This window comes from Thermoleptolyngbya sp. C42_A2020_037, assembly GCF_015272455.1.
In the GTDB taxonomy this organism is placed as follows: domain Bacteria; phylum Cyanobacteriota; class Cyanobacteriia; order Elainellales; family Elainellaceae; genus Thermoleptolyngbya.
Map to the genome: position 1 here is coordinate 115,343 of NZ_JACYLP010000035.1, position 54,579 is coordinate 169,921.

General features: G+C 57.3%; 47 protein-coding genes and 2 pseudogenes (1 of these 49 running past the window's edge). 26 read left to right on the top strand and 23 right to left on the bottom strand.

All coding sequences use genetic code 11. The annotated features are described in order from the left end of the window. Both bchI and ruvC read left to right on the top strand, forming a co-directional pair. Positions 1-577: the 3' portion of a magnesium chelatase ATPase subunit I gene (gene bchI / locus IGS16_RS11785; protein ID WP_297085646.1), read on the top strand. Its footprint begins 518 nt before the window's first position; the window shows 577 of its 1,095 coding nt (coding positions 519-1,095); its start codon lies beyond the left edge, outside the window; it ends in the stop codon at positions 575-577. A gap of 88 nt (positions 578-665) precedes the next feature. Beyond that, complete coding sequence (gene ruvC, locus IGS16_RS11790) at positions 666-1,154, top strand: crossover junction endodeoxyribonuclease RuvC (protein WP_297085647.1); 489 nt, start codon at positions 666-668, stop codon at positions 1,152-1,154. A gap of 39 nt (positions 1,155-1,193) precedes the next feature. Here the strand turns inward: ruvC and IGS16_RS11795 are convergent, their stop codons facing one another. Beyond that, positions 1,194-1,505, bottom strand: coding sequence for a hypothetical protein (locus IGS16_RS11795; protein ID WP_297085649.1), 312 nt, complete (start codon positions 1,503-1,505; stop codon positions 1,194-1,196). A gap of 230 nt (positions 1,506-1,735) precedes the next feature. Between IGS16_RS11795 and IGS16_RS11800 the strand changes: the two genes are divergently transcribed. Further along, positions 1,736-2,137, top strand: coding sequence for a VOC family protein (locus IGS16_RS11800; RefSeq protein ID WP_297085651.1), 402 nt, complete (start codon positions 1,736-1,738; stop codon positions 2,135-2,137). Positions 2,138-2,346: 209 nt separating this feature from the next. On the opposite strand, the gene IGS16_RS11805 is transcribed toward IGS16_RS11800, so the two are convergent. The 3 genes from IGS16_RS11805 to IGS16_RS22340 all read right to left on the bottom strand — a co-directional run bounded on the left by IGS16_RS11805 (position 2,347) and on the right by IGS16_RS22340 (position 5,066). After that, the gene (locus IGS16_RS11805) at positions 2,347-2,700 is read right to left on the bottom strand and encodes a DUF1257 domain-containing protein (RefSeq protein WP_172353897.1); all 354 of its coding nucleotides are present in this window, start codon (positions 2,698-2,700) and stop codon (positions 2,347-2,349) included. A gap of 163 nt (positions 2,701-2,863) precedes the next feature. Continuing rightward, positions 2,864-4,465 (bottom strand): AAA family ATPase, encoded by a 1,602-nt coding sequence (locus IGS16_RS11810; RefSeq protein ID WP_297085653.1) that lies wholly within the window; start codon positions 4,463-4,465, stop codon positions 2,864-2,866. A 217-nt stretch (positions 4,466-4,682) separates the two neighbouring features. After that, complete coding sequence (locus IGS16_RS22340) at positions 4,683-5,066, bottom strand: hypothetical protein (RefSeq protein WP_367185780.1); 384 nt, start codon at positions 5,064-5,066, stop codon at positions 4,683-4,685. Positions 5,067-5,146: 80 nt separating this feature from the next. On the opposite strand from IGS16_RS22340, the gene IGS16_RS11815 reads away from it, so the two are divergent. Further along, on the top strand, positions 5,147-5,779 hold the full coding sequence (locus IGS16_RS11815; protein WP_297085655.1) for a hypothetical protein: 633 nt from the start codon (positions 5,147-5,149) through the stop codon (positions 5,777-5,779). Positions 5,780-5,856: 77 nt separating this feature from the next. Here the strand turns inward: IGS16_RS11815 and IGS16_RS11820 are convergent, their stop codons facing one another. Next, complete coding sequence (locus IGS16_RS11820) at positions 5,857-6,540, bottom strand: Crp/Fnr family transcriptional regulator (protein WP_297085656.1); 684 nt, start codon at positions 6,538-6,540, stop codon at positions 5,857-5,859. A gap of 267 nt (positions 6,541-6,807) precedes the next feature. Next, complete coding sequence (locus IGS16_RS11825; RefSeq protein WP_297085658.1) at positions 6,808-7,659, bottom strand: inositol monophosphatase family protein; 852 nt, start codon at positions 7,657-7,659, stop codon at positions 6,808-6,810. A 459-nt stretch (positions 7,660-8,118) separates the two neighbouring features. On the opposite strand from IGS16_RS11825, the gene mrdA reads away from it, so the two are divergent. Continuing rightward, entirely contained in the window at positions 8,119-9,909 is a 1,791-nt protein-coding gene (gene mrdA / locus IGS16_RS11830) for a penicillin-binding protein 2 (protein WP_297085660.1), read from the top strand. A 6-nt stretch (positions 9,910-9,915) separates the two neighbouring features. Here mrdA and IGS16_RS11835 read toward each other — a convergent pair whose 3' ends face one another. Then, on the bottom strand, positions 9,916-11,520 hold the full coding sequence (locus tag IGS16_RS11835; protein WP_367185786.1) for a transglutaminase domain-containing protein: 1,605 nt from the start codon (positions 11,518-11,520) through the stop codon (positions 9,916-9,918). 213 nt (positions 11,521-11,733) lie between these two features. After that, positions 11,734-12,681, bottom strand: coding sequence for a histone deacetylase (locus tag IGS16_RS11840; RefSeq protein ID WP_297085664.1), 948 nt, complete (start codon positions 12,679-12,681; stop codon positions 11,734-11,736). Between the two features lie 197 nt (positions 12,682-12,878). On the opposite strand from IGS16_RS11840, the gene IGS16_RS11845 reads away from it, so the two are divergent. Both IGS16_RS11845 and IGS16_RS22345 read left to right on the top strand, forming a co-directional pair. Further along, on the top strand, positions 12,879-13,121 hold the full coding sequence (locus IGS16_RS11845) for a hypothetical protein (protein ID WP_297085665.1): 243 nt from the start codon (positions 12,879-12,881) through the stop codon (positions 13,119-13,121). Continuing rightward, positions 13,121-13,473, top strand: a pseudogene (locus IGS16_RS22345) (PIN domain-containing protein). Before IGS16_RS11845 ends, IGS16_RS22345 begins: the two are co-directional and overlap by 1 nt. 70 nt (positions 13,474-13,543) lie before the next feature. Here the strand turns inward: IGS16_RS22345 and IGS16_RS11860 are convergent. Next, positions 13,544-14,209, bottom strand: a complete 666-nt coding sequence (locus tag IGS16_RS11860) for a hypothetical protein (protein ID WP_297085670.1) — start codon at positions 14,207-14,209, stop codon at positions 13,544-13,546. A gap of 215 nt (positions 14,210-14,424) precedes the next feature. Between IGS16_RS11860 and IGS16_RS11865 the strand changes: the two genes are divergently transcribed. From IGS16_RS11865 to IGS16_RS11875, 3 genes are all read left to right on the top strand, one after another. Beyond that, a complete protein-coding gene (locus IGS16_RS11865) occupies positions 14,425-15,369 on the top strand; it encodes an ABC transporter ATP-binding protein (RefSeq protein ID WP_297085672.1) in 945 nt (314 codons plus the stop codon). 153 nt (positions 15,370-15,522) lie between these two features. After that, positions 15,523-16,050 (top strand): hypothetical protein, encoded by a 528-nt coding sequence (locus IGS16_RS11870; protein ID WP_297085673.1) that lies wholly within the window; start codon positions 15,523-15,525, stop codon positions 16,048-16,050. A gap of 37 nt (positions 16,051-16,087) precedes the next feature. Then, complete coding sequence (locus tag IGS16_RS11875; protein WP_297085674.1) at positions 16,088-19,825, top strand: hypothetical protein; 3,738 nt, start codon at positions 16,088-16,090, stop codon at positions 19,823-19,825. Between the two features lie 29 nt (positions 19,826-19,854). Here the strand turns inward: IGS16_RS11875 and IGS16_RS11880 are convergent, their stop codons facing one another. From IGS16_RS11880 to IGS16_RS11895, 4 genes are all read right to left on the bottom strand, one after another. After that, entirely contained in the window at positions 19,855-21,609 is a 1,755-nt protein-coding gene (locus IGS16_RS11880; RefSeq protein ID WP_297085676.1) for an NAD+ synthase, read from the bottom strand. 12 nt (positions 21,610-21,621) lie between these two features. Then, positions 21,622-24,309 (bottom strand): ATP-dependent chaperone ClpB, encoded by a 2,688-nt coding sequence (clpB, locus tag IGS16_RS11885; protein WP_297085678.1) that lies wholly within the window; start codon positions 24,307-24,309, stop codon positions 21,622-21,624. A 219-nt stretch (positions 24,310-24,528) separates the two neighbouring features. Further along, positions 24,529-25,440 carry a hypothetical protein gene (locus tag IGS16_RS11890; RefSeq protein ID WP_297085680.1) on the bottom strand — a complete coding sequence of 304 codons (912 nt, stop codon included), beginning with the start codon at positions 25,438-25,440 and terminating at the stop codon, positions 24,529-24,531. Positions 25,441-25,790: 350 nt separating this feature from the next. Next, positions 25,791-27,131, bottom strand: a complete 1,341-nt coding sequence (locus tag IGS16_RS11895; protein ID WP_297085682.1) for a TldD/PmbA family protein — start codon at positions 27,129-27,131, stop codon at positions 25,791-25,793. 377 nt (positions 27,132-27,508) lie between these two features. On the opposite strand from IGS16_RS11895, the gene ruvA reads away from it, so the two are divergent. The 5 genes from ruvA to IGS16_RS11920 all read left to right on the top strand — a co-directional run bounded on the left by ruvA (position 27,509) and on the right by IGS16_RS11920 (position 32,961). Continuing rightward, positions 27,509-28,135: a Holliday junction branch migration protein RuvA gene (gene ruvA, locus IGS16_RS11900; protein ID WP_297085684.1), complete on the top strand. Its 627-nt coding sequence runs from the start codon at positions 27,509-27,511 to the stop codon at positions 28,133-28,135. A gap of 55 nt (positions 28,136-28,190) precedes the next feature. Then, on the top strand, positions 28,191-28,460 hold the full coding sequence (rpsO, locus tag IGS16_RS11905; protein ID WP_068511088.1) for a 30S ribosomal protein S15: 270 nt from the start codon (positions 28,191-28,193) through the stop codon (positions 28,458-28,460). A 73-nt stretch (positions 28,461-28,533) separates the two neighbouring features. Then, positions 28,534-29,124, top strand: a complete 591-nt coding sequence (locus tag IGS16_RS11910; RefSeq protein WP_297085686.1) for a PAM68 family protein — start codon at positions 28,534-28,536, stop codon at positions 29,122-29,124. A 318-nt stretch (positions 29,125-29,442) separates the two neighbouring features. Continuing rightward, positions 29,443-30,504, top strand: coding sequence for a 3-deoxy-7-phosphoheptulonate synthase (gene aroF / locus IGS16_RS11915; RefSeq protein ID WP_068511085.1), 1,062 nt, complete (start codon positions 29,443-29,445; stop codon positions 30,502-30,504). Positions 30,505-30,690: 186 nt separating this feature from the next. Then, complete coding sequence (locus IGS16_RS11920; protein ID WP_297085688.1) at positions 30,691-32,961, top strand: amylo-alpha-1,6-glucosidase; 2,271 nt, start codon at positions 30,691-30,693, stop codon at positions 32,959-32,961. A 153-nt stretch (positions 32,962-33,114) separates the two neighbouring features. On the opposite strand, the gene IGS16_RS11925 is transcribed toward IGS16_RS11920, so the two are convergent. From IGS16_RS11925 to IGS16_RS11935, 3 genes are all read right to left on the bottom strand, one after another. Then, entirely contained in the window at positions 33,115-33,570 is a 456-nt protein-coding gene (locus IGS16_RS11925; protein ID WP_297085690.1) for a hypothetical protein, read from the bottom strand. Between the two features lie 115 nt (positions 33,571-33,685). Then, entirely contained in the window at positions 33,686-34,477 is a 792-nt protein-coding gene (panB, locus tag IGS16_RS11930; protein WP_297085692.1) for a 3-methyl-2-oxobutanoate hydroxymethyltransferase, read from the bottom strand. A 70-nt stretch (positions 34,478-34,547) separates the two neighbouring features. Further along, on the bottom strand, positions 34,548-35,075 hold the full coding sequence (locus IGS16_RS11935; RefSeq protein ID WP_297085694.1) for a hypothetical protein: 528 nt from the start codon (positions 35,073-35,075) through the stop codon (positions 34,548-34,550). 170 nt (positions 35,076-35,245) lie between these two features. Between IGS16_RS11935 and IGS16_RS11940 the strand changes: the two genes are divergently transcribed. The 3 genes from IGS16_RS11940 (at position 35,246) to IGS16_RS11950 (ending at position 37,609) form a co-directional block, all read left to right on the top strand. Further along, a complete protein-coding gene (locus tag IGS16_RS11940; RefSeq protein ID WP_297085695.1) occupies positions 35,246-36,499 on the top strand; it encodes a hypothetical protein in 1,254 nt (417 codons plus the stop codon). Between the two features lie 150 nt (positions 36,500-36,649). After that, positions 36,650-36,991 (top strand): hypothetical protein, encoded by a 342-nt coding sequence (locus IGS16_RS11945; RefSeq protein WP_297085697.1) that lies wholly within the window; start codon positions 36,650-36,652, stop codon positions 36,989-36,991. A gap of 312 nt (positions 36,992-37,303) precedes the next feature. Further along, positions 37,304-37,609 carry a hypothetical protein gene (locus IGS16_RS11950; RefSeq protein WP_297085699.1) on the top strand — a complete coding sequence of 102 codons (306 nt, stop codon included), beginning with the start codon at positions 37,304-37,306 and terminating at the stop codon, positions 37,607-37,609. Positions 37,610-37,749: 140 nt separating this feature from the next. On the opposite strand, the gene IGS16_RS11955 is transcribed toward IGS16_RS11950, so the two are convergent. Next, positions 37,750-39,339, bottom strand: coding sequence for a glycoside hydrolase family 57 protein (locus IGS16_RS11955; RefSeq protein WP_297085701.1), 1,590 nt, complete (start codon positions 39,337-39,339; stop codon positions 37,750-37,752). A gap of 266 nt (positions 39,340-39,605) precedes the next feature. On the opposite strand from IGS16_RS11955, the gene IGS16_RS11960 reads away from it, so the two are divergent. The 3 genes from IGS16_RS11960 (at position 39,606) to smpB (ending at position 43,965) form a co-directional block, all read left to right on the top strand. Then, complete coding sequence (locus IGS16_RS11960; protein WP_297085704.1) at positions 39,606-43,007, top strand: hypothetical protein; 3,402 nt, start codon at positions 39,606-39,608, stop codon at positions 43,005-43,007. Between the two features lie 193 nt (positions 43,008-43,200). Then, complete coding sequence (locus tag IGS16_RS11965) at positions 43,201-43,467, top strand: YciI family protein (RefSeq protein WP_068511065.1); 267 nt, start codon at positions 43,201-43,203, stop codon at positions 43,465-43,467. 33 nt (positions 43,468-43,500) lie between these two features. Next, entirely contained in the window at positions 43,501-43,965 is a 465-nt protein-coding gene (smpB, locus tag IGS16_RS11970) for an SsrA-binding protein SmpB (RefSeq protein ID WP_068511064.1), read from the top strand. 55 nt (positions 43,966-44,020) lie between these two features. On the opposite strand, the pseudogene IGS16_RS11975 reads toward smpB, so the two are convergent. After that, positions 44,021-44,208, bottom strand: a pseudogene (locus tag IGS16_RS11975) (IS1 family transposase); the annotation flags it as partial. 9 nt (positions 44,209-44,217) lie between these two features. Next, the gene (gene fraC, locus IGS16_RS11980) at positions 44,218-44,805 is read right to left on the bottom strand and encodes a filament integrity protein FraC (RefSeq protein WP_297080633.1); all 588 of its coding nucleotides are present in this window, start codon (positions 44,803-44,805) and stop codon (positions 44,218-44,220) included. 203 nt (positions 44,806-45,008) lie between these two features. On the opposite strand from fraC, the gene IGS16_RS11985 reads away from it, so the two are divergent. From IGS16_RS11985 to IGS16_RS12000, 4 genes are all read left to right on the top strand, one after another. Continuing rightward, entirely contained in the window at positions 45,009-46,142 is a 1,134-nt protein-coding gene (locus tag IGS16_RS11985) for a cob(I)yrinic acid a,c-diamide adenosyltransferase (protein ID WP_297085706.1), read from the top strand. A 223-nt stretch (positions 46,143-46,365) separates the two neighbouring features. Continuing rightward, positions 46,366-47,925 (top strand): AMP-binding protein, encoded by a 1,560-nt coding sequence (locus IGS16_RS11990; RefSeq protein WP_297085707.1) that lies wholly within the window; start codon positions 46,366-46,368, stop codon positions 47,923-47,925. A gap of 5 nt (positions 47,926-47,930) precedes the next feature. Next, positions 47,931-48,701, top strand: a complete 771-nt coding sequence (locus tag IGS16_RS11995) for a hypothetical protein (RefSeq protein WP_297085709.1) — start codon at positions 47,931-47,933, stop codon at positions 48,699-48,701. 179 nt (positions 48,702-48,880) lie between these two features. Beyond that, complete coding sequence (locus IGS16_RS12000) at positions 48,881-49,414, top strand: serine O-acetyltransferase (RefSeq protein ID WP_367185787.1); 534 nt, start codon at positions 48,881-48,883, stop codon at positions 49,412-49,414. 133 nt (positions 49,415-49,547) lie between these two features. Here IGS16_RS12000 and IGS16_RS12005 read toward each other — a convergent pair whose 3' ends face one another. The 4 genes from IGS16_RS12005 to IGS16_RS12020 all read right to left on the bottom strand — a co-directional run bounded on the left by IGS16_RS12005 (position 49,548) and on the right by IGS16_RS12020 (position 54,105). Further along, the gene (locus IGS16_RS12005) at positions 49,548-51,260 is read right to left on the bottom strand and encodes a tetratricopeptide repeat protein (RefSeq protein WP_297085713.1); all 1,713 of its coding nucleotides are present in this window, start codon (positions 51,258-51,260) and stop codon (positions 49,548-49,550) included. Positions 51,261-52,061: 801 nt separating this feature from the next. Beyond that, entirely contained in the window at positions 52,062-53,150 is a 1,089-nt protein-coding gene (locus IGS16_RS12010; RefSeq protein WP_297085715.1) for a class I SAM-dependent methyltransferase, read from the bottom strand. Positions 53,151-53,286: 136 nt separating this feature from the next. Then, positions 53,287-53,607, bottom strand: a complete 321-nt coding sequence (locus tag IGS16_RS12015; RefSeq protein ID WP_297085717.1) for a hypothetical protein — start codon at positions 53,605-53,607, stop codon at positions 53,287-53,289. A gap of 141 nt (positions 53,608-53,748) precedes the next feature. Next, on the bottom strand, positions 53,749-54,105 hold the full coding sequence (locus tag IGS16_RS12020; RefSeq protein ID WP_297085718.1) for a peptidylprolyl isomerase: 357 nt from the start codon (positions 54,103-54,105) through the stop codon (positions 53,749-53,751). Here IGS16_RS12020 and IGS16_RS12025 point away from each other — a divergent pair, their 5' ends adjacent. Further along, a complete protein-coding gene (locus tag IGS16_RS12025; protein ID WP_297085720.1) occupies positions 54,106-54,522 on the top strand; it encodes a hypothetical protein in 417 nt (138 codons plus the stop codon). The last annotated feature ends 57 nt before the right edge of the window (positions 54,523-54,579 follow it).

Below are 54,579 nucleotides of genomic sequence, written 5' to 3' on the forward strand. Positions count from 1 at the left end.
CACGGTAGAGCGCGAGGGCATTTCGATTCGTCATCCGGCGCGGTTTGTGCTGGTGGGGTCGGGCAACCCAGAAGAGGGCGAGTTGCGGCCCCAACTGCTCGACCGCTTTGGAATGCACGCAGAAATCCGCACGGTTAAAGATCCCTCGCTGCGGGTGGATATTGTTGAGCAGCGCTCCGAGTTTGACCAAAATCCGAAGGCGTTTTTGGCAAAGCATCAAGCCCAGCAAGACGCGCTGCAAAAGCAAATCGTCGATGCCCAGGCGCGGCTGTCGTCGGTGACCATTGACCGAGAGCTGAAGGTAAAAATCTCTCAGGTGTGCGCTGAGCTAGATGTAGACGGGTTGCGGGGCGACATCGTGACCAACCGCGCCTCGAAGGCGATCGCCGCTTTGGAAGGTCGCACCGAAGTCACCGAACAAGACATTCGCCGCGTCATCGGCCTCTGTCTGCGCCACCGCCTGCGAAAAGATCCACTGGAGTCGATTGATTCAGGTTACAAAGTTGATAAAGTCTTTAGCCAGGTCTTTGGGCTATCGGAAGAAGCCCTCCAGAACGGCGCGGCCGTTGCCCGCTAGCGCAACTTACAGAGAATCGAGAACGTTGGACTGACAATCCAAAATCGCAAATCTAAAATCAAAAATCGACACGCTCCCCACATCCCGCATGACCCACATCCTTGGGCTAGACCCTGGCCTGGCGACTCTCGGCTTTGGGGCGCTGCGCTGCGAGTCGGGTTTCGGCCTCCGATCTGCCGATCGAGTGGAGGTGCTGGATTTTGGTGTGATTCGTACCCCAGCGGGAACCGATATGGGCGATCGCCTCTGCACCATCTTCGACGACCTGCACGACCTACTGAATACGGTCAAACCCGACCTGATCGCCCTGGAAAAGTTGTTTTTCTATCGCATGGGCAATACGATCGCCGTTGCCCAGGCGCGGGGCGTAATTGCGCTGGTGTTGGCACAGCACAAGCTGCCTGTGGTGGAATTCACGCCCGCCCAAGTCAAACAAGCGCTCACGGGCTATGGCAATGCTGACAAGCTCGCGGTTCAGGAAGCGGTGGCTCGTGAGCTATCGCTGGCAGCCATCCCCAAGCCAGACGACGCGGCCGACGCGCTGGCGATCGCCCTTGCTGCCTGGTTCCAGCGGTGAGTTCATCCTCTAAGCGATCGCTCTAAACCTAAGCAGGTGCTACGCTTCATCCGACATATTCGGATCTTCATCCTGAAGATGGTTCAAATCCTCCGGCTTAATCCCCCAGGTCTCCAGCAGGTCGCCTGTGCTATCTAGCCTGCTGACCCCATGCTCAGTAATCAGGTATGTCGAACTTTCGTCCTGCACCTGGATCAGGATTTCCCCTTCACTGTCGTCATCTACAATTTCAATGTCGGCTTCGTCGGAACGCTGGAGAGCGGCGATCGCATCCGGATCACCCTTTGCCGCCAAAACCTTCAACAGATTCAGCGTGGTGTAATGTACGGAGCGGGGAATACGTTCTGTCATAGCTATCCTGAAATCAGCTTGAGCTAAACAACGTGAGCTAAACAACGTGAGCTAAACACTTGAGCTAAACAACTTGAGCAAAAAAAACGTCAGCAAGACTCAAAAACACTCAAAATTCGGTTCAAAACTTTGCTCTCAAGATTCATGCTTCAAAATACACTACAGCATCCCTGAAAATTTGGATATAGCTCCTTAACACAGCCAACTCCCTGTATAACGTATAACTCCCGATGCAACTTTCCGGCTTTCACCACATCGCCCTGATCTGCTCCGATTACGAGCGCTCGAAACGCTTCTACACCGAGATTCTGGGCTTCCAGATTTTGCAAGAAACCTACCGTGCGGCAAGGCAGTCCTACAAGCTGGATTTGGCGCTCCCCGCTAAGTCTGGAATTTCTGCCTATCGCATTGAGCTATTTTCCTTTCCGGCACCGCCGCCTCGCCCCTCGCGCCCGGAGGCCTGCGGACTGCGCCATCTGGCCTTTGCGACCCCCGATCTCGACCGTTCCGTTGTCTACCTGGGGTCTCAAGGCATTTCCGTCGAGCCAATCCGAGTGGATGAGCTAACCCAAAAGCGGTTCACCTTCTTTCAGGACCCAGACGGACTGCCGCTAGAGCTATACGAAGCATAGACCGTTCACCTCTTTTCAAGACCCAGACGGACTGATGCTAGAGCTATACGAAGCATAGACCACTGTGCATAGACCACTGTGCATAGACCACTGTGCATAGACCCCCGTGGGCAATCCCTATACGCCCAGCGTGAACAAAAAAGCGCAAAGACAAAAAAACGGGCTAACCCGTTCCAGGTTAACCCGTCAATTGGGAACGCTCGAAGAAACTACTTTTGCACCACCAGCTTCACGTTGGCGTTTTGCAGACCGGGGCGCTTCACTTCTGCCAGCGTCTTGTTGACGGCATACTTCTGGTTGATGGAGTTGATCAGCTCGGTCTGGTTGTGCTTCTTGGCAACGCCCCAGAGGTCAGCGATCAGGTCGAAGGAACCATCGGCATTGCGAGACCAGCCCAGATCATACTCGCCTTCCAGAACGGCAACGATGTCAGAGCGGACGCGCTGACCGTTGTAGCCGCGCACATCAGCTTCGGTCTTGACCGTGATGCCCAGATCCCGCAGAGAAGCCTTCAGGATTTCGGCATCGGTGATTTTGGTACGCAGAGTGCTAAAGTGAGACATTTCGGATTTCCTCCTGTAGGGAAAACTGAGAGAGACAACGTTTTTTGGTAGGTAGGTACCGCCCGGCTCAGCCTTTGGAGGGCAAACAGAAGCGGCTATAGCGATTAGACTGCTAGCGATGTGCTAGCCTTTCCTCCTGTTGGGAGCAGGAGAGAAAGCCCGTTTAGCTCCACTCCAGCCGCTTATACTCCTCTTCGCGGCTTCGCTCTTCAGCGATGGAAGTGGCGGCAGGTCGCGCGCGCTGCCTCGCCCATTCCCGTAGGGCGACCACCTGCTCAGCCATCGTCTTCGACAGCGGAAGCGTCGATTTGACGGCAGCAATAATGTCCAGTTGAGTGAACTCTCGATCTTGAGCAAAGGCTTCGTACATCGCAGCCACGACCGCCTGCTCAATCTCTGCACCAGAGAATCCACACACAACGTTGACCGAACGGCTCGCGCCCGTGTTGGGGTCGGTAATCGAGACGCTTGCTTCGGTTTCAGAAATCTTGGCCAACTGCTCCAGGTCAAACCGGGAGATGTCGTTTCGCCGCTTGGAGAGGTGGATGCGGAAGATATCTTTGCGCTCTTCAGCCGTGGGCAAATCGACGAAAAAGATTTCGTCAAAGCGACCCTTGCGAAGGAACTCACCCGGCAGCCGATCGACTCGGTTGGCCGTTGCCATCACAAACACTGGCGAGGTCTTTTCCTGCATCCAGGTCAAGAAGGTTCCAAAAATACGGCTAGAGGTGCCGCCGTCGGAGTCAGCAGAACCCGCGCTGCCCGCGAAGGACTTATCTAACTCATCGATAAACAAGATCGCAGGGGAGATGGATTCAGCAGTCTTAAGCGCACTCCGCAGGTTGGCCTCCGATCGCCCCACCATAGACCCGTCATAAACGCGGCCCATGTCCAGACGCAGCAGCGGCAGTCCCCACAAGCGAGAAGTGGTCTTGGCAATCAGCGACTTACCGCAACCAGGTACGCCCAAAATCAGCATCCCCTTGGGCTGGGGCAGTCCATACTCCCGCGCCCGCTCTGTAAAGGCGTTAGAGCGCTGGCGCAACCAAGACTTGAGTTCTTCTAGACCGCCCACCGAGTCGATGGTGCTGTCTTCTTCGAGATATTCCAGAATGCCGTTGCGACGGATGAGCTGCTTCTTCTCTGAGAGGACGACTTCCACCTCAGACTCGGTCAGCTTGCCAGCGGCGACTTGGGCCTTACGATAGACTTTCTCCGCTTCATCGCGTGTAAGTCCCAGAGCGGCCTTCAGCAGCTTCTCGCGGGTTTCAGTGGTGATGCGTCGAGCAGGGCGGGACTGATCCAACTGGTGCGTCAAGACTTGGTTTAGCTCTGCCATGTCGGGGAGCGGGAAGTCCAAAACAGCGACCTCCTTCTCCAGTTCAATCGGAATGTTTTGAACAGGGGACATCAGCAGAATGGTTTTCTGAGTATCCTTGAAGCTGGCGATCGCATCTCTCAGCCACCGGGTTACCGCAGGCGAGTCAATGAAGGGGTGCAGATCCTTGAACACAAAGATCCCTGGCTCTCGCTGACGAATGACCCACTCGATTGCGGCTTCGGGAGAAACGGTATTGTGCTGGGTGATGTTGCGCGGCTGGCCAAACTCCACAATGCCGTGGGTAACTGTCCAGATAAAGACTCGTCGCATGGGCTTCATCTGGGCGATCGCCGCGATGGTCTGCTCTGCCCGCTCTTCCTCAGAGGTCATGAGATAGATTAGAGGATACTGTGCTTGAACTAAAACGTTTAGCTCTTCTCTCATGTCGTCAACCTGCTATGGACAGTGGAGGACACCCGCAAACCGATCGTGATGCGATCGCCGAACCACAGTTCAACAACCCTTACGTAACCTGATAACCCGATAGATGCCCGACTCCAGTGGATGCGAACCCATAAGCTTCCAGAAACTGCTCTCGAAGCCCATTCTCAACTGACTACGAACCCGTCAGACAATACAACCCAACTAGCAAGCAAGCAAGCTAGCAAGGAACCAAACTCTCTTCACCCGGTCGATCAAACCCCTCTGCAACAGGCTCAGGAGACGGAGCCATAGAAACGCGATCGACCAACTCGCCATCATCCTGCACGACTCCAGCGTGACTCGCCAAAGAAACTAGCTCACCCTCGCGGATCACATAGGAACTCTCACACCCAGGACAGTTGTATACTCGATGAGTCTGCCCATGAGAGACAGATCCGAGAGACGCTTCTACTTCATCTACGACGTGCGGATGAGTCAAGTAGAAGACAATCGCACGTTCCACAATGCTTGACATCGCTTCGTCATCTACCGCCGCTTTGATTTTCAGCTTGCGGTGAAGCTCTCGTGGAACATACAGGGTGAGTTTACTCTTGTCTTGCATATTGATTTCGCGATTGATACCCGGGTATGTCGTTTAAGAATAGAGGCTTGGTTCAAGTGCTGTCAAGACGGAAGACCGCTATGACGGCAGTATTGTTACACAGGTTTACAAATGGCGTTACATCTCGATTCATCAACTGGGGATGGGGCGATCGCCCTCAGCCTTCTGCAACCAGGGTTGGGTCGTCTTCGCGTCGAATGGCAGCCAGCCTGTTGCTCAGTTTGAGCGTCGGACTGGTCAGCAGTTGTTCCCAACCAGCGGTTAGCGAACGGCGAACCTGGAAGGTCTATCAGAATCCCAACTACGGGTTTGAGTTTCCCTATCCCGACAACTGGATACCTGCGCCCCTGCCAGACAGCCAGGATGGGCGGCGATTTCGCAACCCCTACAGCCCGGATGTGGAAATTCTCGGCTGGGCGAGCCATATCTCGTCTACGCCGGGGGATTCGTCTGAGCAGGTGCGGCGGAGCGTGCTAGCTGCGCCCAACTTTACGACGCGCCAGGGATTGCGCGGACAGTTGCGCGTAGAAATCGGCAGCACCGTCAGCCTGATGACGCTGACGCTAACGGAAGAGGGCGTAGTGTATTTTTGGCAGGGGCGATCGCCCAGCGACCAGTTCTCGCAATACTATGAATTCTTTGACTATGTGGCCAAGCAGTACTACGTGACTCCGAAGAGCAGACCTAGCCCCCAATCCCCAGCCCAGAAATAGCCTGAAGTTGCAGTCTGAAATTGCTGCGGCGCAAGGCAGACGAGCTTGAGGCTTAACTCCGGAGCATCGCTACGCCACTAAATCTTGCCAGCCAAGTGAGCCAGTTGGCGCATATTCAGCAGGCGCATGGTCTGCCTAGCCGCGTCAATCTTGATCCAGCCTTTGCTGTCCAGTTTTTCCATGATCTTGGCTGCATCGTCTGGATTGATGTCTGTAACATCTGCTAAGTCTTTGATCGGCACGTTGAAAATCTCCGTGCCGTGGGGCGTTGATTTCCCGTAGTTTTCACCCAGCAGCACCAGCGTATTGGCTAGCTTGATCGCCGGAGCACGGTGCTGGATCTGGAAGCGAAAATTGGTCTGCCGCAACCGCCGCACCATCAGTTGCAGCATCTTGTGGTGCAGTTGCGAATCTTTGAACAGCGTCTGGATAAAACGCTGGGCGGAAATGCTGAGTAGCTTTACAGGCGACAGCGCCACCACATCCGTCGAGCGGGGAGACTCGTCCAAAATCGCCATCTCCCCAAAGAAATCGCCGCGCCCTAAAATCGCCAGCGTGACCACTTCTTCGCCAGAGTGACGGCGCACTTTTACCCAACCCGACTCGACAAAATAGACTGCATTTCCCCAGGCATCTTCCATCAGCACAGCACGGCCAGCAGGATACTCATGCTCAACCGCGATCGACAACAGCCACTCCAGGGTTTCTGGACTGGCGGAACTGAAGAGAGGGAACAATTCACTAAAGGCGGTGGTTTGCATGAAGAACGCCCTGGATAAGAAGTCGAAGGTCCCTCCAGGGGCTGTTTTGCGCGAAAGTCATTGGCGCGAAGAGAAACAGTCTGGCGAGACGCATAGTAGTCAAGCGCGGGGAGCCACTTGCCAAGGTTAGAATACCCAGGCGATCAGCAAATTTAGCAACCGCCTGCGGAGTCTGGAAGCCTTGCGAAAGTGCAGGTGAACGTCATTAGTAGAGCCAGATGGTTAAGTCTAGCGTATCATGGCGTTGTTATGGCGCTGTTATGGCACTCAGTCCACGTCGGCGATCGCCTGTCGCAGCAGTGGCAGCAGCAAATCGAGGAAAGGCGGCCAGCCCACTAGAATCGGCTGCTGGTGGGTCAGCGTGTCGGGGTCGAGGGCGGCTGCATCAAACCTGATGGGCTTGCCGTCCAGATCGCAACACACCAGCCCGGCTGCCCGGGCCAATGCCAGCGGCCCGACCGTATCCCAGAGTTTGACTCGGCGGTTGAGGTAAATATAAAGTGCGGCGCGACCCTGAATCACCTCCAACACCTTTAGCCCAAAGCTGCCGATAAAGCCAAACTGAGCCTGGGGGATATGGCGCAGAATGGACTCACCGTATCGACGGGCATCTTTAGTGCCGATTAGAACTGAGAAGCGATCGCCCGTCAGGTCTGGCTGGGTCGGCACGAGTGGAACCGCATCCCCTGCGCCCGCCTGCCCAAATAGCCCCAGTTCCTCGCCCCCAAAATACAGTTGATCAAACACAGGCGCATAGACCCAGCCCGCTGTCGGCCGCCCCTGCTCCAGCGCTCCCACCATGACGGAATAATGCGGCTTGCCGTGGATAAAGTCTTCTGTGCCATCCAGCGGATCGACCAGCCACAGGCGGCCAGCGTGCTGCGAGAATTGCCGACGCGAGGCGGCGTTTTCCTCAGAAATTACGCCATCGGCAGGAAACAACGCCGTCAGCCCCCCTGCAAGCTGAGCATCCAGCGCCCGATCCACGTCGGTCACGTAGTCGTCCAGCCCTTTTTCGTAGACCTTGAACGATCCTGCTGCCAGATCGAGCGATCGCCTGCCACAGTCCACCACCAGCCGATTAATTGCCGCAAGCTGATCGTCCGAAAGCTTCTGCATGGGTTTCCTGCTCGCTCCTGCGCTGCGTGCCGTCCTCATCATAGACTGCATCCTACGCGCTCAAGTGCCGCGCAACCCAGAGCAACACTATGACATGGATAGAAAAATTCTTAAGGACAGAGCGACGAATTGCCCCAGGAACGCTGGCCGTTGTTGCCGATGCAACTGTTCATCCAAACATTTCAAGAAATAATTCAGAAATGATTTAGAAATAGCCTGAATGGGTCAATCTGCCAGTAATGCGGCAATTTCTTTAAAATTGCACGGAGGGCCCTGTAAAAGTCCTGTAGAAACGAGAAAGATTCAAGATTGCTGATTTAGCGGTTATTTCAGAAATTGATTAAGCCCGCTATGACCTGATGAACAGTTCATCCTTACCCCCTTTCCTCAGGCGGAAAGAGTTCGGTAAGGTGGGAATGCGGCCCTGTTTCGTGAACCCCGCTGTAGACAAGCTGCTTTATGGCTGGCAAGACCTACACCTTCTATCGCCAATCTCCTGCCCGCACGTCCCTCGTTCACCCTACGAGTGGGCAAAATCCGCTGGTCTATCGCGCTGTCGTGCTGATGCTGCTGATTACGGGCGTGATGGGGGCGTTTGTCTATCGCCTGTCTGAACTGCAAATCTTTGAAGGGGCCCGCAATCGGGAACTAGCAGAGCAAAATCGGGTACGCCGCATTCCCCTAGTGGCCGACCGGGGAACCGTGAGCGATCGCCACGGCAAGCTCCTGGCCACCAGCCAGATTTCCCGCTACGTCTACCTCTGGCCCCGGCAGCACTCGCCCAGAGAATGGCAGGAAATTGCCGTTCACCTGTCGCCGACCATTGGGGTTAGCCCAAAGGAAATTCTGGGTCGCCTGGAAAAGGCGGGCTATACCTCTCTTCTGCCCGTGCGCGTTGGCAACCAGCTTTCACCAACTATGTTTGTGGCCGTGGCCGAACAGTTGCCCCGCTGGCCAGGGGTGGAAATTCTCACCGGGTCAAGCCGCCGGTATCCCAACGGGTCGCTGGCATCCCATGTGTTGGGCTACATCGGCGAAGCAACTGAAGAGGACATGGCCCGCAATCCCGATTATCCCAGCGGCATGATCGTCGGCAAGATGGGCATTGAGCGCCTAGCGAACAAACAACTGGAGGGCAAGTGGGGCGGGCGACTGGTAGAAGTGGACGCACGCGGTCAGGAATCTCGCTTGCTGGGCGAACAGCCGCCAATCGGCGGTGAACCCGTTCAACTGACGCTGGATCTGGCATTGCAACGAACGGCAGAAAAGGCGTTGGGCGGGCGACGCGGTGCAGCAGTCGTGCTGAATGTGAAAACGGGTGAGATATTGGCGCTGGCCAGTTCGCCCACGTTTGACCCCAATATGTTTACCCGCAGCGTTACCGAAGCGGAATGGCAGCAACTTCAAAAGGGCGACCAGCCGTTTCTCAACCGGGCGCTCCAGGGTTATCCACCGGGCAGCACGTTTAAGATTGTGACAGCGGCAGCCGGCATGGAGACGGGTAAGTTTTCACCCCAAGCGCGAGTGGGTACGTCGGCATTTCTCAGCGTGGGCGGGCATCAGTTTTGGGAAAGTAGCCGTCGCGGGTTTGGGGCGATCGGCTTCCGCGATGCCCTGGCCTATAGCAGCAATACCTTTTTCTTTCGGGTGGGCATGTCGGTGGGGCCAGAGGCGATCGCCCGCTGGGGCAAGGCGCTAGGCATTGGCATCGAAACGCCACACCTGGGGCTGGAGGGGGCCAGCATTGGCATGATGCCCACGCCCGATGAGAAAGAAGCGCTATACAACGAACCCTGGTATCTGGGCGACACGATTAGCATGTCAATCGGGCAAGGGCTGGTGCAGGCGACCCCGCTGGAACTGGCGGTGATGACGGCGGCGATCGCCAACGGCGGCAAGCGCGTCCAGCCCCATCTCCTCGCCTCGCAGACCAACCGACCCGACGTGCAGCCCGTGTCAGCGGGCCTCAAGCCTGAAACCATCAAAGCCATTCAGGAAGGACTGCTGGCCACAGTGCAAAAGGGTACAGCTCGCCGCCTGGCCGATGGCTCCATCCCCCTGACGGCAGGTAAAACGGGCACCTCGGAAGTGGGCCCCGGCCGCAAGCCCAACGCCATGTACGTGGGCTACGGCCCGGTGAGCGATCCGCAGATTGCGATCGCCGTCGTCATTGAAAACGGAGGCTATGGCGGCGTGGCGGCGCTGCCTGTGGCTCATGAGGTATTTAAGACGTATTTTGGGAAGCAGTGATGCCACCTAAAGCGGCGGTAGCTCCTCCAAAATGGTGAACCGGACGTGGTTAATGGCTAGATCCCCAATTGACACATCCACATCGCTGGTTGGCGTTTTGATGGTTTCAAACGAAATACCCTTAGCCATTTCGGCATGGAACCAGGGCAGGCCCATGAAAAAGCGGGTGGGGTAGGGGCCGCCATCCACCACATCGTCCACATTTGACTCCATTGGCAGCCAGCCAAAGCCCGGAATGTAGAACTCGATCCAGACGTGGTTAAACTCTGGCTCTAGCGGATACCGCTGGCGATCGGCATAGGGCGGACACTTGTAGCGGCCAACGGTGCGGCAGGCGATGCCATTCAACCGAGCCAGCGCCAGCAAAATGCCGACATATTCGCCGCAGGAGCCTGTGCCCCGCTCCAGCGCCACATCGGGCGTGTCGATATGGGGCTTGATGCTGTAGGACAGGCGATCATAGACGTAGTTGCGAATTTTCAGAATTTTGCGGAGCAGATTGGTTTCTGTGCCAATGGACTCGCGGGCGGCGGCGCGGATGACAGGCGTTTCCATCGCCAGATCGTCGTCATCGACCAGATAGCGCGACTGAAACTCCAACGACAGCGGCGGGATTTTCTCCACGTCGTCATAGGTGAACTGATACTTGATGCCGCGTACTTCCAGCAGCGCCTTCCAGCCAAAGATGTGGCTTTCGTGGGGCCGGAGTTGGTCAAACTTGAACACCGCAACCCGCTGTCCGTCTTGCAGTTCTTCGGTAAACGGGATGCCAATCGGCTCCACCTGTCGCAGCTTTTGGCGGGCCGTTTCCGCAGGCAGAGCAATCCGCCACTCTAGACCGTTTAGCTGCACCGCATCCAGCGGGGAAATCTCCTCGGCGTAGATCATTTCCACCAGAAACCCGTTGGAGAGCGTGTAGTGCTGCTGCGGGTCGTAGCGGAAATAGAGCGGGTGGAGAAAGGTGCGATCGCGGAAGGTTAGCTCGTAGGGCAGTTCCGGATTATTGGGGTCGTCTCGAATGTAGGCTTCCTCAAAGGAATAGACGACGTACAGCACCTCATCGCCCGTTGTGGGATCGGGATAAAACGCCAGCCCGCTGGGGCTATCGAAGGGGGTCAGCAGGCTGAATCGCAATTCGCCCGTTGCCCGATCCATAGAGTAGACCGTGCGCTCTAGGCGATCGCACAGCCACAGTTCTTCCCCCCGAAAGGTGAGATTTTCAATCCCCACACCGGGCGCGGCGAAGCGAGTAATCTCGCGCTGAGTTTCCGCGTCGTAGATCAAAATTGCACCCGCTTTTTGGCAGGTGATGTAAACTGCACTGCCGTAGACCGCCACGCCATCTGCCGGGTAGGGCAGCGTTGCAAACTCGTCTGGAGTGAGCGTATCGCCGGACAGATCAGTGAGGGGGCAGCGATAGACCCTATTTTCCCGCGTGAACCAGAGCGTGTCTCCGGCGATCGCCAGTCCGCTGCCATCCAGAAATTGCTCAGTATGTTTGGAGTTGAGAATCGTCGTGCTGTCGCTGTCGGGGGCGATCGCCACCAGATACCCCCGCACTGCGTCCAGCGTCAGCAGCCTGCCCTCATGCAGCGCCAGCCCCCGCATCATATACACCCCCACGGGACGCACCGTGCGGTGCAGCGTCGTTGCGTTGGACTGAATCACCAGGGAATCTCCCGGCTGTTCTGAGGCATTGGATAGGGCAGGTTCAAGCAGCATAAAGGGTTCGGGATGCAGGATCAGGGGTCAGGCTGATTAAGCCGTCTTACATCATAGGAAAAAGACCCCGGCGGCGTGTGTATCCAAATGATGGTTTTTCGGTTAACCCCTAACGCTTGCAGACTCCAGGCAGGGTTCAATCGTGGCGACGACGGACTCTGCCAGCGCGGTGTAGTCATAGCCGCCCTCTAGTCCAAAGGCAAGGTGCGGCGTGATTTGCAGACAATAGCGCGTGAAAATCCCGTAATCGGAAGGGTTCAGGCAGATTCGCGCCAGTGGGTCGGCACGGGTTGCATCGTAGCCCGCGCTGACCAGCAGCAGATCGGGGCGAAACGCCTGGAAAAAGGGCACAATTTCTCGTGCAAACAGCGGCTCATAGTCTGCCAAGGTGCTGCCGGCCTGCATGGGAAAATTTCGCACGGTGTTATGCGGGCCGCGATCGCCCGCTGCGCCGGTGCCCGGATACTGCGGATATTCGTGCAGCGAGCAAAACGCAATGCGCGGGTCAGATTCCACAATCGCCTCAGTGCCGTTGCCATGATGCACGTCCCAGTCCAAGATGCCGACGCGCTCTATGCCCGGCTGCTGGAGCGCATACTGAGCGGCGATCGCCACATTGGAAAACAGGCAAAACCCCATACCCCGCTTGGGCAGTGCATGATGCCCCGGCGGGCGCACCAGGGCAAACGCTGGCCGCCCCGTTTGCAGCACCGTGTCTACTGCATCCAGCCAGGCGCTCACCGCTAGCAGCGCCGCCTCGTAGCTATCCGGCGACACAACCGTATCCGGATCGACCTGCCCGCCGCCGTGGGTGGCGACATATTCCACCGCCGCTACATAATCCGGGGGATGCACGGCGTAGAGCGCCGCCATCAGGCGATCGCCCTGAGCATCCACAGGCGTGGGCGATCGCCAATCGAGCCGATCGGCCCACGGCACCTGCCGCAGCGCCGCCACCACTGCCCGCAACCGTCCGGCGTTTTCGGGATGGTAGGAACCCGTGTCATGCTGCAAAAACACGTCGGAATAGAAGATCGGAAACTGCGACATGGCAAGGCGCTCTGGGGAGGAATGCCTCGATTTTACAGCGCTATTCTAGGGTGGAGGGGCTTAACCGAGCGATCGCAGGCGCATTTAAAGAAGCTAAAGAAGCGTTTCAAGGAATGGCTCAACCGCATTTTCTCTTCCAAAGTTGAACAGCACTCCGTACCCAAAAGTGAATAAGTTAACTACTAGGAGAATGGACTATGCAAATCACGATCAATTTACCGCCAGATCTTGAGCAAGACCTGCTCCGTCAAGCAGAGCAATCTAATGTTCCATTGCAGACTTTGATTCTACAAGCCTTACGTCAGGTAATTCAGCCACCCTCTGTTTCCACGTCTCAGTGGTCGGAATTTATCTTGTCCTATGAAGGCATTCCTGACTTCCCTCCGTTTGAGTCCTATCGTGACGAACTCCTTCCACCCCCTGAGCCGGAGCTATTCTGATGCAATATCTGCTGGATACTTGCGTCATCCGCGACTTCATCAAGGGTGAACCTGGCACTAAAGTCAGCCTCAAGCAAACCCCGCCTGTTGATATTGCGGTCTCGGCGATTACGGTCATGGAGTTATGCTACGGATTGGCCCTCAATCCTCAACGCGCCCAAAAGGTTGAACGGCGATCGCCAGCTTTCTGTCTTCTGTAAGAATTCTCCCTTTTAGCACCCTAAAAGCAGAACAAGTGGCTGAAATTCGTGCGCTCCTTCAATCTCAAGGGCAGCCAATTGGGGCTTACGATGTCTTGATAGCGGCTACAGCGCTTCAGCATAGCCTGGTTATGATTACTGCAAACTTGTGAGAATTTGGGCGCGTTTCGGGACTGCAAGTTGAAAGTTGGCAACAATCGACCTGAATGCTACTAACCAATGTTATTGACCGTTGATGATTAGGCGATCGCCCTCCACGCGCACGTCTCTCAGTTCTACCCGCCGCGCTTCGAGTTCGGCATTGATGCGGGCTTCCAACTCTGCCAGTGATAGCCCAAGCTGGCTGGCCACGGCCGACGCGGGCAGGCTCAGATTGCCGACCTTCACGGTCATGTTTTCGTCAAATTGCAGCTTGCCGTTTCGCACCGTCGGGTTGCCCTCGATGCCGAGATACACGCCGCGCCGCCCCAGCGCCGGAACGAAAGCCAGCACGCGATCCAGCGCCGCCCGCTCTTGCTCGGTCAATCCGTCGGTGGGCAGTTCCGACAGGTTCACCACCACGCCGCCTTTGATCTGGCCATCCTCGATGGTGGTGCTAAAGCCGTTTTGCAATAGCGTCTGACCTTCGGGAGATTGGGCGATCGCCTCCGCCACCAGTTGGTTAACCTGCTGGCTGTTGAGTTCAACTGGTGTGCTGGAAGTGGCAATACTCTCAAGAAGTTGCGAGGAGGGCAGAGTTGGGCTAGAACTTGATATTTCGGTTGGCGCTTTGGTCGTGTACCAATCTGGCACGCGGGAAACTTGCCGCATCGATAGAGACAACGCGGCGATCGCTCCTATGGCAAGTCCTGCCCCAACTCCTAAAAAGGAAACCAATAACTTATTCATATTGCAATATCAATCTCAAACTCCCGATGCAAAGCAATAGGCACGTCTACCCACAATCCCGGTGATTAGGCTATAGGCAAAAGTATATAAAGTGCTTTGCGGAACCATCCTAAGTGTTTCGGCTTTAAGTTTTCCTGTAGTTACTTATTTTTGCTCTCACTTAAATTAAATTGAAATACAGCTTCTAGTAAATCGAGAGTTCAGCTTTTCAACAAATGTTTCCGAGCCTAGAACGTGAATCAATCCAAATTCGTAACCTTACAAAAACCTATCCTAACGGTTACAAAGCCCTGAAAGGAGTCAATCTCGATATTCCAATGGGCATGTTTGGCCTGCTAGGCCCCAATGGAGCCGGAAAATCCAGCCTGATGCGTACCATTGCCACCCTCCAAGAGGCCAGTGAGGGCACAATTCAGTGGGGCGATATCAACGTCCTAGAAGAAAAGGTGCGGGTGCGCCAGCTGTTGGGCTATCTGCCCCAAAGCTTTGGCGTGTATCCTGGCGTGTCTGCTGAGAAGCTGTTGGATCATTTTGCCGCATTGAAAGGCATCACCAACGGCAAGGAGCGGAAGGAATTGGTGAAGCACCTGCTGCACCAGGTGAATTTGTACGAAGCGCGCGATCGCGCTGTCAGTGGCTTCTCGGGCGGTATGCGGCAGCGGTTTGGCATTGCTCAGTCCCTCGTCGGCGACCCCCGCCTAGTAATTGTGGATGAACCCACTGCAGGCCTCGACCCGGCTGAGCGGGTGCGCTTTCTGAATTTGCTCAGCGAAATTTCGGAACGGGCAGCGATCATTCTCTCCACCCACATTGTGGAGGATGTGAGCGAACTCTGTCCCCAGATGGCGGTGCTGATTGCCGGACAAATCCGCCTCACCGGGCAACCCATAAACCTGATGCAACAACTAGCGGGTAAGGTCTGGCGAATTCGCCTGAAGCGGGATGACCTACCCACTTACGAGGAAAAGTTTCAGGTTCTCTCCACCCGCTTCTTCATGGGCGACATCATTGCCCGGATTTATAGCGAGTCGGACCCCGGTGCCGGGTTTGAGGTGGTCGAACCAGACCTAGAGGATGTCTACTTCTGTGTAATGAAGGAGATTCCGGCGTTGCAATTGCCTCAGATGGCAAGCACGTTAGATCCAGGCAGCCAGATCTAAATTATCGAACCGAAGACTGTCCTATTTCCAAATGTCGAACTACGAAAGGTCGTCAAAAAATCATCTTTTTACAGGACTTTTCAACTAGTCTCTTAATTCGAGGAGAGTCGTTATTTCCCAGAGTCGTTAGAACGTTTTCACGTCAGAAGAGATATGTCTGCAATCAAACAGTTCATATTAATCAGTTATTGTGCATTCTGCCTTGCGGCCTGTAATGCCAATACCACTGTTCCTGCTGGGCCTACCTCCAGCGCAACGGATTCCCCGGCAAAACCAGCGGAAAGCGCTCCTGAAATTGACACATTCACCTTTGATGAAATCGATATCAGAGGTTGTGGGATGTCTCTCTGGTCTCCGGGACGTGACCCTCGATCCGATGGTGTCTACCTATTTAACGGTATCGAACCTCCCAATGGTGCCTCCGAGGGCACGATGCGTATGAAGGTGGATAGCCGCATCGTGAAGTTTCAGCGCACGGTCGGGGAAGGGGAGGAATATTACGGACAGTTCAACCATCAAGTTTTCAAAAGTCTTGATGGCGACCTGACTGTCACAGTTGATACGGAGGTGACTGCCACAGCAGAGCCAGAAGAAGTCAGGAGTGTTGAAGGAACCCTAACCCTTGTCGGTTCCAATGGTCAGGAAACCTCAGTCAAGGTCACAGGTGACGCCGGTTGCTAAAATCCGCCCATTCGATCTCTAGCTCGACTATCTGACCATGACCACCCATCCCCCCACTACCCACCATCCCACCACCCCCTCCCCTTGGCAACCCGTCGGGGAAATCGTCCGCTTTGAGCTACAGGAAAGCCTCCGCACCCGCTTTTTACCCCTGGCCTTTGGCTTTTTCTTGGTCGTGGGACTGCTGGTGATGCATGTCAACGGCAGCGATGTTCTGTTCTTTCCATTTCTCAGGCAAGCCGCAGGTACGGCCACCAAACCAGGGGAGATGATTCCCTACGCCAATGCCCCCCTGGCCATTATGAATACGGTGAGCCTTCTAGCGGGGATTCCTCTAGCGATCGTAGTAGCTGGCATCTTTGCCGATCGTGCCACCAAGGACTTCACGGCCAACATGGATGGGCTGCTGTTTACCTCGCCCCTGAAGGAGTGGCAGTTTGCCGCAGGGCGACTGATCGCCAGTTTTTTGATCAGCCTAATGGTTTTCCTGGGATTGGGGTTCGGACTTTGGCTGGGGTCAATCTTGCCCTGGATGGCCCCTCAACGCATCGGCCCCTTCAACTTCCTCAGCTATGTCCAGCCGTACCTCTCTTTTGTCATTCCCAATATCCTAATTTTTGGTCTGTTTAGCTTTGCCCTAGGATTACTCAGCCGCCGCACCCTAACCAGCTACCTGAGCATTGTTGGGCTATATTTGGCCTCCAGCATAGTTATCTTCATCTTTTCTGCGCTTAACTTGGATCCGTTCTTCAATGTTCTGGCGAATCCCTTTGGGTCTGGTTCCGTAGACTACGCTGTCCGGTTTTGGACCAAGATTGAGCAAAATACTTTACCGGTGCCCTTTGCCCCGGCCATCTGGCTGTCGCGGTTGATCTATCTGGGGCTGAGCGCAGCCTTTTTTGCCTGGATTTGGCGACGCTTTAGCTTTGCAGGCATGGCCACGGCCCGACCCAACCCCCGCCTGGAGCAATTCCTAGACTGGGTAGAACGGCGGTTCCTGGGTTGGAAAACCACCCCACCGCGGGAACTCCCGGCAGAGGCGGCCCCTGCCCGGTCTGAACTGGCGGCACTCCCCACCGCCCACCGCCACTACGGCCCCGACGCCCAAGCGAGCCATGTCTGGCGCATCGCCCAAATGGAACTCAAGCGGTTGATCTGGAATCCGCTGGTGCTGGCGGTTCTAAGTATTAGCGTGCTGGTGTTGATGGTGTTGGTTGGCACGTCTATTCGGGACAATTCCGACTTGCCCGCCCTGCCCGCCACGGCCTTCATCGTGGAAATGGCATCCTTGCTGATGAAGTTCCTGGCCCCGCTGTTGATTATTTTCCTGGCCGGAGATCTGATCTGGCGGGAGCGGGAGGTGAAGGTAGACCCCTTCACCGATCCGCTGCCCGTACGCAGTTGGGCCTTGGTATTGGGTAAACTGCTGGCCCTAGCCCTGATTCTGGCGCTCGTCCTGGTTCTACTAACGGTGGGCGGGCTACTGGCCCAGACCCTACAGCAATACACCCACTACGAACTGGGGGTTTACGCCGTTGGGGTGTTTACCCTCGTGCTGGTGGATTTGCTGTTGATCAGCATTCTGGCAATGACCATTCAGGTGCTGGTCAACCAGAAGTTTCTGGGCTATCTGCTGTCTGCCGCCCTAGTGATTGTGTTCGCCCAGGGAGGTAACCTGTTTCGGTCGGCGCGGTTGCTCCAGTACGGCTATAAACCCGATGCCCATTACAGCTCGATTAGCGGCTATGGGGGGATGTTGGAGCCAGTCCGCTGGTACCAGGGTTATTGGTTGGCGATCGCCCTGCTGCTCCTCTGCATCTCAGCCCTGTTTTGGGTGCGGGGCGTAGATACCCAACCCAAACAACGCTGGCGCATTGCCCGCCAGCGCTTCACCCGCCCCATGCAGACTGTCATGGGCCTCAGCGCCCTGGCCGCGATTCTCCTGGGGGGCTGGATTTTCTACAATACCCACCTGCTCAACCCGGCTCTAAGTCGCGCCCAGGTGGAAGCTCAGGTGATTGCCTACGAACAAGCCTACGGTCGCCTGATCGAGGCCCAGCCCAAGATCACCGCCGTGGATTGGCAGGGGGATCTGTACCCCGAGGCCGATGGCCGCTTTGCCGTCAAGGGCACCTATACCCTAGAAAACAAGACCCAAAAGCCGATTGACACCATTCTGCTGAACCTGCCCAGGGGCATTCAGGTCAATCAACTGACGGTCAACGGGAACGCTGCCACCACCACAGCGGAGCATCCTGTGGTGCAAGCCTACGAATTTCCCCTAGGTGCTCCCCTGCCACCGGGGGCTACCGCCGAGGTGAGCTTTGACCTGCTCAAAAAGCCCGGCTCAGCAGTGGCAGGAGAAGGCATTAAGGATTTCAGCAGCCATTTCGAGAATGGCTTGAATTTCAGAAGCCTTGACTTTATGCCCATGGTCGGCTTTTTCCAGCGGCCCCGGCTTAAGGATGCGCAAAAGCGGCAACAGGCGGGCCTGCCCCCCCTCGATCCAATCGTCGAAGCCGCCAGACTGACCCAATACACCCCCCTCATACCCGCCGGGGATGCTGACTTAGCCCAGTTCTCGGCCACTCTCAGCACCAGCGCCGACCAGATCGCCATTACCTCCGGCGAACTTGTGCGAGATTGGGTAGAGGGAAACCGCCACTACTTCCAGTACCAGAGCCGAGAGCCCATTCTCCCGGTGGTGCCCATCCTGTCGGGGCGGTACGAGGTGCTCAAGGATCAGTGGCAGGACGTACAGATGGAGCTGTACTACCACCCAGGGCACGATCGCAACCTGGAACGCATGGTGCGGGGTATGAAAAACACCCTGGACTACGCCACTCAGAACTTCGGCCCCTTCCCCCACAAAACCCTGCGCCTGGTGGAAGTGCCCTACGTGGGCGAAGCCGTTAGCTATCCGGCCACCATTACCCGGGGCGAACGCTTTGGCTATCTGACTAAATTCGACGACAAGGACCCCACCAGCGTAGACGAAGCCTTCCGCATTGCCGCCCACGAAACCGCCCACCAGTGGTGGGGGCAGCAGCTCCTACCATCAGCCGCTCCAGGGAACAAATTTCTGCTGGAAGCCCTGCCGGAATACACCGCCAACCAAGTCTATGGCCGAGAATATGGCCCGGAAAAACTGGGGTTTGCCCTGCGCCGCAACCTGGATGGCTACTTGCGGAATCGGTCGCAATCCGATGTACCTCTGGTGGAGGCAGAGGCCCAGCACTTGGTTTACCTAAAAGGTGCCTTGGCTCTGTTTGCCCTGCAAGACTACCTGGGTGAAGATGTGGTGAACGGTGCCCTAGCCAACCTGCTGAAGCAGTATGCGGACGTGCCGCCCTACCCCTCTGCTACGGATCTGGTCGCCGCCCTCCGGGCCGTGACTCCCGCAAAATATCAGTACCTAATCACTGACCTGTTTGAGACCGTCACCCTCTACGACAACCGCATCACCGCCGCCACCGTCACCCCCCGGCCCGACGGCAAGTTTGACGTCACCCTCACCATCAACACCGCCAAGGTGCGCTCCGACGAAGCGGGCAACGAAACCCCCGCCCCCATGAACCAGGAGGAGATCGATGTCGGGGTTTACAACGCCGAGGGCAAGCTGATTTACCTGAAGAAGCACCCCTTCTCCGATGGTGAAAGTCAGATTACTGTCACCGTGGATCAACAGCCCCTGCGGGCAGGCATTGACCCCCTGCACAAGCTGATTGATAAGCTACCGGATGACAACTGGGTAGCAGTTCATGAAGCGAGCTGATCCAGCAAAAGCGGTTGACATCCCGACGCCTAGTGCCCAATTGCTGCGGGAACACTAGGCGATTGCACCGTTGGCAGCCATCGACTGGCGATCGGCATTCGCCAACCCGTGCCAAAGGCACGATCGGTAATCTTTAGCCCTGGCGCGGCCTGCTTGCGCTTGAACTCAGCGCGGGTGACCAGCCGAATCACCTGGTTCACGATGACCGCGTCGTGGCCCGCTGACACAATGTCTTCCGGGGCTTCGTGGCGCTCTACAAACCGCTCCAGAATATCGTCTAGCACCTCGTAGGGCGGCAGCGAGTCCTGATCTACTTGGCCAGGCTTTAGCTCAGCGCTGGGGGGCTTGCTGAGGATGTGGGGGGGAATCACCGGGCGTGCGGTCGGGCGCAGTAGTAGCGAGGAGTCGAGGGCAGTCGGGGTTTCTCGATTAAGCCACTGACAGATGGCGTACACGCGGGTTTTGGGCACGTCGGCGATCGCCCCCAGGCCGCCGTTCATGTCGCCGTAGAGGGTGCAGTAGCCCACCGCCATTTCCGACTTGTTGCCCGTCGAAATCAGCAGATGTCCGAACTTGTTAGAAATCGCCATCAGCAGCGTACCGCGAATGCGCGACTGGAGGTTTTCTTCAGCAATGCCAAACTCGGTGCCTGCGAATAGTTCCGATAGGGCCTGATCGTAGCCCTGCATCATCGGCGCGATGGGGAGGGTCTGGGTCTGGATACCCAGGTTTTTTGCCAGATCCAGCGCATCGGTGATGGAGTGGTCAGAACTGTAGGGCGAGGGCATCAGCACGCCGAGGACGTTTTCGGGGCCAAGGGCTGCGCTGGCGATCGCCGCCACTAGGGCCGAGTCGATGCCACCGCTCAGGCCCAGCACTGCTTTGCTAAAGCCACACTTCCGCACATAGTCGCGCACCCCCATCACCAGCGCCATCCAAATTTCCGCCTCGGCACAGTCGGGCAGGGGCGCAACGGCATCCGGCAAGGGCATCAGTTCGTCTACTGCTGGGTCAAATTCGGCAAACACCAAGTCATGTTCAAAGGCTTTGGCTCGAACAACCAGTTCCCCTGCCCGATTTAGCCCAAAGCTGCACCCGTCAAACAGCAGGTCATCGTTGCCGCCGACCTGATTGGCATAGAGAATTGGCTGGCCATAGCGAGTGGCACTGTGGCGCAGCATATTTTCCCGCAGGTGCTGCTTGCCGACGCTGTAGGGTGATGCCGACAGGTTCAGCACCAGATCCACGCCCTGGCGCGTAAGTTCGGCGATCGGGTTCACCTCGTAGTGACGCTTGCCCCAAAAGCTCTCGTCATTCCACAGGTCTTCGCAAATGGTGACCCCAATCCACACGCCATCCAGCTCAAAGGCGCTGCTCTCTTCGCCGGGTTCAAAGTAGCGGTCTTCGTCGAATACGTCGTAGGTGGGCAATAGCCGTTTGTGAAAGTAGCGCTGCACCTTGCTGTCCAGCAGCAGCGCGGTCGTATTAAACAGGGGCTTTTCGCCGTCATACACTGCATCGGGATTGGGCAACACCGTCCCCACCAGCACCGCCAGATCCGCAGGCAGGTCTCGCGCTAGCTGCGCCAGGGTTTCCGCCATTGTCGCTAAAAAGCTGGGCTGCATCAGCAGATCGCGGGGCGGATAGCCGCAGAGCGAAAGTTCCGTCGTCAGCAGCAGTCGTGCCCCTTGAGCGATCGCCGCTTGCGCCGCATCAAGAATTTGCCGCGCATTGCCCGTGAGGTCGCCGATGGTGGGATTCAGTTGGGCGATCGCAATTTTCATGGCTGGAACCCGCTAGCTATCGATTCCCACAGGCTGCGAAACCGTAACAGGCGATGGCGCAGGAGCCGCCGTCTTGGTGCCAAAATCCAGCCCATGTTCGCCCACCGTTACCAAGATCGTGTCGCCCTCTGAGAAAGCGTTTTCTAGCAGCTTGGTCGCCAGCGGATTCTCAATCTCGCGCTGGATCGCCCGCTTCAGTGGCCGTGCGCCATACACCGGGTCAAAGCCCGCATCGGCGATGTAGTTTTGCGCGTCTGGCGTGAGTTCCATCCGCAGCTTTTGCTCCGCCAGCAGGCGATGGATGCGCTGAAGCTGGATACCGACAATTTGCCGCAGTTCCTTGAGGCTGAGGGCGTGGAACAGGATGATGTCGTCTACCCGGTTGAGGAACTCCGGGCGGAAGTGGCTGCGTAGCGCATCCATCACCCGCTTCCGCATCTCCTCGTATTTGGAATCGTCACCGGACACGTCGAGGATATGCTCGCTACCGATGTTGCTCGTCATCACCACGATCGCATTGCGGAAATCGACCGTGCGCCCCTGGGAATCGGTGATGCGCCCGTCGTCTAGCACTTGCAGCAGAATGTTGAACACGTCGGGATGCGCCTTTTCCACCTCGTCCAGCAGCACAACGGAATAGGGGCGACGACGAATCGCCTCGGTCAGTTGCCCGCCTTCCTCATAGCCGACATAGCCCGGCGGCGCACCCACCAACCGCGACACAGAATGCTTCTCCATGTATTCCGACATGTCCAGCCGCACCAGCGCATCTTCCGAGTCGAACATGCACTCGGCCAGGGCGCGGGCCAGCTCTGTCTTGCCGACCCCCGTGGGGCCGAGGAACATGAAGGAGCCGATAGGACGACCGGGATCTTTCATCCCAGCGCGGGCGCGACGAATGGCGGCAGCCACAGCGGCCACAGCCTCATGCTGTCCAATCACCCGCTGATGCAGGAAAGATTCCAAATTCAGCAGCTTTTGACGCTCGGTTTCCAGCAGGCGGTTGACCGGGATACCCGTCCACTTGGCGACGATTTCGGCAATGTCGGAATCCGTCACTTCCTGCCGCAGCAGCACCTTGCCCGCGCCGCTGTGAACCTCATTCAGGCTGGCTTCCTTTTCCTCCAGTTCTCGGTGGACTGCCTCTAGACGACCATACTTCAACTGGGCGGCGGTGTTGAGGTCATAGTCGCGCTCGGCTTTTTCAATTTGCCGCTGGAGCTTTTCTTCCTCTTCTCGCAGGGCTTTGATGGTTTCCAGGATTTTCTTTTCCGACTCCCACTGAACGGTGAGGGTCTGCTGTTCTTGCTTGAGTTGAGTAATTTCCTCAGCAATCCGCTCTAGTTTGTCTTTGGAAGGGCGAAAGGCGGCGCTGTTGATCCCCAGCCGCACGCCTTCGCTTTCGAGGGAGAGCTTTTCCATCTCCAACTGGCGGACGCGGCGATCGATGGTTTCTAGCTCGACGGGTTTTGAGGTGATTTCCATCTTGAGCTTGGCGGCGGCTTCGTCTACCAGGTCGATGGCCTTGTCAGGCAGGAAGCGGTCAGAAATGTAGCGATCGCTCAAGACCGCCGCCGCCACCAGCGCCGAGTCGGTAATCGTGACGTTGTGATGCACTTGGTAGCGCTCCTTTAGCCCCCGCAGGATCGAGATCGTATCTTCCACGGTTGGCTGACCGATGTAGACCTGCTGAAAGCGGCGTTCTAGGGCGGCATCTTTTTCAATGTGTTTGCGATATTCATCCAGCGTCGTCGCGCCGATGCAGCGCAGTTCGCCCCGCGCCAGCATAGGCTTCAGCAGGTTACTGGCATCCGTCGTGCCAGAGGAGGAACCCGCGCCCACGACGGTATGCAGTTCATCGATAAACAGCACCACCTGGCCTTCAGAATTGGTGACTTCCCGCAGCACGGCCCGCAGCCGCTCCTCAAACTCGCCGCGATACTTGGCTCCGGCAATCAGGGAACCCATATCCAGGCTGATGAGCTGGCGGTTCTTCAGCGATTCGGGCACGTCGCCGTTGATAATGCGCTGGGCCAGGGCTTCGGCGATCGCCGTTTTGCCCACACCCGGCTCACCGATCAGCACGGGGTTATTTTTGCTACGTCGCGACAGCACTTGCACCACGCGGCGAATTTCCTCATCCCGCCCAATCACCGGGTCGAGCTTGCCTGACTTGGCCAGCTCCGTCAGGTCGCGCCCATACTTCTCCAGCGCCTTGTATTGCGACTCTGGCGACTGGCTGGTGACGCGCTGGCTGCCGCGCACGCTCTTGATGGTGGTTTCCAGCTGCTTGGCCTCAATGCCCGCGGCTTTGAACAGGCGGCGACCCACGCGGTCATCTTCGCAAAGCGCCAAAACCAAGTGTTCGACCGCGATGTAGTCATCCTGGAACACCTTGCGGGCATCTTCGGCCCTGTCCAAAAACGTATCTAGGCCACGCCCCAGGAAAAGCTGGCTGAGGTCGTTGGTGTTGACCTTGGGCTGGCGGGCGGCGAAGGAGTCTAGCTGCTGCCGCAGGCGGGCCGATTCCATACCGGCCTTGTCGAGAATGGTATTGGCCAAACCTTCCTGATCGAGCAGGGCGATCGCCACATGCTCGACTTCCAGATTTTGTTGACGGTAGCTGCGGGCCACGTCCTGCGATTTCACAATCGCTTCCCACGCTTTTTCCGTAAATTTACCGGGATCGGTTGGCTGCATGTTAAAAATAAATCCTTGAATAGCCGCTCAGGGTGTTCTCTATTGTAACGTGAGTGTTTAGCCAGACGCTTGCGGGAGGGGGCTGGATGCCATTTCCTGCAAACCTTTTGGGCTGACTTTCACCTACTTCTAGTGTACGGAAGCTGCCTCCAGTTTGCCTGAATTCAAAAACAGGACGCTGATGCAGCAGACGTGTATGGGGCGATCGCAAGCGTGATTTTACTGAGGCTGAATTCGGAGCGATCGCACCAGATTATCTAGCAGCGTCAGATTTGGGAAAAAGCCGCTGCTATCTTGCATGTTGAGCTGCTGAGCCACCCGCCGCAGGTAGGTTTCGTAATCTGCCACAAAGGCATCGTACTGATCCGCCGTAAGCGGTGCTGTGGCAGGCAATACGGACGTTAGCAGCGGCTGCGACAAAGAGACATAATAGCGCCCGTCGGTGGTCAATCCCTGAAAGATATAGACCAGCTCGTTGCTGAGAATCGGGCTAACGTCGTACTTGTAAACCCCCACGAAACGCAGCCCACTGCCCTCCCCAAAGCGGAGATACTCCATCTGCGATCGCAGCACTTCATCCCCCGAAACAGGCGGCAGCACACCGATTGGACGATTAATGTAAAACGGGCGCTGGGTCAGAATGGTTCGCAGCCCGTTAATCACCTGGTTCATCGCCTGTAGCTCTTGGCGATAGCCCACGTACATTGCCCGCAGCCCGCTGACGGAGTAAATCTTGAGCGTCCCCGGAGGGACTGCAATTCCCGCTGCCGGGCTGGGCACTTGAAATTGATAGACCAAGTGGGACGGCTCCCCGTTGAGGTAGGGCGGCTGATCTGGGCGATAGGGCCGCGCTGCCCGCCGCTGCCCCTGCACCGAGTCCGTCAGCGGCCCTGGTTCAAACCGCACTTGCTCTAGGGATAGCGGGAATTCCGTCGCCACGTCCGAAAGCTGAAGTACGTAGGGCCCGGGTGGTCGCCCTATCGAGGACGATTCTGGAAACTCTGGCGAATCGATGGCTGGTGCAGGCTGGGCGATCGCCCTTTGCTGCCCCAAAAGAAAATCATTACCAACGACCGCTATGCTCCCCAAGGGCAAGAGCAGGGAAAGCCCCCGCGCAACCCAACCATTCATGGTTTCGCTCCTCGTTTCGCTCCTCACTCACACTGCCTGCAACACCGCCTCAAACTCAGCCTGAGACGCAACCTGAAATCCAGCATCAACGCTCAGCCCAAGCGCTGGTGCAGACCTCATGCTTCTACACGCTCCGCCTAGACCAGGCTACGTTCCCAAAATCGGGGCGTAAAGACCAGAACACTGCGCGATAACTCCGCATTACGCGGTTTTCTCATCCCCCAACAGTTGCTCTCAATCTTATCCAGGTCTGGTGCAAATGAGCGAGATTCCCTGAAATCAAGGGTTAAATGTGAGGAGAGATTCGGCATCGGGGGTTATAGGGATAGCGAGTAGAGACTCCCGAAACCCTATTCACCGGTAATCGACAGTTCCTCAATCCACACGCGGGGGCTGAGGCCAGCGCCGACCCGTTCCAGTTCTGGCTCGATGTGGATGATGGACTTGAGGAGTTGGCGAAAATCGCCTGCGACCGTCGCGGATTCAATGCTGGTGCGCTGACCATCGCGAATCAGCCAGCCATCAAAGGGCAGCGAGAAGGAACCCTGGAGGGCTTGTACCCCAGCATGAAGTGCGTGCAGGTCATCGATGAAGACAACGTTGTTGGCAGTATTGAGGTCAAAGGCGGGATCGGCAGCACCCGGCAGGACGTGATAAAAATGACTGCCGACCGTCACCTTTGCCCCCATGTTGGCGTGGCCGGTGGGCTGTGCATTTAGCCGTTTAGCCGTGCCTGCACTGTGCAAAAAGCTGGTCAACACGCCCTGGTCAATTAGCGAGACGCGGCGCGTGGGCGTGCCTTCGCCATCAAACAGTTCGCCACCAACATTTTCTGGATGCAGCGCGTCGTCATATAGCGAGAGCAACGGAGAGGCGATCGCACTCCCCAGTGACTCTGGCGTAGACAAGCTTTGCCGATCGAGAATATTCTGCGCGTTAAACAGATTAGAAAACGCCCCAATCAGGCTCAAAAAGGCATCAGGCGACAACACAACCCGGTACTTTCCGGTAGGAATCTTTTCGTAATCCAGGTGGCTGATTGTCTTCTCCGCTGTTTCTCGGATGCACTTCTGTATATCCAACTGCTCCAGCCCCCGGCTTACCTCAAACGATCCAGCACTGCGGGGCTTCTTGCCTTCCTGCTCTGTCTTGCTGTAGAGGTAGATCGACGCAATAGATTGCCCCTGCCGCCGCACTGCGCCTTCGCTATTCAGATAAAACCGTTCCATATCCCGCTGCGACAGACCGTTATAAGGCACAGAGGCGATCGCCGGATGCGCCGCCAGCAGTTCCTTTTCTGCCCCGATCAGCGCCGCGATCAGATCAGACACCGATGCAGGTGACACGCGATCGTCTTCTTTGCCCGCCAAGGGAGCCGTCGCCTCTGGGCTAAAGTCAGGCACATTTTCCTTCATGCCAAAAAAGCTGGCATCGTAGGCCGTCTTCAGCGCCAGTTCCAGTCCCGTCGGGTCAACGTCGGTCGTCGAAGTGATGCCCAGCGTACCCTCATGGTTCCACACGCGCACTGTCACACTCGATCGCTGGGATGCCTTCACCTGCTTGGGTTCGCCCTGATCTACCTGGACGCTGGTTTCATCGACCGACGCGCCGTAGATGTCGTATTTCTGAATGCCCAGGCGATGGGCAGACTCTTGAACCTGGTTGGCAAGATCGCTGACAAGAATCGGCATGGCGGGGGTATTTTAGGAAGTTTTTTGGGAAGTTTTCCTAAAGTGTATCGCAGGGGGATAGAAGGGAAGAGGGAAGAGAGAAGAACGAAAAACGAAGAACGAAAAACGAAAAACGAAGAACGAAAAACGAAGAACGAAAAACGAAAATTCTTAGGCATCTCCCAAGCCTTCGCTCTTTGCTCTTCGCTCTTCCCTCTTCGCTCTTCCCTCTTCGTTCTTCCCTCTTCGCTCTTCCCTCTTCGCTCTTCCCTCTTCGCTCTTTGCTCTTCCCTCTTCGCTCTTCCCTCTTCGTTCTTCCCTCTTCCCTCTTCGCTCTTCCCTCTTCGCTCTTCCCTCTTCGCTCTTCCCTCTTCCCTCTTCTTCCCGCCATTTCCCCTATGATTAGCTACCTAAAAGGCGCGATCGCCGCTGTGCAAAAACTTCCGAGCAACCGCGTCATCCTAACCCTAGAGGTCAACCACGTAGGCTACGACCTGCAAATCACGCCGCGAATGCTGCAATCGCTGCCGGGTATGGGCGAAGTGGTGCAGGTGTTTACTCATCAGCAGGTCAAGGAAGATCAGATCGTCCTATTCGGGTTTGGGTCGCTGGCGGAGCGAGATCTGTTTCGGCAGTTGATCAGCGTCAGCGGCGTGGGGCCCCAGTTGGGGATGGCGCTGCTGGACGGACTGGGGCTGCAAGACCTGGTGCAGGCAATTGTGTCGGGCAACACGCGGATGCTGTCGCGCACGCCAGGGGTGGGGGCAAAAACGGCGGAACGACTAGCGCTGGAGCTGAAGACTAAGCTGGCAGACTGGCGCACGCAGTCGGGACTATCTACAACCCCAGATGCCGCGCCCGTGGGCAGCGTGCAGGAAGATGTGGAACTAACGCTGCTGGCGTTGGGCTATTCCAGCGGCGAAATTATGCAGGCATTGCGGGCCGTGGGGCAAAAAACGGCGCTGGCGAAAAATGCTGATGCGGAGCAGTGGATTCGAGAGGCGATCGCCTGGCTGAGCCAATGATCCTGAACCCTGTGATACAATCGTTGATTGTATTGATACTCACCGGACGACCCCAATGGCACTCCTGCAAGAGCGCAAGCAGCAGATTATTTCTGATTATCAAATTCACGAAACGGACACTGGATCGGCAGACGTTCAGGTAGCAATGCTGACCGAGCGCATTAACCGCCTCAGCACCCACCTCAAAGAAAACAAAAAAGACCACGCTTCTCGTCGGGGCTTGCTGAAGATGATCGGTCAGCGCAAGCGCCTGCTGGCTTACATCCAAAAACACGATCCAGATCGCTACCGCGCTCTAATCGGCAAGCTGGGCATTCGTGGTTAGGGTTCAACGAACTCGATTTGCTCGGCTAGATGGTGTAGCGAGCTGAACCCTTGCGGTCAGAACAGGTTTTTACATGGCATCTTCTACTCCACCCGACCCCAACTCCTCTAGTTCAGACGCTTCGGCTCGTAAGGCTTTACCTTTTGAGCCGAAAAAGCGCCTGAAGAAGTCTGAAGAGTCTGGCGCTGCGGGTAAACAGCCAGAGACTGGTGTGAACCCCAAAAAAGCGCCCAAATCTGCCTCAAAACCAGCCGCAAAAGCCCCCTCCAAGCCAGCACCTCCGAAGGCAAAACCCTCAGGGAGCGCTTCTGATGCTGCTCTCAAGAAACCTGTGGCCGCCCGCGCATCGATGGCGATTCCTGATGCAGTGAGCAAGCGCATGGCTAGGCGGATGGCAATTTTCTGCGGCGTGCCGTCGTTTTTGGCGATCGCCACCTTTGTCGTCAGCTACTACATCGTCAGCCAGCACCTCATGGATTTGCCCACCTCCGCTGTGCTGCTGGTCAGTCTGGGCTTTTTTGGGCTGGGCGTGCTGGGGCTGAGCTATGGGCTGTTTTCGGCCTCCTGGGAAGATGAACCGGGCAGCTTGTTGGGCACGTCGGAGTTTCGCACTAACCTGGGACGCACCATTGCCGCGTGGCGATCGCAGCGCCCTCAGTCCTAACGCCTCATCACAGAAACCACCCGACCGGAGGGTGGTTTTTGTCTTTTGGGCTGCCTAAAATAAGCGCTAGCGTTAGCCCAGCATTAAACCTTTGGATTTTGGCGTGTGGCGTTTAGAACTCTTAACTGAAGTTAACCTGCCAGTCTGCCGTTTCCGTAGCATTGAATACTCTAAACTAGTCATGTTTTTGGGCGATGTCTGCTCTACGGACGTTCGCCCTGCCCTGAGTCTAAACGCAACCCAAACGCTCTGCCTAAACCCCAGAGCCGAAGGACTTTTAACCTCTCTTGAATTATTCAAAGTAAGCAGGATTTTCCCATGATTGTGGTGATGAAGCCCGAAGCGCCCGCCGAAGAAATCGACCGCCTGAGTGCCGAATTTCGCGAGATGGGCCTGACGCCGGAAAAAATCGTCGGCAAACACAAAACCGTGGTCGGTCTGGTGGGTGACACTGCCGAGATGGACGCGCTCCAACTCCAAGACCTGAGTCCCTGGATTGAGCAAGTGCTGCGGGTTGAAAAGCCCTATAAGCGCGTCAGCAAGGAATATCGTCATGGTGAACCGAGCGAGGTTGTCGTGCCTACGCCCAATGGCCCAGTGACCTTCAGCGTCTTTGCGCCGATTGTGGTGGTGGCGGGGCCTTGCTCTGTTGAAAACGAAACCATGATCGTGGAAACGGCTCGCCGCGTAAAAGCCGCAGGCGCGAAGTTTTTGCGGGGCGGTGCATTCAAGCCGCGCACCTCACCCTACGCTTTTCAGGGGCACGGCGAGAGCGCACTGGAACTGCTGCAAGCGGCGAAGGATGCGACTGGGCTGGGCATTATCACCGAAGTGATGGATGCCGCAGATCTGGAAAAAATCTGCGAAGTGACGGACATCGTGCAGGTCGGCGCACGCAACATGCAGAACTTCTCGCTGCTGAAGAAGGTAGGCGCTCAGGATAAGCCTGTGCTGCTAAAGCGGGGCATGTCTGCCACGATTGACGAGTGGCTGATGGCGGCGGAGTATATCCTGGCGGCGGGCAATCCCAACGTCATTCTCTGCGAGCGCGGCATCCGCACCTTCGACAATCAGTATGCCCGCAACACGCTGGATCTGGCGGTGATTCCGGTGCTGCGATCGCTCACTCACCTGCCCATCATGATCGACCCCAGCCACGGCACGGGCAAGTCGGAATATGTGCCCTCGATGGCAATGGCTGCGATCGCCGCCGGAACGGACTCCCTGATGATTGAGGTTCACCCCAACCCATCGAAGGCGCTGTCTGATGGCCCGCAATCGCTCACGCCGGAGCGCTTTGACCGACTGATGCAGGAGCTATCGATTATTGGCAATGCGGTCAATCGCTGGGAAGCTAACCCAGTGCCCGTGCTCGCCTAAACCCTATCCCAGAAGTTGGAACAAGGGCGATCGCCGAGAGGGGTAGGCACTTACGGGCGATCGCCCTTATTCTCGCAAATCTTCGAGTCGGCAGACGACTTCTGGCTGGCGCTGCGACTAAAATCGAACTTAATCTGGAGCGTTTTTTCGCAAATGTTCTTTCACCGTTGAGTTCAACCCAGCGCGATGCCTGACTTTGTGGAACTGGATGGACGGAAATTTTTGCCTGCGGATCAACTGCCGCAGCCGGAGTGGCCTTGCGTCATTAGCGAACGCCCGCAGCCGACGCTGACGCTCAAAGACGACGACCTGTTTTTGATTACCGACACGCTGGGCAATATTTCCGCTTGCCTGGAGGGAGACTCCATCGGCAGTTTGGGACTGTTTTGTCAGGATACGCGCTTCTTAAATCGTCTGGAATTGCAGATTGAGGGGCGATCGCCCGTCCTCCTTAGCAGCAACGCTGACAAGGGATTTGTGCTGTCGGTGCTGTGCGCCAACCCGCAGTTGGATGCGATTCCGCCAGAAACCATCGGCATCCAGCGAGAACTGGTGCTAAACGGCGGGTTGTTTGAAGAAATCAGCCTGACCAACTTCAGCACCGAACCCGTGCAATTTGAACTCAGCCTCAGCTTTAATGCCGATTTTCTGGATTTGTTTGAAATTCGGGGCTTCCAGCGCGATCGCCAAGGACGGCGGCTGCGGCTGGTGCCTGCGGTAGTGCAGGATCACCGGCTGGACGTAATGGAAGCCACGACAGACGATGCAGCCGATCCGCTGCCTGCCTCGATGCCTCTAGAAATTACGCTGGCCTATCAGGGCCTAGATGGCGGGCTGATGGAGTCGCGCATCCAGTTTTTGCACCAGCCGCCTAACTTCCTCAAGGGCTACACTGCCCTATGGCAGGTGTCGCTAGAGCCGCATGAAACGCTGACCCTGGGCTATCGGCTGCAACCGCTGCTGAATGGGCGATCGCCCTCCGCCGTCAACACGCCCATGACGCTGATGCAAGCCAAGGCAGCGGAACTGCTGGAGCAGACCCAGTGGGGCGAACAAGTGACGCGCATCCGCTGCGACAACAAAGCCATGAATCAAATCATCGAGCGGGCGCAGCAGGACGTGTACCTCTTGCGGCAAACCTTTGGCAAGGGCAAGGTTCTGTCAGCGGGGGTGCCCTGGTTTTCAACGCTGTTTGGGCGCGACTCCCTCATCGCCGCCTCGCAAACGCTGATCCTCGACCCCACCATTGCCCGCGACACCCTCAGCATCCTGGCCCACTATCAGGGCAAGCAGCACGACGACTGGCGCGACGAACAGCCCGGCAAGATTCTGCACGAGCTGCGCCTGGGCGAAATGGCCCGCTGCCAGGAAATTCCCCACACGCCCTACTACGGCACAGTGGACGCAACGCCGCTGTGGCTAATGCTCTACGCCGAATACTACGCCTGGACCCATGACCAGGAAACCCTAGAGCGACTCTGGCCCAACGCGCTGGCGGCCATGGAGTGGATTGACGAAAACCTCAAGGAGACAGGCTATCTGGCCTATGCGCGGCGCTCCTCTCGCGGGCTGCAAAACCAGGGCTGGAAAGACTCTGGCAACTGCATTGTGAACCGCCGGGGCGAACTGGCGGAAGGGGCGATCGCCCTCTGCGAAGTGCAGGCCTACGTCTATGCCGCAAAGGTGCGGCTGGCAGAAATTGCCCGCCTGAAAAAGCGCATCGACCTGGCCGATCGCTGGATTGAAGAAGCACAAGACCTGAAGCGACGGTTTAACCGCGACTTTTGGATGGATGATTTGGACTTTTGCGCCCTGGCCCTGGATGGCAAGGGCAACCCGGTCGATAGCATTACGTCTAACCCTGGCCACTGTTTGAATTTGGGCATTCTCGACCAGGACAAAGCCCTGAGCGTGGCCGAGCGGCTGCAAGCACCCGACATGTTTAACGGCTGGGGCATCCGCACCCTCAGCAGCCTGTCGCCTGCCTACAACCCAATGGGCTATCACATCGGCTCTGTCTGGCCCCACGACAACAGCATGACAGTGCTGGGGCTGCGATCGCTCGGACTCATTGACCAGGCCCTCGAAGTCACCCAGGGCATTTTCGACATGACCCTGCGCCAGCCCTACCAGCGCCCCCCCGAACTCTTTTGCGGCTATGAGCGCACCGCCGACAACAGCCCTGTGCAGTATCCCGTTGCCTGTTCGCCCCAGGCCTGGGCCACTGGAGCCATCTTCCAGCTCTTGCTAACGATGGCAAACTTGGTGCCCGATGCACCCAACAACTGCCTGCGAATTCTCGATCCGGCCCTGCCCGACACGATGCATCGCCTGTCGCTGCACAACCTGCGGATTGGCCAAACGCTGCTGGATCTGGAATTTGAGCGGGTGGGCAGCGCCACCGCTTGCCGCGTGGTGAAAAAGCGCGGCAACCTGCGCGTGGTGATTGAGGCGTAGGGTTGATTCTCGATTTTGGATTTGCGATTTTGGACTTGCGATTTTGGATTGCTCGTCAAGCTTCGGTGGGCTTCCCGCAACTTCCCTAGCAAATCCGCTTGGGAAAATTAATGGGAGCCACCGATTTCTTAGGAACTGCCAGAGCCGCAATTCCTAAAGCACCTGATGCGTATAGGCGTGCTGCTTCACATTGTCTTCGGGCTTGACCAGGCGATCGGAGTTCAGCACGCGCTTGCGCTCGGTGGAATGGTTGAAATCGGTGCGAACCGTGCCCAAGGGAATTAGGGATTGGGCTACAGGACGCGCTTTGTAGGTGCGGGCTGCGGCGATCGCCCTCGCGGCAAACTCATCGCAAAACTGCGTGTCTGCCGGAAAGCCCGCAGGGAGTTGCGGTTCCTCGCCCGACAGCACCGCCCCCAGCGTCGTCGCCACGGCCTGTGTGTAGGAAGTGGGGATGCCACGGGCGATCGCCTCCAGCGCAGCCGAGGGAATCGGCTCCGCAACCGTCACCGGATGCACCTCCCCATCCGCTTTCAGAAAGCAGGTCGCTAGACCCACCACCAAATAATCTTCTGCCCCCAAATCGGGTGCTGTGGCTGCAATGATCATGAGTCCCTTGTTTGTGTTGCGCTTTCCCCTCATTCTGCGATCCATCGGCACAGATTCGGCAAATCGCAACCCCGGCTGTAATGAAACTAGAAAAATCTTTATGCTCTGGCGATTTTTATACGCCGGGGGAATCGCCAAACCGCTGCTCTCGCACCTCCGTCGCGTAGGTTTGCACCGCCTGGGTAATAATGTCCCGCAGGTTGGTGTAGGGTTTGGCGAAGGGGGGCTGCCATTCTGACAGGCCCAGCAGGTCGGGCGTGACAAGTACCTGACCGTCGCAGTGGGGGCCTGCGCCGATGCCGATGGTGGGGATGGTCAGCTTTTGGGAAATTTGCAGCCCCAGGTCAGCCGGGATATGTTCCAGCACGATGGAAAACGCGCCGGCCGATTCTAGGGCGATCGCCTCTTGCAAAATCCGCTCAGCCGCCTCGGCCGTCGTGCCCTGCTTGCGAAAGCCGCCCAACTGATGCACCGACTGCGGCGTTAGCCCCACATGGGCCATCACGGGAATGCCTGCCTGCGTCAGCCGTTCTACCGTCTCTAGCATGGCGGGATGGCCACCTTCTAGCTTCACAGCCTGCGCTCCGGTTTCCTTTAGCACGCGCCCGGCCGAGTGCATCGCCTGCGCCACGCTCTCCTGATAGGTCATAAACGGCAAATCGCAGACCACCAGCGCATTTTTTACGCCGCGCCGGACGGCCTTGGTGTGATGCAGCATGTCCTCCAGCGTCAGCGGCAGCGTGGTTTCGTGGCCCAGCGCCACCATCGCCAGCGAATCGCCCACCAAAATCACGTCCACGCCTGCTCGGTCCAACACTTGCGCCATCAGAAAATCCCACGCCGTCAGCACCACAATCGGGCGGCCGTCGCGTTTGAATCGGCTGAGCTGTTGGGTGGTCACGCCCATGATTCAGAAACTCCGAGGTTGAGGTTTGGAGGTGGAGGTTTTTCGTCTGGCGCAGTAGCCCGGATTGGGTTTATCGGGGCCCAGCGGCGATCGCCCCGTTGGCCAGCGCAATGGTCGCCTCTTTTTCGCCGTTTTTGATGCTCACGCCGTAGAGAACACCATCCGCCTGCCACATCACCGTCGCCACGCAATAGGCTCCGCAGGTGTTGGCATATTGCCCGCTCACGCCGTTGGTCAGGGTCACAGTTTCCACCGTTTCCGACATGCCGAGGATCTCCGCCGGAGTCATCGCGCCCTCATAGCGTTGCGCCCAAGTGCCGCCATAGCTACAGGCCGTCGCGCCGTTGCAATCGGCTACATAGTCAAAATCTACGCCGTAGCTGTCTTCGTCGCCATAGGCGTGGACATACACCTCCTCCATCCCCGGCACTGCGTCCGGCAGAAAAATCGGAATTGGCGTTTGGGGACGCAGTTGGCTGACCACTTGATCGACGGGAATGGGGGCCCCCGCCAGCGACGGGGCACAGCCCGCGATCAGCATCGGAATCAACGGAAAACCCAGCGTAAAACCCAGCAGAGCGGGGAGCGATCGCCTCATGATTGATCTCCAGGACGTACAAAAAAAGTACACAGAGAGATACATGGGAAAACAGCGTGAATCCGTGAAGTTCTTTGGTGATCTGCCAAGTTGCCATTCGCCCAGGCGGTATAGTGTCTTCTGGGATCGCGCACGCCGCCTGTAAAACTCTATCGCGTTTCCTTGCGGCCGTGTCACCTGCCCGGTGGACTGCGAAACTGCCCACCACCCACCGCTACGCCCAACGCCGTGAACCCATTGCAAAGGTTACGCCCAGCGCCATGACTCAGGAGCCGCCCCCACCGCCCAACTCGCCAAATAACCCGCCGGAACCGCCAGAGAAACCCCCCACGAACGTTGAACCCGGCTATGGGCCGCCCTCGCTGCAAGATTTGCGGGCAGAATATGTGGGGTTGGGCAAGCGGCTGCTGATTGGGCTGCTGCGGGCAAATGTGCGGCTGTTAGAGGGTTGGATTGCTGCCCTAGAAGCACCGCCCAGACGGGCCCAAACCTCCCTGGGCGATCGCTCACCGGGAGAACTCGCCGCCGCCGACAGCAGTGCCCTCGTCCGCACAGAGCCAGGTGCGCCGCCTGTTCCGGTTGCGCCATCGCTGGGTCGTCGCCTGCGGACAGCGATTCAGCAGGTGTGGGCGACCGTGCAGCCCGCCGCTCGACAGGTCTGGGCTGTGGCAAAGCCCTACTGGGAGAAGGGCTGGGCTTGGTGGACAGCCAATGCGTTGCCGAAGATTCGAGCCATCCTGCCAACGTCGATTCGGGATGCGCTGGCGGATCGGGCGCTGAGTGGGGCGATCGCCGGAATTGCCGCTCTTCTGGTCTTCGTCGTGCCCAACCTGCTGCCGTCCCAGGAGCCAACCCGCATTACCGAACCGCCCCTGATCAGCGAAGCGCCAGTAGACGGTCGCCGCGTCGAGCAGCCCCTCCCCCGTGTCACCACAATTCCTGAAGTGGTGCCCGATGACCTGCCGCCCGCGCCCGCGCCTGCCCCCAGCCCAGACGACAGCCCGCGCCCGTCTCGTCCGACTGCCAAGCCGCAGCCCACGCCCCCGCCGCAGCCATCGCCCTTGCCCACACCTGCCACACCCACCACACCCGCCCGTCCCGCCTTGCCCGATCAGCCCCTAGTGGCAGCGATCCAGGAGCAGATCACTAGCGTCACCGATGCCTACAGCGAAAACCTGATCCAGACCATTCAGGCGAGCTTTCGCAGCGGCCGCCTGAGAGTGAACCTGGGCGATGGCTGGTATGCCCTGTCGCCCGCCAGCCAGGATAAACTCGCGGCAGAGTTGCTGAAACGGGCAACGAGGCTGGATTTTACCAAGCTGGAACTGGTTGCACCAGACGGTACGCTGCTGGCCCGCAGTCCTGTGGTGGGCGATCGCATGATTATCCTCAAGCGCAGCCTCCAGCCAGAGCAAGCGGCTTAATTGGATTCTGGAGGAATGAGGAGAGCCAGGGGCTTATTTTTCTACCCATTTTTCTGCCTATAGAAACAGGCCAGGAATCTGCCTCCGGGAACTCGAGATGCTGAGTGCAGCTTGATAGCGTACTAGCATTGCGAAATGAGGCGTTTAATCATGACCACCGACTCTACCGATTCCACACCGATTGTTCCCGCCAACACGGTGTCAGACAAGACCGAAAGCTTTGATGCGCGGGAAACCAGGGCGGCGATCGCCGAGGGTGAAGAAAAGTCGCCCGAAGAGAACCTAGATCTGGACAAAGACTATGCAGCGGCGCAAGCCATGAGCCAGGGTACGCTCAGCCCTGACGAAGCAGCGAAGCAGGTTGCCCCTCAGCATGAGGTGGCTCAGCCGGAAGACGTGAACATTTCTTCAGAAGATGACAGTTTGCCCGCAGCCGGGGGCGACCCTGCCGACTACCGGGAACTGGCTCGCGACGTGCGTCCGTCTGCCTAGAGAATTCCATCAGAATTCCATCACCCACTATCCCTGAACCAAGCCCATTCAAGCCGCTGAGAGGTTGCACAAGTCGTGCTTCGTCTTGGCGGTTTGTTTAATTCAGCGACCTTAACTTTTCCGACTCCAGCAGGGCGATCGCCCCTGGTCAACTCCTCAAAGTCCCTAACTTTTCCATATCGATGTCTCCCAAGGAAAATCCTATAAAAGAATCATCACTCCGAGACACGCATAGCGCTTTCAACTAAGCTTCCAGTTTCAACTAATTTCCCAGCCTAATTCAACTGATCAAATCAACAAGAGGACATTGCCATGACTCGCCTAGACGCAAAGTTGCAAATCATCCGCCAAAAGCTTCAGCAAACCGATGTGCCTCTGCAACTGAGAGTCGTGTCCTATCTGCGGATGTCGTGCCGCGTGGTAGATGAGCGCGGCGGCCGCTATTCCCAAATGCTGGCGGCGCTGCACAGCCACAAGGCCGATTGGTGGAAGACCTGCCACATTACCCAAGAGGGCACGCTAGCGTCGAGCGATGCAATCGTGAATATGCTGTTGTCTCCCATTGCCGCGCTGCACGCCGATAGCCAGCCCTCCCGCACGCTGCAACTAGCCGCTTGAGTTTAGGACAGATTTGCGGAATAAAGCTCATCCGAAGCTTATTGGCTTCCTGGATCAGCTTGAACTGCTCCCAGGTGCGCCCAGATTGAACGATTCGCTGATTCTGCGTCGGCGGAAGCGTTTGCATGGCAAGGGGTGGACTAGAGTGGGCGGTAGACGCGATAGTTCACATTGGGAAAGATATTGTCGATCGCCTCGACTTTTTCCAGCCAGCCGCTGTCGATTTTGCCCGCTAGGATGTCTTCGCGCAGCTTGTTGAACCGCATCAAGTGCGATCGCGTCCGGCGCACCGCATAGGGCACCATCGTCCCCGTCCGCATGATAAACGCCCAGTCGGAGGATTGCGCCAGCAGCAGTTCCCGCGCTGCTTGGTTCAGCGCCCGCCATTCCAGGTCATCGGCAGGTTCGCGCTTCGCTAGGTCGATCATCCGCTCAGCGGCTTTGTGCAGATGGGGATAGATCCAGGCGTTGGTGTCGTTCAGCCAATATTCATGAAAACCCTTGAAGCCCCAGCTTGACTGAGACGGGCGACAGACCTGCTGGGTCGGATGATCCTTGAGATAGTCCGACAGGTGCGTCATCTCGAAGGTGTTTTGGTCGAACCAGGACTTGCGGAAGAGGTAGTCCAGGAACCAGGGTCCCTCGTACCACCAGTGGCCGAATAGCTCTGCATCGTAGGGCGACACGATGATCGGCGGGCGCTGCATGATGCCGTGCAGGTGTTCGACCTGGCGTTCGCGGTTATAGACGAAGTTGCCTGCGTGTTCTGCTGCTTTTTCTTTCGCCCAATAAGGATCGTAGAGATCTTTGTCGCTCAGCCCCAGCCCGCGCCCGGTGATTTTGTGATACTTGATGCCGACGTTTTTGCGCTGGCCGTTGGGCATGATGTAGGGCTTGATATATTCATATTCGGCATCCCAGCCCAGGTCGCGGTAAAACTCGCGGTATTCTGGCGCACCGGGATAGCCCACTTCCGATGACCAGACCTGCTGCGACGATTCGTGATCGCGCCCAAAGGCGGCGACGCCCGTTTCCGTAAAAATCGGCGCGTAGGTGCCAAAGCGGGGGCGCGGGCGGGCGTAGAGAATGCCGTGGCCGTCGGTGATGAAGTAGCGCACACCTGCATCGGCGACCATCCGCTCCACGCCTTCGTAGTAGGCGCATTCCGGTAGCCAGATGCCGTTGGGCGATCGCCCAAAATGTTCCTCATAGCTTTCGCAGGCGACCTGAATTTGCGCCCACACCGCCTGCGGATACATCTTCATCAGCGGCAGATAGCCGTGGGTTGCCCCGCAGGTAATGATGTCGAGGTTGTTGGAATCCAGAAACACCTTAAACGCGCCCACCAAGTCATGATTGCAGCGCTCCCACACCTGGCGCACGCTGTTAAACTCGGCGGCGTAGTGTTCGGCCAGGTATTTCATGTGACCGGTGTGGGCATTGCGTTCGATTTCCATCTCCGCCAGTTCTTCGAGCTTGGCGAGGTGGATGTCATATCGCTCTTGCAGCAGCGGATCGCGCAACATCGACACCAGCGGCGGTGTCATGCTCATCGTCAGCTTGAAATCAACGCCATCGCGCTTCAGCCCCTCAAACACCTGAAGCAGGGGGATATACGTTTCCGTAATCGCCTCAAAGAGCCACTCTTCTTCGAGTACATAGTCGCTCTCTGGGTGGCGCACAAAGGGCAGATGGGCGTGGAGGACGAAGGCAAGGTATCCGATGCTCATGGGATTGGCAGGTGGATGGGCGAGTGGGCAAGTCAGGCAAAGAGCCGGATAATGGCAGTTTTAGAGCAGTGTATGTATAACGATTAATTAAGCATTTCTTGAACTTCTTAACAGAGTTGCGGGCAGCTAGGGCGCTGGACTGTATCACAAGCAGCAACTTTGGTTCGTGGGCTAGAGTGAGTTAAATAAAAAAATCGATCCGGCTGGGCTATCTCCAAGTATCGTAGAGCAAAAGTTATCACGCGACGGATCAACCTGGATGAGATATGGCACAAACGAACCTGCTTGAACTCGCGAAGCAAGGTGACCCACAGGCGATCGCCACGCTCATGAATCGCTCCCTACAGCCGCGCGGCATGACTGCCTCGGTCGATCGCCAGGGAACCTGCCTGTATGTCACGCTGCAAGCAGAGCAGGTGCCCAATCGCCAGGTGCTTACTGCGTTTGTGCAGAACGGCATCAGCAACCTAGGTGTGTCCTCAATCCAGTTGGTCAAGATTGCCGGGCAGCAGTTTGGCATGGCCGAACCTGCCTGGACGCAGGACTTACAAATCGAGGTCACCGATTTGGGCGATTTAGGGCTGGGTGATTTGGAGCCATCAGAGCCTACTCCTTCGCCCTACGACGCAGGCATATCCCTCGACGGGCTAGACGACATTGCGCCCGCCCCCAACCCCGTCGGCGATATTCTCTCAGAACTGACCGCGCCGCCGCCTGATCTCACCTTCGAGCCAGAGGGCTTGTCGCTGGAACCCCCCTCGCTGGATTTTGAAGATGAGTTCGCATCGGGCGATTTGCCTGCTCTGGGCGACGATTTTTCGGGGGATTTTTCGCTGGAGGCGATCGCCACCGATGACACCAGCTCAGCAGATCTGCCCGATGACCTACTGGCGGATCTGGATTTGGGAGCCGATCTGGAACCAGACCCGATGGCAGATTTCCAGCCAGATGACCTGGGATTGGGCGGACTGGATGCTATAGAAAGCAGCTTGTCCGATTTAAACCTGGACAGTGATTTTTCAGAATTTGAACAGAACACGGGTTCTTTTGACAGCGCCTTTGCGGATAGCGGTTTCTCTGGCAGCACCTTGGATACCAGTGACACCAGCGCCCCTCTGGATGCGGGAATGCATGAACCATCAAGCGACGCACTGCTTTCGGATTTGGATGCGCTGGAATCGACACAAGATTGGTCGCTCGACGCGCCAGATGAGATGCTCAGCGATCTCGGCTCGCTGGAAGGTGACCTGGCCCGAATGGACAACGAGTTTTCGGGAATCGACGCGGTAACCGGAGAATCGAATCCTGGTATGGGGTTGGAGCCAGACGAGTTTGACCTATCTGCCGATTTGTCGTCCGATTTCTCATCCGATTTTTCGATGGAGCCGTTGGGTAACGCAGACGAGCCTGACCTTGGCTTGCCCGATCTGGAGCCATCCAGTTCGACGTTAGACAGCAGTTTCGACCTGACTCCCGAACAAGTCGATTTCCCGCTGACGGACTTTGACGAACTCAGCACCCCGTCAAGCGCCAGTGAGCCACTGGTGGGTCTGGAAGACCTGGACTTTGGGGATTCAGCCCCATCAACCCCGGAGGGTGCAGAGTTTGGTGATATGGGGTTGGGCAGTGGGGAATTCGGCAATACCGACTTTGGCAGCACAGAATTCGGCAATACCGAGTTTGGCAGCACAGAATTCGGCACAGAATTCGGCAGCCCGAACTTTGACGATGCTTCGCTGAGCGATGCCGATTTTGACTTTGACGCGAGCGGTTCAGAGCTATTTATCGAATCCTCTGTGTCTGGTGATTCTGGTGATCTGGAAAGGGATTTTGCAGGACTGGAGGCGACGGGCGAGCCAGCCATAAACAGTTGGCAGGAGGAGGATGATTTGGGGGCGATCGCCGCTGGATTTGAAACCGAAGCCCAATTCGACGACCTGTTGCCAGAATCCTCGTTTGACGAAGGGGGTAGTTCTACGGGCTTTGACGAGCCAGCCCCAACTCCACCGCCCTACGTGGCCGAAGAAATGTCCCTTGAGCTGGATCTGGACGACATCCAACTGCCACCCGTGACGACCGAAGGCGGGGATGATTGGGATGCTGATCTAGAGTTTGGCAATTTGACCGGGGAAGACTTGTCAGACTTTACGGCTGACCCAGCGGAGCCTGCGGAAACGACGTTCGAGACAGCGGCAGAATCTGAATCAGACGCACTAGAGTTGGACAATGAGTTTGCCAACAGCGAGTTTGCTACCGACGAATTGACCAGCGGCGACTGGGAAACTGATCTGCCGATGGCGGAACCCAGCGGATTTGACGAAACCTTTGGGCGCGAGTCTGCTCCTGCGCCCTTCCCGGCGGATTTTGCAGAGTCTCCTGCTGCGCCGATTTTTGCGCCTGCGGGAGACTCTGCGCCCTGGCTGAGTGAGCTACCGCCCGAATTTGCCATTGATGTCACACTGAATGGCTCTCTGCTGGATGCTGCTGGGGTGGGGCTGTTGGAGGGTGAGGGGGCCAGGGCGATCGCCCCAGAGTCTCTCGGACTCGCCCAGGATCTAGAGCTAGAAGCACAAGACCTGTACTTTGAGTCGGCAGCAAACAACATTGCGCCAGAATTTCCCCCAACTGCTGTATCCAACGATTTTGACTTCGATCTGGATAATCTAGACAACCCAGACAATTCTGACGGCCCAGACAGCCTGCTGGATGCCGAGTTGTTTAATGAAACCTCAGACGTTCCTCTGTCGCAACTGCCCACTGAGATTCCTTCGTCTGAAATTCGAGACGATGAGCTAGACGCGCCTGACTTTCTCGACGTACCCCTTTCTGGCGTTGAGTTTGATGAGATTGCCTTTGACAACATCTACGACAGTGCCCCAGCCAACGAGTTCACCCTCGAAGACGAAACCGCTCCCACAGAACTGATGCCTCCTGGCGAAGAAACGCTGCCGTCGGAACTGCTGGTCGATGACCTGGATGAGTCCGGTGGCTTCGAGATGGATAATCTGGGGCTGGGGCTGGAAAGCTTGGGGAGTGAAGAGTTTCAGCCCTCTGAAGCAGAAGCTGCTGGCGGCGATGACTTTGGGCTGGATGGGCCAGACGAGTTTGACCTGGGTTCGCCCGCAGCCGATTGGCAGAACGAGCCAGACCCGCTGCCCGAAACCACGTTTGGTCTGGAGGACGATGATGAAGCGACCATCTTGCTAGACCCCAGCACCTATCCGGGAACTTCGTTTGGCACTGTGCCCCAGTCACCAGACCTCAACCGCGAGGAATTGGATTGGCTGGCTAGCGAGGTCGCTGCCTCTGCAAATCCGCCCGTTTCGCCGCTCAGTTCTGCTGAGGAAGGCTGGAGCTACGGCATTCCGCCTGCGCCGCCCCCGCCAGAGGATACCTTTGTCTACCCCGCGAGCGCTCCCCAAGTGCCAGACTTGGCCACAGTCGATGAGTCAGAAGCCGGGGAACGGGCTGAAGCGTCTGGCGGACGCGCCACCAATCTGCTGTATGGAGTGCTGCTGGCGCTGCTGGCGTGGATCTTGGCGCTGGTTGGGCGATCGCTCTGGACAGAATTGACGCAGCCAGAGCCGCCCCCCGCACCCGAAGTAGAGGTGTCGCCCCAGTCACAGGATGTGAACCCTGGGCGATCGCCCTTCTCTACGTTTTCTTAAGCCCAGCGCATAACCCCAGACGGTGGGCGATCGCGATATCCTGGAGGTTCGGGCGATTCAATTTGCTCTACATCTGGTGTGGAGCAGCGACACCCCTGAGCCGATGCTGGGCTGAAATGGTTAACCTGTGGGGCGATCGCGCTTCGCTTTGTCTCGCGCTATCCTGTTTCCTCTGTTTCTTTGCAGCTTCACCATGCCCTGGTTCGTCAAGATCGAAAAAGGGCTTGTGGACAAGGCAACGTTTGATCAATTTGTGCCAGCCCACAAGCAGTTTGTTCGCGACCTGATCACCAAAGGGCATCAGGCTAAAACCGGGTACTGGGCTGAGCGGGGCGGGGGAATGCTGCTGTTTCAGGCAGACTCGATGGAAGAAGCCAGGGCGATCGTGGCGCAAGACCCCCTAGTGCAAAATGGCTGCGTCAGCTACGAGCTACACGAGTGGAAAATCGTAGTCGAGTAAGGGCGGGTATTGGGTAATTTTGGGCGAGAGCGCATGGTAGACAACGGCGACGGCTACAAAGTGGTAGCAGAAAACCGACAAGCTCGGTTTGAATACGAGATTTTGGAAACCTTTGAGGCCGGCATTGAGCTAGTCGGTACAGAGGTCAAATCCGTACGGGCAGGAAAAGCCAACCTGCGCGACGGCTTCGCCCTCATCCGCAACGGCGAAGTGTGGCTGCACAACGTCCACATCTCGCCCCACGACACCGCCAGCCAATATTTCAACCACGACCCCCGCCGCACGCGCAAGCTGCTGATGCATCGCCAAGAAATTCGCAAGCTGATCGGCAAAGTCGAACAGCAAGGTCTGACCCTAGTGCCACTAAAGATGTATCTCAAACGCGGCTGGGTCAAAATTTCTCTGGCGCTGGCACGCGGCAAAAAGCTGCACGATAAGCGCGAAGACCTGAAGCAGAAGCAGGCCAAGCGCGAGATGCAGCGAGCAATGAAGCGGTAGTTAGTCCGCTTTATTTTGTTATTTTGCTGATTGGATGTCAGGTACTGGTCTTTTGAATCGTCCATCCTTCAGACTCACTGGGAGGAGGGCGTTCTTGTCAACACGAGTGTAGACTTCATCGCCTTCTACCGTGAGGTCAGACTGATCGGGGGCGGGGGGAGACTATTGGCTGGCTTGGTTTGCCAAACGGGTCTCCCAGCGCAAAATGAAGGTTGTTTGCCGCCGTTGAGATCTACCGATAGCTGGATCGGATCAGCCAACTCGCAGAATGACCTCATCTACAATTCTGCGAGCAAACAGCACTGCCAAAATTGCTGTGTAGCTAAAGGCGTTTGCCGCTAGGAGGGTATTGGACAGGTTGGTGGGGGGCTTTTTGTCGCGGTCTTTGTCTCGCAGCAACCCCTGCCCCGAACGGTAGCGGGGACTAGAGGCTTCTCGGCGGGCGGCCCATTCGGCAGGGGAGAGCAGCAGCCATTCCAGCGCCGACAGCCCTAGCAGCTTGACCGCAAAGCTGGCAAAGAACGTCAGAAAACCCGCCAGAATCGCGGGAAATGCGGCATCGGCAGACCACTGGTCAAAAAAAATAAAGCCCAGCAACTGCTGCTTGAGCAGCGGCGACAGCAGGGGTTGGACGCTAAAAAACACAAACCAGCCCGCGATCGCCGTCAACAGGTTCAGCGTGGCGGCAATTTGCACCGACTGCTGCGGTGAGATGCCGTTGGTCTGCTTGGGCGGCAGGGTGAGCTGCACAGCAAAGACATGGGATTCAATGGCGATCGCCATCAGCAAAAACAAAATTTGGAAGGCGATCGCCCGCAGGGGCAAGACAGATGCGAACATTACCTGCTTATATAGAGTAAGGAGTTGTTCGGAGGCGCTACTGGTAGCGTGCCTACCCAGACAATGCCTAATCCCAGAGTCCCCTAAGGAAGATTCTGAGGAAAAGGCCTGTAATTCTCAAGACCGAGTGTAGCGTTTGGTAGGATGATTGCTTCCGGTGATTTCGCGTTCGGTGATTCTGCGTTCAAAACTATCTTAGAGCCATGACAAGAGCGGGTGTTGGCATTCGGACGGCGCAGCAGCGCAGCGAGCGCATCCTGGGGCAAATTCATGTCTACGACGGCGCGGGCAAAGGCAAGTCGCAGGCCGCGCTGGGCGTGGTGTTGCGCTCGATTGGGCTGGGCATTCGCACGTCGGCGCAAACCCGGGTGCTGCTGCTGCGGTTCCTCAAAGGGCCAGGGCGCACCTACGACGAAGATGCCGCCATCGAAGCGCTCCAGCGGGGCTTTCCCCATCTGATTGATCAGGTGCGGACAGGGCGGGCAGAGTTCTTTGGCCCCGACAACATCACCCGATTCGACAAGCAGGAGGCACAGCGCGGCTGGGATGTGGCCAAGGGGGCGATCGCCTCTGGGCTGTATTCCGTCGTCGTGCTGGATGAGCTTAACCCCGTGCTGGACCTGGGGCTGCTGTCGATTGATGACGTGGTTCGCACGCTGAAAAACAAGCCCGAAGATCTGGAAATCATCGCCACCGGGCGCGGCGCACCCCAACCCCTCCTAGACATTGCCGACCTGCACTCAGAAATGAAGCCCCACTTTCATCCCAACGCCGCCACTCACGGCATTGAGGGTATCGAAATTTACACAGGGGCGGGCAAGGGCAAGTCCACCAGCGCCCTAGGCAAGGCGCTCCAGGCGATTGGGCGCGGCATCAGTCAAGACAAGTCGCACCGCGTGCTGATCATGCAGTGGCTCAAAGGCGGTGCAGGCTATACCGAAGATGCGGCGATCGCTGCGCTGCATCAGAGCTATCCTAACTTGGTCGATCACCAGCGCTGCGGCCGCGATGCCATCGTCTGGCGCGGACAGCAGCAGGAGCTAGATTATGTCGAAGCCGAACGCGGCTGGGAAATTGCGCGGGCGGCGATCGCCTCCGGGCTTTACAAAACCATCATTCTCGACGAGCTAAACCCCACGGTGGATCTGGAGCTACTGCCCCAGCAGCCGATTATCCAGGCGCTTCTGCGAAAGCCCCGCGATACCGAAGTGATCATCACCGGACGCTGCAAGCATCCTCCCGCCTATTTCGACCTGGCCAGCATCCACTCCGAGGTCTTTTGCCATAAGCACTATGCCGAAAAGGGCATCGACCTGAAGCGTGGGGTCGATTTTTAGGGAATTAGGGGCTGCTGTTTTGCCGAACGCAGGCTGAGACAACAGGCGATCGCCATCAACATTACCGACACCTCCGGGCGATCGCTCGTGCATGGGCTTGAATCTGAGCTTTTTTGTTGGCGTTCAGGAGGTTCCCTCGATGAAAGGGGCCATTCAAGGTGTAGCCTTATTTACAAAGGATCTGATACCTAGCTCTAGGCTCTGACGCTCCAACACTTGCCAAATGGCGATCGCCCCCTTGCTCCATCAACAAGCTACTGAACGCCCTGATGCGCCTGCGATTATCGATGGGAAGGCGGGAGAAACGGTGTCCTTTGCGGCGCTGGAGCGACAGTCGGTGCAGCTTGCGGAGCGGTTGCAGCAGGCGGGGTTGCAGGCGGGCGAGGCGGCGCTGGTTCTGGTGCCTGTGTCGGCGCGGCTGTATGCGGTGTTGCTGGCACTGTTTCGGCTGGGGGCGATCGCCCAGTTCATCGACCCTGCTGCCGGACTCGACCATCTGGAGCGCTGCTGCGCCCTGCACCCGCCCCGTGCCCTGATCGCTACCCCCAAAGCCCACCTGCTCCAGCTAAAATCTGCCGCCCTCCGCCGCATTCCTCTCAAGTTCTCAACTCATCGCCTCCTTTCTGCCACAGCCCCACTCGACCCCGATACCCCGCCTGCGCTTCCCACCGCCACCCCCGCCCTGCTCACCTTCACCAGCGGCAGCACGGGCCAGCCCAAAGCCGCCCTCCGCACCCACGGCTTTCTCCTGGCCCAGCACCGTGCCCTGGCCCACAGCCTGCACCTGACTCTGGGCGAGATTGATTTATCAACGCTGCCCATTTTCGTGCTGGCAAACCTCGCGTCGGGTGTCGCCAGCCTGCTGCCCAATGTAGACTTGCGCTATCCCGGCAAGGTCAACGCCAGACGGCTGCTGCAAGATATCCGACGCTACCGACCAACAAGTACGGCTGCGTCTCCGGCGCTGCTGGGGCGACTGGTGACGGAATGCGAGGCGACGGGGCAGACGCTGCCCGAATTCCGCCGTATTTTTACGGGCGGTGCGCCAGTGTTTCCGGGGCTGCTGCAACGGCTGGCGGCGATCGCCCCCTTGGCGGAAGTTACGGCCGTCTATGGCTCCACCGAAGCGGAACCCATTGCCCACGTTGCGTATCACGAAATTCAGCCCGACGACCTGGCCCGCATGACCCAGGGAAAGGGGCTACTGGCAGGATATCCGGTGCCAGAGATTGCGCTGCGAATTTTGGGCGATCGCTGGGGTCAGCCTATACCGACCATGACCACTGCCGAACTGCACGCGCAAACCCTGCCAGCGGGTGCAGTCGGCGAAATTGTCGTCAGTGGCGACCATGTGCTGCCTGGATATTTGCACGGCCAGGGCGACGCAGAAACCAAGTTTCGGGTAGACGGGATTCCCTGGCACCGCACGGGCGATGCGGGCTATCTGGACGAGCAGGGTCGGCTATGGCTGTTGGGGCGATGCAGCGCCAAGCTGACGGACACCTGGGGCACGATTTATCCCTTTGCAGTAGAGGCGGCAGCCCAGGCACAACCGGGCATTCATCGATCGGCGCTGGTGGCGCATCAGGGTCGGCGGGTGCTGCTGATAGAATGGGCAGAGCATTTTCCCAAAGCAGCGCGATCGCCCGCGCTACAGGACTTGCAAACCGCACTGGCTTGGGCCCAAATTCATCAGTTCCACCCCTGCCAGATTCCGGTAGACAAGCGCCACAACGCCAAGGTGGATTATCCCGCTCTGCAACGACTGCTCGACCGCCTGTGACTCTAATGAACGAACCCACTCCCCCAACAGACTACCGGATGAGCCTGCGCGAAGGCGGGGCGATCGCCTTGGGCGGGCTGCTGGTAATCGCGGGGGGCATCGTGGGGCTGGGCGATAAGGCGATTCGCAATGCGACTGACCCAGCGCGGGCCGAGGCGATCGCCCGCAGCATGATGGACTATCGCATTCCCGGACAGGTGCATGGGCTATTTGGCATTAACATCGGTAGCGTCAAGATGGGCGTGGTGACCAATGCGCCGCCCACTGAATTGTCTAACGGGCTATCCAACGTTCAGCCTACTGTGTCATCAAGCGTGAACCCTTCTGTTCCACCGGATGGGTCTTCTAACCGATCTTCCAGCGTTCCAATGGGATTAGCAGAGCCATCGCCAACCCGTCCGGGCGATCGCACGCGGGTTGAACTGCTGATCGCCCGTGCCCCCCTCAGCGCCCGCTCTCGCATGAACCACGCAAACGGTGAGTCAGACTTTAGCTTGCTGTCGCTGCCTGGTGTCTCTATTTCCTACGAAATCCAGGGCGAATTTCAGCCCACCACCAGCCGCAACCAGCCCGGATTTCTCTGCGAGGTGCCCACTGTGATCAATATCGAATCGGGCCGGGCGCTGCTGATAGACTCGCCTCGCCCTGTTCCTGCCATTCGCTATGAAGCCACCATTGAGCTAGACGGGCAAAACCACTCGATCATCTTGATGGCGATTGGGCAGGATGCAAGAGAAACCGCGCAGCAGGTCTTTGAGTCCTTGCGCTGTCGCTGAGGCTTACTCGACGGCAATGTCTCAGTGAAAACGATTCCCCCGATTGAACTGTGGTAGTATCTTTGCGTCTCAGTGTTTCTACGCGATAACAGAGCGTCAACTGATGCTGCGGAGATATGCCTCCGATGGGCGATCGCTCGACAGCCACTACCAGTGCGTCACGGGGAACCGTTCCATTCATGGACGAATTCAAGGACAAAATTAGGAATATCGAATCGACCATTGCCCAGCCCGACTGGAGTCGAGAACAGCTAAAACGCTGGTGGGACCCTGGTCGGCAGCTTTTGCGGTCGATTCGTCGCTATCAAAAATGGAAGCGGCGTGGCGGGCTGTTGGGGCGATTGGGCAGCAAGGTCGCCGTGCTGCACTACCGCTTTTGGAGCGTGGTGTCTGCTTCGGAAATTCACCTCACCTGCAAGCTGGGCGGCGGGCTGCTGCTGACGCACCCCAACGGCGTGATTATCCATCCCGATGCGGAGGTGGGCGCAAACTGCCTGATTTTGCAGCAGGTGACGCTGGTGGCAGGGGTGAAGGTGGGCAACGGGGTGGATATTGGCGCGGGCGCAAAGATTATCCGGCCGGTGACAATTGGCGATCGCGCTCGCATCGGAGCCAATGCCGTAGTCACGAAAGACGTGCGCCCTGGTGCAACGGTGGTGGGCATTCCCGCCAGAGAAATCAAGTCCGCTAACCTGATTGGGGCGACCCGTTAGCGATTCCCAAAGCCGCCCTAGCACTTCCTCCAGATGTCAGTTTCCAGATGTCAATTTTCTGAAGGGGCGCTGCAAGTGCTAGGGCTAGGAGCCTTGTAGAGGCTTGACCCAGCACCCAAAATCGCAAATCCAGCTAGAACCGGGCAGCGGTCAGCATCACATCAGCGTGTTGCCATGCCGAGCGAAACTGGGCGCGGGCCTGTCGGGCTTCGTCTGTTTTGCCCTGAGCCTCCAGGCTTTGTGCCAGGCCGTAGAGCGACCAGCCGTTGTGGGGATAAATCGCTAGGTCATCGCGGAACACCTGCTCTGCCTCCGCAGGGCGGCCGGCTTGCAGCAGCATCGCTCCCAGGTTTTGGCGCACGGGCGAATACCAGGGCGCGGGTTCGTCATAGTTAAGCTGGTCTTGCAACGCCACGCCTGCTTCTAGATGGGCGATCGCCCCGTAAACATCGCCCCGCTTGGCGGCCAGTTCGCCCGACAGCACCTCCACGCCGATCTTCAGCAAATCTGCTGTCGAGTTGATGTCCCAAATGGTCACCCCTTCTAGGGCTGGATCAGCGGCGATCGCCTTTAGGGTCTTCAGTTCTTGCGCGGCTGCTTGCCCCTCGCCCTTAGCCGCCAGCGCCATGCCCCGTGCAAAGTGCCACACGCCCGTCGGATAGACCAGATCTGCCTCCGGCTTGGGTTCCGCCAAGATATCATCCCACAGGCCAAACTTGACGTAGGTATAGAGCGGAATCACAGCGTAGTGTTGCAGCGTGCCGTAGCCCGGTTCTTTCCAGAGCGATCGCTCGACAAAATCCGCCGTGTTGTGGGCAGCCTCCAGCGCCACCCGCCGCTGCCCAGCCATCATCGCCGCATACCAGAGGAAATGGTGATTGTGGGGCATGTAGGCAATTCGGAAAATGCCGTCGGGGTGATGCGCCTGGGCATATTCCCGGTCGGCAGCGGCAGCCCGCTGATTGGCCACCACCGCATCGTGATAGCGCCCCACCCGCAGGTAAATGTGAGCAGGCATGTGGAGCAGGTGGCTGGTTTGGATATTCAAATCCCGCAGGCGATCCGCCACGTCGGCTGCCAGTTCTGGCCGCTGCGCCTCCACTGCGTGAATGTAGAGGTGCAATGCGCCGACGTGGTTGGGGAACCGCTTCAGCACCGATTCCAGCGTGGCAATAATTTCTGCGCCTGCGTCGGTGGGATTGCCCGACTCGTCCCAATAGTCCCACGGGGTCGTGTCCATCAGCGCTTCGGCAAACAGCGTGCCCGCGTCTGGGTCATCGGGATAGCGCTGCGCCACATCGCGCATGGCATTGGCATAGGCGAGATTGAGTTCGGTACGGTCCTCTACGGGTTCTGGCGCATAGCGGGTGGCGAGGGCGTGGATATAGGCGCGTTCGCGATCGCTCGCATTGCCGCCCAGTTGCACGGCTTTTTGAATCGCGGCCCACGCCGTCGGCACGTCGCTATCTTCCATCGCGGCGTTGATATTGGGCCCCAGCACGTAGGCCATGCCCCAGTAGCAGAGGGCGCAGGTGGGGTCGAGTTCGGCAGCCTGCTGAAAGGATCGCAGCGCCTCGGCATGGTTGAACCCGTAGGACAGAATGAGTCCCTGGTCGAAATAGCGTTGCGCGAGGGGATTGCGGGTGGAAATAGGGTGATGGTGATCGCCTAGGTTGTCAAACAGGGGAGCCGTGAGGGATGGAGTGGCGACTGCGAGATGTTCCTGGGTGGCGTGTTCTGGATGAGCGATCGCCGTTCCCGCATCCGTTCCGTGGATAGGAAATCCCAGTGAAAGAATGAGCGTTGCGACAAACAGCATTGCGCGAAAGAGTTTGATCCGGTTCATCGATTTTGCCTCCGAAGTTCTAAAGACTTGAAGAGATGATTTGACCTAAAATGATGCAGTCTGATGCAGACAGCTACGCAACCCGTGTAGAGATTTGGTTGTTCTTAAAGTGGCTAGAATTGATGGTAGTCAATTCTTTGCAATCTTTTGCTCTTTGCAATCCTTTGCCCAGTCCTAACATTTTTCCAAGCTGTGGCGCAGGGCAGTGCGATCGCGCTTCGTGCGAACACCGTCTCGTTCAAGGGCTAATTTTGGACAAGGGCTAATTTTGGAAGCGCTGATCCAACCAAATTCGCACCTCTGCTTCAGTACTGAACCGGGTTTTGTGGCCCGTGATTGGGTCATAGATCTGCCAAATCGTCTGCCCTATAGGTGTTTCAATGGTTTGAATCCGAGGCTCATTTCTGTTGGTCAATCGTTGGGCGATCGCCCTCCAAAAAGCATTCAGCCAGCTATACGCTTTTGGTTTCCGCTTAGCGTTTCTAGCGGTATTCAGAAGATGATAACAAGACTGAATATTTAGCATGTAAAGCTTCATGATTACCTGCCTCCAGATTGGGTTTTCAGACGGGAAAGAAGGATGGTTTTGGATGAGTAAACTGACATGGGGAATGCTGCGTTTGCACGGTTGGGAGATGCTTCCGATTGAGGGAGGGTTTCAGCAGCACTGCGCTCGGTTTGCGAAGATTGCAATGCTGCTGAAAACTGAGCCACGTTGAACCAAGACAAAGCGTCTCCATCAGCACGCTGAAACCGTGCCGCCAGTGAGCAAAGGGTACACATAAGGGGTTAAGGATTAGCTTACTTGCGAACGATGTAGTAATCGTTTTGGAAGTCGTGCGCCAGCCGCTTGATTTCCACCGTTTCAAATCCGGCCTCTGCCAGCATTTGCAGGGCTTTTTCCTGTCCCCACATTGCACCTAGGCCCATGCCGCCGTAGGCAAGAGAGACGGACATGCAGTGTAGACAAGAGATGGTATACAGCAGTGTTCCCACTGGATGCTCTAGATTCCCACCCACGTCCGTAGCGGCGTGAATATCCTGCATCAGATACGTGCCCGTCGAACGAAGCGCACGGTGAATATTGCGGAGAACTCGATCAGGATGGGCTTGGTCGTGAACTGCGTCGAAGGTGGTAATGAAGTCGTAGCGATCGCCCTCCTCAAGCTGTGCAGCGTCCTGTACCTGAAACTGGACGTTCGACAGGAGAGATCGCTGTGCAGATGCATTCGCAATGGCGATCGCCTCTGCGGAAAAGTCATATCCAGTAAAGCGGCTATTAGGATAAGCCTGCGCCATGTGGATCAGAGCGCGACCGCTGCCACAGCCCACATCCAGCACGTCGATGCCGCGTTCCAAATCCTCCATCAGCCCCGGCACTAGCGGCAGCACATGGTCAAACAGCGCCGACACCACGCTCTGCCCGCTGTCTTCGGCCATCACGGCATGAAAGCGCTTGTAAGCAGAATAGGGAACGCCGCCGCCTTTATAGAAGCATTCCAGCACCGCATCCTCAACAGCGCCCAGCAGGGGAATATATTGCGCGAAAACGGCAATATTGTCTGATCCAGCGGCCCGCGTCAGAAATGCAGCGTGTTCCGCAGGCAGGCTATAGGTCTTAGTGGACGAGTCATAGTCCACCACGCGACCCGTCACCATTGCGCCCAGCCACTCCCGCACATAGCGCTCGTTCAGCCCCGCTGTGTCAGCAATTTGCTGGCTGGTGGCGGGCGGCAGTTCTGCAAGTGTGTCAAACAGTTCGGTGCGATGTCCAATGGAAACCATTAGCGCCAGTGCGCCGCTGTTCAACGTGCCTACCAGGGTTTCGGCAAAGGCTTCAGCTCTAGCTAGGTCAAATCGGGATTGCTCAATCGGTTGTAGCGTTGTCATAGAAGTATCCTCAGGGTTTGCAGGGGTCTGTTTTGACGAGCCGAGGGGTGGCAACTCTGTGGAGCGCCTCTCACTCGTTACGGCAGGTTAGATAAGTTAATGACGAGATTGAATCGTGAAATCGTTCAGTCATCGTTTAGTCATCAATGCGTTCAGTTGGAATCATCGGTTCCCACAACAGGCGGGCGGTGTGGTCTGGGTGGCGAGTCTGCATCAGGCGATCGCACGTCTGCACGACATTGCAATACAGTCCCAGCGTTCCGGTCTGATCGGGAGTCGGATACAAACAAATCCAGTGCCCAGCAGCCAGAGTATGATAAATGCCGCCGGATGCCACGCAATCTTGAGCAATCTGAATTGCGGTTGTTAGGCTTAGGCTGGGCGGGGCGATCGCCGTGGTCATCAGGGCGCCCGTCAGCAGCACGCTTTGCAAAAAGTATGAGAGTTTGATCAGCATGGCGCTTCCTTTGACAAGGTATGATATGGCTTACTTAAGTTTGAGTTGAGTCGGGTATCTCCCCTGCTCTGCTTCTAAGCTATCGAAGCAGGCGATCCCATTCCGTTCCAAAAGCGCTCCCAGAGCGATCCGGTAGAGTTCCTAGCTGGCCCGCAGTTCTGCATCGAGCCACGCAGCAAACAGTTCATCCAGCAGGCGTTGCTGAGTCGCTTCGTCAAATCGGGCGGGAATCTTTTGCTCAATGCGAATGATCACCACACAATCTTCGAGCGATAGCGGCGCAACCAAGTCGCCAGCTGCGCGGGTCGCCAAGACATAGGCAAAGCTGGGATGATAAGCGCCGATTTCTACCGGGCCTACCAATCCGCCCTTTGCCGCTTCGGAACCCTGGGAATATTGCGCGGCCAGGTCTGAAAAGGTTTGCTCCCCCTCGAGCAGACGAAAATATAGCTCGTTGGCCAGGTCGGCATCCTGTGTCCGAATCAATGAGTAAATCACTTGATCGATCTGCGTTTTGCGCTGCAAGAAGTAATGGTCGAGCTTATGCTGCCACTGGGTTTGCTTAAACTTTTGCAGCTTCACCCAGCGGGCGATCGCCCCTCATCTCCCAACACCAAAACCTCCTGGCGATCGCCCTTCATCTCCCAACACCAAAACCTCCTGGCGATCGCCCTTCATCTCCTTGCACCCGTACCTTTCGGCGATCGCCCTTCATCTCCCAACACCGAAACCTCTGGGCGATCGCCCTCATCTCTCAGCACCCGCACCTCTGGGCGATCGCCCTTCATCTCTCAGCACCCGTACCTTTCGGCGATCGCCCCCCGACACCTTTCGGAACCTCGAACTGCTGACCCAAATCTACCGCGACTTAAAGTTTGCATCTTACCCAAACACTGTTGGGACTTTTTGGCTTGACCCCTGCTTGACTGACAAAACGGTGGCAGGCTGAGATGAAAGCCAGGAGGGAAGCAG

Bases quoted from the DNA above. Each gene is read 5' to 3' on its own strand.
- ruvA (WP_297085684.1), top strand. From the start codon at position 27,509: ATGATTAGCTACCTAAAAGGCGCGATCGCCGCTGTGCAAAAACTTCCG.
- IGS16_RS11880 (WP_297085676.1), bottom strand. From the start codon at position 21,609: ATGAAAATTGCGATCGCCCAACTGAATCCCACCATCGGCGACCTCACG.
- smpB (WP_068511064.1), top strand. From the start codon at position 43,501: ATGGTAGACAACGGCGACGGCTACAAAGTGGTAGCAGAAAACCGACAA.
- IGS16_RS11840 (WP_297085664.1), bottom strand. From the start codon at position 12,681: ATGTCGCAGTTTCCGATCTTCTATTCCGACGTGTTTTTGCAGCATGAC.
- IGS16_RS11895 (WP_297085682.1), bottom strand. From the start codon at position 27,131: ATGCCGATTCTTGTCAGCGATCTTGCCAACCAGGTTCAAGAGTCTGCC.
- IGS16_RS11950 (WP_297085699.1), top strand. From the start codon at position 37,304: ATGACTCGCCTAGACGCAAAGTTGCAAATCATCCGCCAAAAGCTTCAG.
- IGS16_RS11815 (WP_297085655.1), top strand. From the start codon at position 5,147: ATGACGGCAGTATTGTTACACAGGTTTACAAATGGCGTTACATCTCGA.
- IGS16_RS12000 (WP_367185787.1), top strand. From the start codon at position 48,881: ATGGACGAATTCAAGGACAAAATTAGGAATATCGAATCGACCATTGCC.
- IGS16_RS11985 (WP_297085706.1), top strand. From the start codon at position 45,009: ATGACAAGAGCGGGTGTTGGCATTCGGACGGCGCAGCAGCGCAGCGAG.
- IGS16_RS11835 (WP_367185786.1), bottom strand. From the start codon at position 11,520: ATGATGCGGGGGCTGGCGCTGCATGAGGGCAGGCTGCTGACGCTGGAC.
- IGS16_RS12005 (WP_297085713.1), bottom strand. From the start codon at position 51,260: ATGAACCGGATCAAACTCTTTCGCGCAATGCTGTTTGTCGCAACGCTC.
- IGS16_RS11810 (WP_297085653.1), bottom strand. From the start codon at position 4,465: ATGAGAGAAGAGCTAAACGTTTTAGTTCAAGCACAGTATCCTCTAATC.
- IGS16_RS11805 (WP_172353897.1), bottom strand. From the start codon at position 2,700: ATGTCTCACTTTAGCACTCTGCGTACCAAAATCACCGATGCCGAAATC.
- IGS16_RS11820 (WP_297085656.1), bottom strand. From the start codon at position 6,540: ATGCAAACCACCGCCTTTAGTGAATTGTTCCCTCTCTTCAGTTCCGCC.
- IGS16_RS11995 (WP_297085709.1), top strand. From the start codon at position 47,931: ATGAACGAACCCACTCCCCCAACAGACTACCGGATGAGCCTGCGCGAA.
- IGS16_RS11910 (WP_297085686.1), top strand. From the start codon at position 28,534: ATGGCATCTTCTACTCCACCCGACCCCAACTCCTCTAGTTCAGACGCT.
- IGS16_RS11955 (WP_297085701.1), bottom strand. From the start codon at position 39,339: ATGAGCATCGGATACCTTGCCTTCGTCCTCCACGCCCATCTGCCCTTT.
- IGS16_RS22340 (WP_367185780.1), bottom strand. From the start codon at position 5,066: ATGCAAGACAAGAGTAAACTCACCCTGTATGTTCCACGAGAGCTTCAC.
- IGS16_RS11875 (WP_297085674.1), top strand. From the start codon at position 16,088: ATGACCACCCATCCCCCCACTACCCACCATCCCACCACCCCCTCCCCT.
- IGS16_RS12010 (WP_297085715.1), bottom strand. From the start codon at position 53,150: ATGACAACGCTACAACCGATTGAGCAATCCCGATTTGACCTAGCTAGA.
- IGS16_RS11860 (WP_297085670.1), bottom strand. From the start codon at position 14,209: ATGAATAAGTTATTGGTTTCCTTTTTAGGAGTTGGGGCAGGACTTGCC.
- IGS16_RS11960 (WP_297085704.1), top strand. From the start codon at position 39,606: ATGGCACAAACGAACCTGCTTGAACTCGCGAAGCAAGGTGACCCACAG.
- IGS16_RS12015 (WP_297085717.1), bottom strand. From the start codon at position 53,607: ATGCTGATCAAACTCTCATACTTTTTGCAAAGCGTGCTGCTGACGGGC.
- fraC (WP_297080633.1), bottom strand. From the start codon at position 44,805: ATGTTCGCATCTGTCTTGCCCCTGCGGGCGATCGCCTTCCAAATTTTG.
- IGS16_RS11825 (WP_297085658.1), bottom strand. From the start codon at position 7,659: ATGCAGAAGCTTTCGGACGATCAGCTTGCGGCAATTAATCGGCTGGTG.
- IGS16_RS11845 (WP_297085665.1), top strand. From the start codon at position 12,879: ATGCAAATCACGATCAATTTACCGCCAGATCTTGAGCAAGACCTGCTC.
- IGS16_RS11990 (WP_297085707.1), top strand. From the start codon at position 46,366: ATGGCGATCGCCCCCTTGCTCCATCAACAAGCTACTGAACGCCCTGAT.
- rpsO (WP_068511088.1), top strand. From the start codon at position 28,191: ATGGCACTCCTGCAAGAGCGCAAGCAGCAGATTATTTCTGATTATCAA.
- IGS16_RS11870 (WP_297085673.1), top strand. From the start codon at position 15,523: ATGTCTGCAATCAAACAGTTCATATTAATCAGTTATTGTGCATTCTGC.
- IGS16_RS11800 (WP_297085651.1), top strand. From the start codon at position 1,736: ATGCAACTTTCCGGCTTTCACCACATCGCCCTGATCTGCTCCGATTAC.
- ruvC (WP_297085647.1), top strand. From the start codon at position 666: ATGACCCACATCCTTGGGCTAGACCCTGGCCTGGCGACTCTCGGCTTT.
- IGS16_RS11795 (WP_297085649.1), bottom strand. From the start codon at position 1,505: ATGACAGAACGTATTCCCCGCTCCGTACATTACACCACGCTGAATCTG.
- IGS16_RS11945 (WP_297085697.1), top strand. From the start codon at position 36,650: ATGACCACCGACTCTACCGATTCCACACCGATTGTTCCCGCCAACACG.
- clpB (WP_297085678.1), bottom strand. From the start codon at position 24,309: ATGCAGCCAACCGATCCCGGTAAATTTACGGAAAAAGCGTGGGAAGCG.
- aroF (WP_068511085.1), top strand. From the start codon at position 29,443: ATGATTGTGGTGATGAAGCCCGAAGCGCCCGCCGAAGAAATCGACCGC.
- IGS16_RS11865 (WP_297085672.1), top strand. From the start codon at position 14,425: ATGTTTCCGAGCCTAGAACGTGAATCAATCCAAATTCGTAACCTTACA.
- IGS16_RS11925 (WP_297085690.1), bottom strand. From the start codon at position 33,570: ATGATCATTGCAGCCACAGCACCCGATTTGGGGGCAGAAGATTATTTG.
- IGS16_RS11920 (WP_297085688.1), top strand. From the start codon at position 30,691: ATGCCTGACTTTGTGGAACTGGATGGACGGAAATTTTTGCCTGCGGAT.
- mrdA (WP_297085660.1), top strand. From the start codon at position 8,119: ATGGCTGGCAAGACCTACACCTTCTATCGCCAATCTCCTGCCCGCACG.
- IGS16_RS11935 (WP_297085694.1), bottom strand. From the start codon at position 35,075: ATGAGGCGATCGCTCCCCGCTCTGCTGGGTTTTACGCTGGGTTTTCCG.
- IGS16_RS11890 (WP_297085680.1), bottom strand. From the start codon at position 25,440: ATGAATGGTTGGGTTGCGCGGGGGCTTTCCCTGCTCTTGCCCTTGGGG.
- IGS16_RS11965 (WP_068511065.1), top strand. From the start codon at position 43,201: ATGCCCTGGTTCGTCAAGATCGAAAAAGGGCTTGTGGACAAGGCAACG.
- panB (WP_297085692.1), bottom strand. From the start codon at position 34,477: ATGGGCGTGACCACCCAACAGCTCAGCCGATTCAAACGCGACGGCCGC.